The following is a 57,671-nucleotide window of genomic DNA, read 5'->3' on the forward strand; positions in this document are numbered from 1 at the left end:
TTCAGTGCCTTGCAATAATTCCAGGCATGTCCCGTTCGGCTTCAACCATAATAGGAGGATGGGTTTCAGGACTTTCCACCGTGGTTGCGGCAGAGTTTTCCTTCTTTCTGGCCATACCCGTAATGTTTGGAATGAGTTTTCTGAAAATTGCAAAGCTGGGTGGCTTCAGCACATTGACAGGCACCGAAATCAGTGCGCTGATTACAGGCTTCATTGTGTCCTTCGTGGTAGCGGTAGCTGTCATAAGCAAGTTCATATCCTATCTCAAAAAGAAGCCCATGAAGGGATTTGCATATTACAGGATGATTTTTGCAGTGGTGGTTATTGCCGCAGGTCTGCTGAAGCTGTTTTAGGTTTATGTCAGGAGTAAAATATGAACTTTAATAAAGGGGTAAGGGCTGAAATTTTGTCCTTATCCCTTATTTTAATGATGATTTACTGACTATTCCGATTATTTTGTTTTTAGTTAACATCTTACCAACTTTTCTCCTGTGAGCCTTTCACTTAATTCAAAAAGCTCCCGGGCAAGCTTTTCATTTTTGGAGGCCTTTGAAGAGCCTGCAATTTTACATTTGTAAAAGTACTCCCCGCTAACCTCTTTCACAGAGGGGTCCAATGCCAGGAATAAAGCTGTTCCGGCCCCCTGCTCCGGCGTCTGAAAAAATGGTTTTAGCAATCCCGTTAATGACTTTCCGAAGCCGGTTTTTCTGTCAACCCCCATGGAAGTGGCAACTGCTCCCGGATGTGCACAGTTGACGGTTATTCCCGTACCTTCCAGCCTTCTGGCCAGCTCCCTGGTAAAAAGCAGATTTGCCAGCTTTGACTGTCCGTATGCGGACATGACATTGTACCCCCTGGTCAGGTTAATATCCTCAAAATGGATTTTCCCCATCTTATGGGCTCCTGAGCCCACCACTACTATCCGACCGCCGGAAACCCCGGGGATAATATCCAAAAGCCGTACCGTCAAAAGAAAATGCCCTATATGGTTTACCCCGAACTGAAGTTCAAGTCCGTCCTTTGTCTCCCTTCTGTCCAAAGTGATTACCCCCGCATTATTGACCAGAACGTCCAGACGTCCGTATTTGTTCTTAAACTCCTGGGTAAAGCGCCGTATGTCATTCATGTCTCCAAGATCACAGAGCATAAGCTCCAGCCTTCTCTCCCTGTTCTGCTCAAGAACCTCCATAAGGGCTTCCTCTCCCCGTATTTTGTCCCTGCACAGCATTACAACCCTGGCACCCGTGTCGGCCAGGCTTGCGGCAGTGGCCCTGCCCATACCTGAGTTCGCTCCTGTTACCAGCATTACCTTATCATTCATCTGCTTACCTCTCTGATTATAGTAATAAACCAGCCTACCACTTAAAGCCTGCGGGCTTTTCCGGTTCCAGATTGTCCGCCCCGGAATGGGCCTTGTTCTGCGTAATGTCCGAAACCGTCCTGCGGTCAAAGTCAAATACAAAACTTCCGCCTTGCCGGTTATAACTGCTGTCTGTCCATTGATAAGACATAAGTATTTTTTTGCTGTCCGGGGACCATTCACAAGGCTGATAATAGGGGTCGGGCCTATTTTCGTTAAGCTTGTAGTCAAAATCCACACCATACTTTTTAAAGGCCTCGAACCCGGCTATCCCACTATCCATAATACTGAACAACGACTTTTTCCCAATATCAATAACTGCCGCATCTATCCATATTCTCGCCGTTCTGGTAACGCAAAGCCTCCTGCTGTCGGGTGACCACATAAAGCCATAACCCATGGCAGCTATTTCAAATTTTTTTAACAAACAGTTGTGCTTCAGATCATATATGAGCAAATATGAAATCCCGTCAAAACCCCACTCATGGGATACGGCGGCATAGCTTCCGTCCGGTGAAACCGAAGCGGCTTTAAAATATGCCTTCCCAGCCTTATCCTTATATGTGTCCGGTATGAAATCATCAAACTCCGCCGTTTTGTCATTCCATTTCATATAATACTTGTTATCCCAGCCTATGACTGTGTTTTCCTCAAATACCGGTTTTAAAACTCCTATAATGCCTTTTTCCAGTATGCTGAACTTCAGGTTGCCTAGAGAATTTATACCGTTGTCAGTGGGCAAAAGTTCTTTCCAGTCATCTTTAAGGCTTAAAAGCTGCAGCGTACAGGTACTGTGTCCCTGATAGGTGGTAGTCCCGGAGTACAGGAGATAATTATTTTTTTTGCTGTCCTGCAACAGACCGAACTGTGCTTCATCAGTCATAAACCCCTGCTGTGTCACCCACCTCAGGGTATCCTTCTCAAATACAGCGGCCACCGAGTAATCCAGTCCCGCTGCATGGGGCAGCCCCAGGAGCTTGAAGATAACCAGCAGTTCCGGCTTTTTTGAACCTGTAAAACTGCCCTCATGTACCTCCGAAATCCTTATATCATTTGGCAAATTATCATATACATACTTAAGGGTTTCATCCTTCCTGTCCAGCTTTTCAACCAGTTCAGAGCTGCTGATGCTGCTGCCGTCCTTAAGCTTTACGGATTGAACCGTCTCTCTCCCGTCACCTTCCAGGTCTTTACCGCCGTCAGCAGCAGCAGTCCCGTCATCCGGCTCAAACTCCAGACCGTTCCACTTATACGCCTTATCTATATACTTACCCTTCTGCATATCATATACCGACACTTTGAAGACACCCGCTCCAATTTTTTCAAAGCCTGTGGAATAATAGCCGTCATGGTTGCTGGACAAAATTCCGTCAGTAATGTTCCTTACCTGCAGTTTTATGACCTCACCCTTTTCAGATAAAGTGAATATATTAAATGCATTGTAATTGCTTGAGAAATACTGCCCCACAGTAAATTCAGGCAGCCCGTCGCCATTGTAATCCCCCGCTTTCAAGTCAAACCTGCTGCGGAAAACAAGCGGCTGTGAAAAACAGCCCGTCAAATCGGATACGGAGAGTAGTTTGTTACTCTGGTCAAAAACCTCTGCCACCAGGTTGCCTTCATAATATTCCTTCCCGAAAGGTCCCGGTTCTCCGTCCGTTATGTGCCTGCCTTCAGTCATTAAAAGCCTTACGGTTGCCTTTACGCCTCCAATACCGACTTCAGCCCTTGTCAGTTCAAATGGCTCCGTCAACGGATTTTCCGCACTTTCAAGGGCTCCGTATACTGTCATATCAGTTGGGGCAGCAGCTCCAGATACGGAGGAGGGTTCAACTGTACCCGCAGCCGGCATTGCAGCCCCCCCGGACATATTTTTATTAAAAAGCACTGCCGTGCCGGCGGCAGCCACTATAATAAATACTGACGCTATACACAGGGCGGCTTTTGCATTTTTATTGTCTTTTATTCCTTTTGCAATATCTGTGAGCTTCTCGAAAACAGGCTTTAAAAAATTATTTATAGACATATTGACCTCCACTTATGACACACTAATATAAGTTTAAATGATTTGTCCCGTGAAGTAAAATGTTTCCTCAGTATTAATAGTGCTTGGACTTTCAATAGAAAGTAATAAACTCCTATATTCCAAAAACAAAAGGCCTCCCCCAGAACCACTGGATATGGAAGCCTCTTAATACCCTTTAATATGAACAGCTTAAAATGAACAGCCTGCCTTTTATCATTCCTCCGCAGGGGTGTCCTTTCCAAACTTCGCTCTGGCACTTTCAGCCTGAGGGTCATGCTTGATATTTTTTGAGGGAAAAGCCCCGTCCTCTTTCTTATCCTTGGTTTTTTTACTTCTTTTGTCATTTGGCATAAGTATATTCTCCTGTCCGCATATTCCTGAAATACTCCCTTAAAGCTTTGATATACAATGCCTTCAAGGGATTTGTATTATAAATTTTATTAATAGTATGCATTCCAGTGAAAATATATATTCATCCATAATATAAGGCATATTCCTCCTATAGGATAAATACAAGTAATTGTAAACATGTTTAAAACTGTAAGCAGCATATTGACATGGAATACTTTATATCGTAAAATCTTAATATAATGATATATAAATCAGTCAGGAGGTCGGCATATGAGAATAAAGGTTTTAATTGTCGGAGGCGTCGCCGGCGGTGCAAGTGCCGCAGCAAGGTTAAGAAGGCTTGATGAAGCTTCCGAAATAATACTTTTTGAAAAAGGTGAGCATATATCCTTTGCAAATTGCGGACTCCCCTATTACATAGGTGAAGTCATCCGGGAGAAGGAAAAGCTGCTGGTTCAGACTCCCGAGAAAATGAGGGAACGCTTTAATATTGACGTAAGAGTTTGTTCAGAGGTTCTGTCCATAGATACTCAGAATAAAACCGTGGAGGTATTGGATAAGCTCCGGAATGAGACGTATATAGAGACCTATGACAAATTGATACTCTCCCCGGGAGCCGAGCCGGTCAGGCCAAAGCTGCCGGGAATAGGTTCGGAAAGAATATTTACTCTCAGAAACATACCTGATACCTACAGAATAAAGGACTATGTGGATAAGTCCGCCCCGGTCAGGGCGGTTATTGCAGGAGCCGGCTTTATTGGCCTTGAAGTTGCTGAAAATCTTCACCTGCGAGGAGTCAAGGTCACTGTGGTAGAGCTTGCGGATCATGTCATCGGTCCTCTGGATTTTGAAATGGCAGCCATCGTCCACCAGCATTTGAAGTCCAAAGGGGTGGAATTATATTTGAAGGCTGCCGTTGAAGCCTTTGAGGAGGACCAAGGTGTCATAGCCGTTAAGCTTTCCAGCGGCAAAACCCTGAAGGCGGATATGGTTATTATGGGTATTGGCGTCAGGCCTGAAACCGGTCTGGCTGTGTCAGCAGGCTTGAAACTGGGTCAGACAGGCGGTATTTATGTCAATGAGTACCTTCAGACCTCCAATCCTGATATATATGCAGTTGGAGATGCCATAGAGGTAAAGGATTTTATCAGCGGAAGCCAGGCGCTTGTTCCTCTGGCCGGCCCCGCCAACAAACAGGGGCGGATAGCCGCAAATAATATCTATGGTCACAACGAAAAATTTGCAGGTACCCAGGGAACCTCAATTGTGAAGATATTCGACCTCACTGTAGCCGTTTCAGGCAACAATGAGAGAATATTGAAGAGAGACAATGTGCAATATGAAAAATCCTTCACTCATACTGCCTCCCATGCAAGCTACTACCCCGGCGCCATACCCATGTCCATAAAGCTTTTGTTCGGAAGCTCCGGCGGAAAGCTCCTGGGTGCTCAGATCGTGGGGTATGACGGAGTGGACAAGAGAATGGATGTACTTGCAACGGCCATGCGTGCAGGTATGACGGTCTTCGATCTGGAAACCCTTGAACTGGCCTACGCCCCTCCCTATTCCTCAGCCAAAGACCCTGTAAATATTGCAGGCTATACAGCCGGCAACCTTCTGAAAAAAGCTGCTTTCATATTTCATTGGGACGAGGTTGAAGCCATTGACACCGGAAAGGATATTCTTCTGGATGTCAGAGAGCCTGAAGAAGCAATGCTGGGCACTATTCCCGGCGCTGTGAACATTCCCCTTGACAGGCTCAGAGACAGGCTTGATGAGCTTCCCAGGGATAAGACCATTTATATTTTCTGCCAGGTGGGCTTAAGAGGCTATCTGGCCTCAAGGATTCTCTTGCTGAAGGGCTATAAAAATGTTAAAAATCTGAGCGGAGGCTACAAGACCTATCATATGGCATCCTTGCAGCAATCCAGCCAGGAACCCGGAACTCCTCCCGATGCAGCCGCCGCAAAGAATGAAGCCGCCGCTGCCGGTGCTCCCGAGACACAAGATATTCCCCTGGCTTCCCAGGCTCCTTCAAAGGTGAAGCTGCAACTGGATGCCTGCGGTCTTCAATGCCCCGGGCCCATTATGTCGGTATACAATGCCATAAAGGAAATGGAGGACAATGAAATTCTTGAGGTAAAAGCAACCGACCCTGCTTTTCAGGAGGATATCAGTACCTGGTGCAGAACTACCGGAAATACCTTGCTGGGAATAGCTTACGGCAAAAATATTTTTACGGCAAGAATAAGAAAAAACGTCAAAAGGTCACCATGTGCTTCACCTTCCGGTGTCTGAGCATACTGAGAAAGCCCGGGGGTGCCGGTGTAAAAAAGACTTTATTTCCAGAATGTTTAGTGTTATGATGCCAAAGGGATTAAAAAAATTACCCCTGTCAAAAATGAATATGGCAGGAATGGGACCAAAAATGATACGCTATCTGATGAACAAAAGGAAATCTACTCCCTGGAAGCTTTAATACAGCAAGCCAGGAATAATGGCATAGAATTTGTCGCCTGCAATATGTCCATGGACATTATGGGAATAAGGAAAGAGGAACTTATTGACGGAGTCGCCCTCGGCGGAGTTGCTTCCTTCCTGGGTTCAGCCGAAGAATCTGATATGAGCCTGTTCATTTGATACCGAAGGAAATATACGCTATGCTGTTCAAGCAAGGTACTAAAGGAGGTTACCAACTTGATTGATTTGAAATTATACGAAATCAAAGCAGAGAAAATCAAAGCAATTGCGCATCCACAAAGGCTTTGCATTATAAAGGGCCTGATAGAGGGAGGCTGTAATGTCACCAAAATACAGGAATGTCTTGGCCTTCCCCAGTCAACCGTTTCCCAGCACCTGGCAAAGCTCAAGTCGGCAGGGATAATAGCCGGTTCACGCAATGGGCTGGAAATATGCTATAGAGTTGTGGATGAGGAAATTATCAGCGTAGCAAAAATACTACTGAAGGACGAAATTAAAATCTGAACTGAAAACGTAATAAATGCTTTCACAGACAAGCCGGACACACAAGTATCCGGCTTTAATCTATTTCCGCTATTGAATGGACTTCAGTTCGTGCTCAGTCAGGTGGTCAACAAAAAGACCGTTTAATTCCTCTTCCGCCGAACAGCTCTTCTGGTAATACCAGTACTTCACATCCGATTCTATCTGATTGTCGGTACCTTCCGGTTTTTTTGGATAAACAGCAATAAGCGCCTTTGTTTCCTTGTCTCTCAGACCTACTCTTTCAAATCTCTCAAATTTACCCATGCCTGTTGTCCTCTGCCTTTCCGGCTCACAAAAATATTTGGGGCCCGGCCTATTGTGAGCCTAATAGACCGGAAACTCCATTAATGCCGCTGCTTTTTCTCACCTGAAAAGCGGCTTTGCGGCAAAAAAATTGAGTATATAAATATATATATACCCAATTCTCAAAATATTTTTCAGATAACCTTTAAAATATAATTCCGGGGATATGTTTAAATATCCGCATAATGCTTTTCCAGCTCCAACAGCTTTTGTTTTATTTCCAAACCGCCTCTATAACCTGTCAATTTCCCGTTTGAACCGATTACCCTGTGGCAGGGGATAAAAACCGGGATAGGATTCCTGTTATTTGCCATACCAACAGCCCTTGATGCTTTTGGCTTCCCGGAAGCGGCAGCTATATGGCCATAGCTTCTGGTCTGTCCGTAAGGAATCCCGGCAAGCCATTGCCATATTTCTCTCATAAATGGAGTTCCTTCAGGTGCCAGCGGCAGAGTAAATATTTTCCGGCGGCCTGCAAGATATTCCTCCAACTGTACTGAAGCCTCCTTCAAAACAGCCGTTTCCAGCAAAGTATACCGCCCCTGGGCCATAAGATTCTGGCGGGACAAATCCTTCTCAAAGAAAAACTCCTTTATATGGCCGGCTTCTTCCGCAATTCCAATATGCCCTATGCTTGTGTCATAAAAATATATATTTTTCATATTATAACCTTCTTAACAGTTTTATAGTTATTTTCATATGTGATATACTGAAAATAACATATTTTCAGTGTTATTTCAACAATCTCCGGCCTGTCAGATGTTCAGCCGGTGCAGCAAGCATACTGAAAGGGGATTAGCCTTGGAAAAAAACGATTCCTCAAAAAGAACCTATGAATCAATAATTGATTCCATAAAAACAGATATAATCACGGGTAAACTGGCTTCAGGCGACAAGCTCCCTCCCGAACGGGACCTGGCCAGACAATTTGGTGTCAGCCGGACATCAATAAGAGAAGCCTTGAGGACACTGGAAATTCTGGGTGTGGTTTCAAGCATTCAGGGCTCGGGCAACTTTATTGCGGGTAATTATACAAAAAGCCTCACTGAATCCATGTCCATGATGTTCCTGCTGCAGCAGTTCAACAGCCTTCAGGTAAGTGAGCTGAGAGAGGCTCTGGAAACAAAGGCCGCTCTTCTGGCTGTGGAAAACATTACGGACGCACAGGTGCAAAGGCTGGAGGAAATAGTCCGGGAAATGTCGGTTACAGAAAATGAAGAAAAGAATGTTGCTCTGGACAAGGAACTGCATTACACAATAGCCGCAGCTTCTCAGAACAGTATAATCTTGCAGATATTAAATATACTGGAAGAACTTATAAACATATATATAAAGGACAGGCGAAAGGAAATCCTGTCCAACAAGGACAATGTCTCAAGACTTCAGAAAATTCACGAAAAGATTGTGTATTCTTTAAAGAACAGGGATTCTCAAGCCACTCACGAAGCTATTATGCAGCATTTTGGCATCATTGCCGAATACATAAGGCACAATTGATATAAAAAGAAATCCTATATGGGTTTAAAATATCAGCATCACTTTCTCCTCCTCTCAAGAAATTATTTCCACCGGCTCAGCCGCGAAATTGCTGAAAGCAGCGGCTTTGCCTCTGTTTCCCATACAGATGTCAAGCAAATTCCCACAAAATAAATAGTTAAATAAATAACTATTGTTTACAGTTCATTAGTGATAATGTAATATAAAGATGCAAATTGGTATGACCAATATGTATAAAGTGCACAATAACGTTTGAATTCAAATTTATTTTTTTACTCAAATTGGTCATACCAATTTCAGCGGCAATTCTTATTATTATTTAATCCACTATTACCAATACTACCTATCAAAGGAGAGAAGCCATGAATATCGCTGTGTTATTTGCATTAGCTCTTTTACCCATACTTTGGCTTATTGTTTCACTGGGTGTACTGAAATGGCCGGGCTACAAGGCCTGTCCCATAGCCTTTGGCTTAACCGCGGCACTTGCGGTCTTTGTATGGAAAACCAGTCTTTTGGACACCTTTACCGCAGGACTTGAAGGTGTGGCACTTGCCATCTGGCCAATTACCCTGGTCATCATAGCAGCAGTATTTACTTATAACCTTTCTCTCCACACCGGAAGCATGGATGTAATTAAAAAGATGATTACCGGTGTTACCACCGATAAAAGAATTCTGGTACTTATACTTGCCTGGGGCTTTGGAGGCTTCCTCGAAGCAATTGCCGGCTTTGGAACAGCAGTAGCCATTCCTGCGGGCATTCTGGTTGCACTGGGGTTCAATCCTCTGTTTGCCGCAGTCATATGCCTGATATCCAATACTACTCCTACTGCTTTTGGCGCCATCGGCATTCCGGTTGTCACACTTGCAAAGGTTACCGGACTTGATGTTTCACAGTTGTCCTATGCAGTTGGAATCCAGTTGCTGCCGCTGGTCATTCTTCTCCCCTTTGCCCTTGTAATGCTGACAGGCAGGTCAATTAAAGCCGTTAAGGGCATTTTTGGAATAACCCTGGTTTCCGGAATAGCCTTTGCAGTTCCTCAACTGCTGATAGCAAAGTATCTGGGACCTGAACTTCCGGCAGTGGTTGGCGCGGTCTGCTCCATGGTTTGTACCGTTATAGCGGCAAGGCTCTTCAAAGGAAAAGCCCCTGTGCCAAAGGAATATCAGATAGAAGTTGCTCCAAAGGCAAAACAGGAAAAAATAACCCTGAAAAAGGGTATAATGGCCTGGCTTCCGTTCATACTTGTATTTCTTTTCATACTCTGCTCCTCAACCCTGATACCTCCTGTAAATCAGGCACTGTCCGCAGTTAAGACCTCTGTTGCCATTTATACGGGAGAAGGGGCAAAACCCTATACCTTCTCATGGCTGGCAGCCCCGGGAACCCTGATAATTATTGCAACATATTTGGGAGGCATACTTCAGGGAGTAAAGCTTAAAACCATAACCGGCATTCTTTTTAAAACTGTCAGGCAGTTGCTGAAATCCACAGTTACCATAGTTTCAATCATTGCCCTGGCGAAGATTATGGGTTACAGCGGTATGATAAATTCCATTGCAACAGTGCTGGTTATGATCACCGGCTCCTTCTACCCTCTTGTAGCCCCGCTCATAGGCGCTCTTGGTACATTTGTAACAGGCAGCGATACCTCTGCAAATGTATTGTTCGGCAATCTTCAGGCTGAAGCAGCCAGAGCTGCCGGCGCAAATCCGTACTGGATTGCAGCCGTAAATACAGGCGGCGCAACGGCAGGAAAGATGATTTCACCCCAGAGTATCGCCATAGCTGTTGCAGCCACAGGTCTTGCGGGCAGCGAGGGGAAAATACTCGGCAGTACCATAAAGGTATGTGCAATATATGTAGTTGTTTTAGGCTTAATAAGCTATTTCTGCAGTTCATTATTCGGTTTTTAGATAAGGGTTGAGCGTGAAAATTAATTTACTGCATCATAAACTATTTTCACGCTAAAAACCCGCAAAAAAGTTTTTATCACTATTATTGCCGCCAGGCGGCTCATGGAGGTTAAAATGAACATTATAGTATGCATTAAGCAGGTTCCCGGAACTAATAAAGTTGAGGTTGATCCGGTAACAGGAGTTTTAAAAAGAGATGGTGTAGATTCAAAAATGAATCCATATGATCTATACGCTCTTGAAACAGCACTTAAACTTAAAGAGGCTCACGGAGGTACGGTAACTGTAGTCAGCATGGGACCGCCTCAAGCAAAACAAATCATTACGGAAGCCTTTGCAATGGGTGCAGACGAAGGGATACTCCTTTCAGACAGAAAATTCGGAGGCTCAGATGTACTTGCAACAAGTTACACTCTGTCACAGGGAATATCAAAGCTTGGACATATGGATCTGATACTGTGCGGAAAGCAGACCACTGATGGAGATACCGCTCAGGTTGGCCCTGAAATGGCTGAATATCTCGATATTCCAAGTATATCAAATGTAAAGAAAATCCTTGAAATTACTGATAAATCCATTACTGTTGAGATGGATATGGCCAACACCGTTGAAATAGCAAAAGTTGAGTTTCCATGTGTGCTGGCTGTCGATAAAGATATTTATCAGCCCAGACTTCCTTCATATGTTAAAAAGATGGCAACAAAAAATAACGAAATTAAAATCATCACCTTTAATGATCTTGACGATCAGGATGAAAAGAAATATGGCTTAAATGGTTCTCCAACACAGGTGCAAAGAATATTTCCGCCGGAAGCAAACGATCACCGGGAATTGTGGAATAATACCCTGGAAGATATCCCTGAAAAGTTATTCGTAAAAATAAAAGAATTGAAATTTATATAGGAGGCAAACCATGTCAAAATTAATAATCCATCAAAACAAAATAACAAATATAGAAGAATTTATTGCCGTTTGCCCCTTCAGTGCATTGGAAAACAATAATGGCATTGTTGAAGTAAACGGAGCCTGTAAAATGTGCAAGCTTTGTATAAAGAAAGGTCCTCCCGGTGCTGCCGAATTAGTAGAGGATCAGGTTAAAGGGATAGATAAATCCCAATGGGAGGGAATCGCCGTTTACGTGGACCATATTGGCGGTGATGTTCATCCGATAACTTATGAATTGATAGGAAAAGCAAGAGAACTGGCAGATAAAATAAATCACAAGGTTTATTGTGTATTTATGGGAAAGGGAATTGAAGACAAGGCATGTGAGCTGCTTCATTACGGAGTTGATGATGTATTTGTATATGACTATGAAGAATTGGACCATTTTAAAATAGATGCCTATACTTCTGTATTTGAAGATTTTATAAACAATAATAGGCCTTCTGCAATTCTTGTGGGGGCAACCAGCGTGGGAAGACAACTGGCGCCAAGGGTTGCTGCCAGATTCAGAACAGGACTTACTGCCGACTGTACCATACTTGATATTAAGGAAAATACAGATCTGGTTCAGATAAGACCTGCTTTCGGCGGAAACATAATGGCCGAAATTCAAACGCCTAATGCGAGACCTCAAATAGCTACAGTAAGATATAAAGTCATGAATTGCCCTGAAAGAAAGGAAACCCCTTCAGGTCAAATAACAAAATGTTCAATAGAAAAAAATAAATTGACTTCGAAAATCAAAGTTTTGGATGTTGTTGCCAAACCAAAGGAAAGGTTTATTGAAAATGCTGATGTGCTGGTTGTTGCCGGCAGAGGTGTCAGATCACAGGAAGATATAGCACTTGTCAAAGAACTTGCAGAGCTTCTGGGAGGCGAAATTGCCTGCACGAGGCCTATGATAGAGGCAGGCTGGTTTGATGCAAAAAAACAGATTGGCCTGAGCGGCAGAACAGTAAGACCAAAACTTATAATTACCTGTGGTGTATCAGGCTCAGTTCAGTTTGCAGCCGGAATGAATAATTCAGATTATATTTTTGCAATTAACAAAGATGAGAAGGCTTCCATATTTAAGATTGCACACTATGGGATTGTAGGAGATCTCTATGATATCCTGCCTAAGCTGATTGAAAAAATCAAAGTATCCGGGAAAGTATAACGTGAATAACGCGAAGAAATAATTCGGTGCTTGCATGGATGTTCTTCGCGCAGCAAAGACCGCTTGCGGTTTTCATTACAAATTATACCGCTGCTTAGCAGCGGAACGGAGGTTAATGTATGAATTACAAAGTATTTGACCAACAGGACTTTCAAGCTGTAAGTCAGATTATTGGTGATGCTGAAAGAGTACTATATAAGGAAAATATAAATGAGGACTACAGCCATGATGAGCTTGGCGGAACAGAGTGCTATCCCGACATGGTTGTCCGCGCCATATCCACTGAGGAAGTTTCTGCAGTGATGAAATATGCTTATGAAAATAATATACCTCTTACCCCGAGAGGTTCAGGTACAGGCCTTGTTGGAGGAGCTGTTCCTATAAATAAGGGTATAGTTATGGATTTAAGTCTGATGAATCACTTCCTTGATTTGGATGAGGAGAACCTGACAGTCACTGTTGAACCGGGTGTTCTGCTCATGGAGCTATCTAAATACGTGGAAGAACACGACCTGTTCTATCCCCCCGATCCCGGTGAAAAGACTGCTACCATCGGAGGAAACATCAATACAAATGCCGGTGGAATGCGCGCTGTAAAATATGGTGTCACACGGGATTATGTAAGAGGTCTGGAAATAGTTTTACCTAATGGCAATGTAGTAAGCTTCGGCGGCAAGGTTGTCAAGAACAGTTCAGGTTATTCCATGAAGGATCTGATTGTGGGTTCGGAAGGTACTCTTGGTATAATCACAAAAGCTACTTTAAAGCTTCTCCCACTGCCCAGGAAAGCTATAAGCCTGCTTATACCTTTCCCAAGCCTGGAGCAAGCCATCAGAACGGTACCTTTGATAATCAAGTCAAAGACTATTCCTACTGCAATTGAATTTATGCAGAGACAGACTATTATGGATGCTGAAGAATTTTTGGGTAAAAAATTTCCTGATAATCAGGCAGACTCATATTTGCTTCTGAAATTTGACGGCAATTCCACCGAAGAAATCGAAGCTTCTTATGATAAGGTTGCAAAAATCTGCCTGGAACAAGGTGCCATAGATATTCTGATTTCCGATACGGATGAAAGAAACGACTCTATCTGGAAAGCCCGCGGAGCATTCCTTGAAGCAATAAAAGCATCTACAACCTATATGGATGAAATAGACGTAGTTGTGCCAAGAAATAAGGTCAGCGAAATAGTTGAATTCAGCCATAAGCTCCAGGAGCAGGTGGGAGTGAGGATTAAAAGCTTCGGACATGCCGGAGACGGCAACCTTCATGCATATGTTTTAAAGGATGATCTCAGCGAAGAGGAATGGGAAAAAAGGCTGGCCTTGGCTATGGATGAAATGTATAAAAAAGCAAAAGAATTGAAAGGTCAGGTTTCGGGAGAACACGGAATCGGTTTTGCAAAAAAACCTTATTTGAAGGAATCTCTCGATTCCGAAATACTCGATATCATGAAAGGAATCAAACTGGCTTTCGACCCGAAGAATATATTGAATCCAGGAAAAGTTTGCCAGTAAAATTATAAGAAACGGATGGTTGCAGAAGGTACTAATCAATATATAAATATATTTCCAGTACTTCCGTACTAACTAAAAATAAATGGCTGTTCCCAAACAAAACGCACAAATAGTACAGTTCAGAATAAATTTTTTAGCCGCCGCACAATACTCGACTTCCTGTCTCGATTGATGCTCAAAGCAACGTCCTGTTACTTGGACGGCTAAGTCATTTATTCTTCACTTACAAATTTGTGCATTTTGTTTTAACTGAAGCAGTCATTTATTTTTAGTTGTACTCGCGTACTGGAATACAATAGTGCTATCTATTGCATACTATGTGGCTGCAATCCTCCTGAAAACTTATACTTTTATGGCTGCTCACAAACAAAAAAACACCAATAGTTGGGCTTAAAATAAAGCTTTTAGCCGCCGCACAATACTCGACTTCCTGTCTCGATTGATGCTCAAAGCAACGTCCTGTTGCTTTGACGGCTAAGTCATTTATTCTTCACTTACAAATTTGTGCATTTTGTTTTAACTGAAGCAGTCATTTATTTTAGTTGTACTCGCGTACTGTAATATAATAGTGCTATCTATTGCATGCTATGTGGCTGCAATCCTCCTGAAAACTTATATTTTCATGGCTGCTCCCTCATTCCCCTGCCTGTCCACGAACGTCAGCTCATGCTTTGGTGCATAGCACCACTCAATTATGGTTTTGACCAAACCCGGGGTTATGATTTCATCTTCCCAGTGTGGCGTTACCGCCCGCTTCAACCCTTTATCCACATCTTTCAAGCCTTCAAATTCAGTACCCTGGATAAAAATAACCGGGCTTTTTACCTGCTTGGATTGCCCAACCCTGTACCTTACAAAAAACTTTTTATTATCGGAAATAATATATAGGTTAATATTTCCCAAGTCCTCCATATCTTCTTTTACATACCAATAAAAAGTTCTTTCATTTAAAACCAGCTTTCTTTTACCCTTTTTATTTACACTCACCTTTTCCATCCTCCAAAATGCAACGACGGCTATAAAAGTATTTAAACTTAATTAAATGGAATCCGCCAAACAATCAGTTTAAATATATTTTCTACATATGAGCGTTATAAAACTCGGTATAATTTTCCAGTTGCCGCTTCAAAAGGTTAGGTGTGTCTATCTTATATGGACAGTGTTCTTTGCATTTACCACATTCGATGCATTTGTTTATAAGCTCCATTTTCTCCTTGAAGCTCTCAGCAAGGAACTGCTGATAGGGCGCTCTTCTTAAAAGCAGGGATATCCTGGCCTGGGTAGGTATTTCTATACCTGCGGGACATGGCATGCAATAGCCGCAGCCTCTGCAGAAGTTTCCGGCCAATTCCTCCCGGTCCCTGTTAATAATCTCCCATATGTCAGCATCCAAAACGGGCGGGCTCTTCTCCAGTTCCAGAAATTCATCCAGTTCCGCTTCCCTCTGGATTCCCCATATGGGCACAACATTTTCATACTGCCTCAGATATGCAAAGGTTGACGCAGCATGGGTTATCAGCCCGCCTGACATTGCTTTCATGGCTATCAGTCCAACATCATGCCTCCTGCATTGCTCAATCAGCTCCAGGTCAGCCTCAGAGGACAGAGAACTCAGAGGGAACTGCATTGTATCAAAAAGTTCCGAAGCCACTGCCTCCATGGCTGTATTTATCCTGTGATTGGTTATGCCTATAAAACGTACCATACCCTTTTTCCGGGCCTCCAACAATCCTGCATAAATACCGTCAGGATCATTGACATCCGGAAGCTGCGCCGGATTATGGAGCTGGAGTATATCCACATAATCTGTTTTCATATTTTTAAGGCTTGTTTCCAGGTGTTCCAACAAGGTCTTTTTATCCTGGGCAAAGGTTTTTGTAGCTATTATTATGTCTTTTCTGACTTTGGAAAGGGCATAGCCGATTTTTTCCTCGCTGTCGCTATACGCCCTTGCCGTATCAAAAAAATTAATTCCGTTATCATATGCTTTTACCAGAATTTTTTTTGCTTCCTCAAAAGATATTCTTTGTATGGGAAGTGCCCCAAAACTGCATCTGGTCACCAAGAGACCCGTACGTCCCAATCTGGTTTTCTCCATAAAATCACCAACCTCCCTATGTCAACATAACCGCTTTATTATATTATTGCACTATTCTGTTGTTTTTCCTACCCATAAAAAAGAAAATCCCCGAAACAGTATTGTATCCGGGGAGAACATCCATTTATTTACCAGGGTTCACTAAATAGTCTGTCCGGTAAATTTATTTAAGCCTAAAAACTCATTTACTTGCTTCTGTTTGCTTACAGCTTCACTGTTTTCATCATCCAGAGGAGCCTCGTCCAGTCTTAATAAATAGCCGTCTTCAACAGCTCTGGCCGTATGTATGGGAAGCTTATCCAACTTTTCTTTTCCCAGCTTTTCGGTAATCTCCCGGCCAAAATAGTTAAGCCAATGAAATGCGGTGGGCAAGCCCTCCCTGTAATATCCGGAAAATCTCAATGAGTTTGCGGAATTTGCCACACAGCCCCAGTAAGGCTCAAAGGCTCTTATACAGTCCGTAAAAGCAGACACTGTCCTTTCAGCCTTGTCCGGGTTTGACATAAGGTAACTTTGTGGGAAATTAACCGTAAATGTATTTTTAAACCTGGGATCAGTTATTCCCGTGGTCATGCTTATCCCTGCCGACTCTTTATTGTTGAGTGATGAGAAAAAGCTGAAGGTATAGCCCAGTTCGGTAAAAACCTTCCCGCCCTCCTTATTGACGCTATTTGCCACCAGCTCCCGGAAGGCTTCAAAACTCCACTCAAAAGGCTTCGCATCCTTTTTCCGGGATACCGTAAGGTAGTTGGGACTAATATCCTCACCATATTTTGCAAGACTCTGCAATGCAGCATATGCTTTTTTCACAACAGTCTCAAAATCCTCTTTTCCAGGATGGGCCCACAAAATCATCGTATACGTCTGTATCATTATCTATACCTCATTAATCCTTTGGTTGGAATATAAGCTCAATACCCTCGATACCCCTCTCGGCAAATAATATTCTGGTGGCATCAAGTGCTCCTTTTTCAGCAAAATACCATTTGACCGGGGCTCCCTCGGAGGCAGCTATCTGTCTTGTTGCCTCATTTACCAAGGCATCCTTCCCCTTAAACCAATCATAAAATCTGCCGGTATTTTTGTCAACAAATTGATTATATTTTGCTTTTGCATCCAACAGGGTTCCTTCTCTCATGCCATCATACTTGACACCGTTTTGAATCCAGGCTTCCCCTGTCTTGCCGGTTATCTGCGTCTGGTATTCCCTTGAATATGCACTCATGCTTTCGTTGACCCTGTGCCAGCTTCCGCTTAAGGAAGGATATGTGGGTGCGGAGGTATCAACTCCAGCATCAGTATACGAGTTGGCCAGCACTCCGCCTTCCGTGTCTTCCCTTAAAGCCACCTCCGGCTCCGATGACTTCAGATCCTTTCTGACCAGCTCGGTGACCTCCGTCAATTCATTTCTGGGTACTCCGTCAACCGGGTCCAGGGCATCTTCAACCCTGCTTACCCTTTCGGGGGAATTTAATCCCAGGCTGTCATACTCGCCCGGCTCAATTCCCTTGCCTGCCAAATCATCAACATTGCTCCTCAAGGACTCCATTTCAGCCTTGTTTTCACATTGCTTCAAAATATCCAGTACCTTGGTTTGATCCGCATTATCAAACTTGCCCGAGTTGTCCTCTATTATATCCTTATAGGTCTTAATTCCGTCACTGTCCAGATTTTTCCCCGCATCGGCCACATTCTCTTTCGATACATTTTCCTTTTTGAAAGCATCCAGTGTATTCTGAGCCTCTTCAAGTCCTTTTGTTCCTGACTTCTGATAGTAATCCGTGGCCGTCTCTCTTGAATATCCCCTGTCAGCGGTGTACCTGTAATAGGCATCCTCGCTTCTTGCCATTTGCTCCAGCATTGTTATATTTTCAGATATTCTTGAGGACAGGGGTTTGGAAATAAGCCCCAGTGTGGCAAAAACCGCCAACTGTACAATAAGCTCCTGCAAATAGTAGCTATCTCCCGTTGCAAAATACATGTATGCTATGGTAATCACATTGTAAACGTACATTGCAACCAGCGCCAGCTTTATTCCCATAAACACCGCCGCAACCCAGCCTGCTCCGGGAATCAGTGCCACAGCCAGGGCCTCTGCCAATTCCAGCATTACCATCAATAAAACTCCGGCTATTACTCCCTCTACATATTCCATGAGCATTTGCTTGATACTCATGGAGCCTCCCGCAGTTCCTCCGCTTATCATGTAGCCTGCGGCACCCGTCTCCGGGTTCAGCACAACATAGCCCGTACCCGACCAGTCAAAGTAATGGATATTCCTCTGGGGGATGGTAACCGTCCTGCCGCTGTTTACGGCATTTGAAATGTCTGTCCTGACACTGCCTGACACCTCCAGTTTTGGAAGAACGGAGGATATATTGCTCTTGTCTATGGTATACACAGGTATACCCATTCTGTTGGCCTCACCAAGTATTTTTATTGTTGAAACGGAAGGTGTATTAAACATCTGCTCAAATACCGCATGCTCCATTGATGACGCCATGATTCCCGCTGCCAGCATAAAAGCCTTTTCAGAATCACGGTCTCCGTTTATGCTCATTACGCTGTGCACGTCCCTGTCAACATCAATGTACATGCTTCCTTCCGCCAGCTCCACAGGCGTCATAAACAGGTATTTCACATCTGCGTTATAACCTGTGATACCTTCGCTTAAAAGTCTGGAGGCCTTGACTCCAAACTGGCTTTCAAGCATTTTATTGTAAATATCCAACTGTGCAAAATACGTTTTGGCCACCCCATTGAGTATTTCACCCATGGCCTCGTCACTGTATATATTCTGCTCGTTTATTGAAGCCTTTAGTGCCTGCAGCTTTTCTGAAATGTCCTTCAACTCGTCAGGTGCTATTTTGTCATAATCCAGACCTACGCAGTAATAGCTTCCTGCTGTAACCGCATTGGATATTTTCTCCGGCTCTGCCTGTCCGGGAATCTTCAAGGTAATGGTAAACTGCTGACGGTAGCCCATTCCCACCGCTTTTCCCGCAGCCACCACTGTCCCGTCGGCTTTTAATACAGGTTTAAGCTGGACCATATATGCAGGAGTTTTGAATACTCCCCCGTATTGCTTTAATATTACTTCGTCCTCAGGAGTTGCAGGTATCCATGAAAGAGTGAGCTTTTTACCATATAGCCTCCATGCCTCGGAGGTATATTCAAAATCCTTTCCCCCGGCGAAATTAAGGCCATAGGGATCTGCTCCCGAAATGCTGAACGTGATTGTGTCCTTGAACTCGCTGCCAATGGACTGATACTCTCCAAGCACAGCCACCGTTTTATAGGGCAGGGTCAGCGGAAGCAGGCCCAGCTCCTGGGAGATTATTTCATAGCCTCCGAATATATCCGTCCATTGGGGTGCCTCTATATTGTTCTCGCTTAAGTACTCCTCTATGGCCAGCTTCTGCTCTTCAAGCTTTTGCTGAAGTGTGTCGGTGCTTATTCTCGACAGGGCATTTTTGTCAGAGGACACTGTTCCCGTATGCGTAAAGGCATTTTCAATTTCCTGCCTGCTTACGCCCGTCAGCCCTTCTACATCCAGACCCTCTTTCTTCACATATTCCTTAAAGCTGGCATCAAGAGGAATCCACATCTTCTTCCCTGTGCCTTTTCCAACTCCGCGGTAATTTTCATATGGGACATAGGCTTGGACCCACACATGCTCAATTCTTACGGCAGAAATCACTCCTCCGGACACCAGGGCAACTGATGGAATACCCGTTGCTCCAAGTATTCTGACTGCAGCCTCTTCTGTTTCCGCCCCGGTCCATTCCTTAACCCTTTCAATAGGTATCTCCACAGTTCCTCTGACATACCTGGAGGGAATCCCTTTGTACCTGAGCATGGAAATCAACAATGAGGCCTGGTCGAAGTCATTTCCGGCCATTTGCCCAAGAGTTCCGCCGGCACCCTTCCTTGAGCCGTAATATGGAATAAAGTCCACATTATTTTTAACATACTCATATATTTCAACCACTGTACTCAAACCGTCTGCAATGTTTTTTACATTATCCGAGAACTGAATCTCACCGGTTTCTGCAAGATCCTCCTGGGTGGGTACTTTGGGAAGGCTGACGGGTTCCGTACCCGCGGAAGTCCCGGTATAACCTCCGGCAGCTCCGGCTCCTGTTGACGGCACAGGCGGCTCAAGGACTACATTGTCATAAGGAAGTGCTCCAAGCGTCTGCTGGGGCTGTTCGGGATTGAGCAGCCCCCCTATTTCTTCAATTTTTTCCTTCAGCCTGTCAATATCTTTGCTCTTAGGCTTATTCAGAACAGCCGAGACCGAATCCAGCTTTTCAAAAATTGCAGAAAATTCATCCAACTGAGTGTTAATCTGTGTCTTGTATATATCATGCCTGCCCTGAGCTTTTTTGGCAGACAGCCTTTTAAGCGTCTTTTCATTGTTTGAAAGCTCGGTATTTATATCTTTTCGGATATTTTGCAATGCTTTTCTTGCACTTTTGACATCTGCTTTCAAACTGCCGAAATCGTTGCCGGCCACATCCGCCTTCAGCTTTTCATACCATTTATTAAGTTCCTCCGCAAAACTCCCAAGCTTAGTCTGAGCAGAGGGCTTTTCATGCCTGACGGCAGGCGCTGCCTTTTTAGCCTGTACTGCCTGCTCCTGCTGTCTGGCCTGTGCAAGCTGCTGTGTGGGGAGCCCGAAAGTAACCGAAAACGCCACAAGCAGCACCATTGCAATGATTTTTACAGGTTTCTTATATGTCATTTCAGTTGTCCTCCTGTTTTTTGCTTAGAGTTACATCCAGTAAATCCATAGCCCCTTCATAAGCTGCCGCCTTGAAGCTGGAGCAGTTTATAACTATTCTCCTGGCAATGATTTTACCTTCCAGATTGAAGGTACTGGTATTTATATATACCGTTCCGTTGGGAGCATAAATAATTCCCTTTATATTTGCGGTAGAAGCATTTATAGATATGTCCGAATCTGCGGAACAGATTACAATTCCTTCCGGAGCAGTGCTTGCGAAGGTGTTCAGGTTGAAGGAAACACTTTCGTTTGCCACAATATAGCCGTCACTTTCAAGGCTTGTGCCGTTTATTTGAATACTCTCATCACTAATTTCCGATTTGCAAAGCTTGATTCCCTTTCCATAATCCGTAATCATCAATCCGTTTTTATGAATATTCCCATCAGAAGCTGCTATCTCTCTGATTTCCGCCACAGCATCAGGCATTTCCACCACCACAGGCTCGGTTTTCTTCTGGCCGATCTGTACTTTGCCTCCCCAGGTGGTTATAGTACCAAAGCTGGATAAAATCCCGCTTACGGTCAGATTTGTTCCCGAGAACTCAAAAGCTTTGTTCGTCCTTATATCCCCCTGGATATCGGTACTGTACAGGTACATGCAAAGGGCATCGCCGGTGCTCCCGGAGAATAATGTGTTTTTAAATGCTTCACTTTGCAGCACTGAAGGCTTCTCAACCGTGAAGTATCCATTTGCAAGAGCTGTCACGGTTCCGTCAGCAAACAGGGCGTCAAATACAACCATATAGTTTCCGGTGTTCAGAGGACTGTGCACCCATATCTTTTCTCCGGAACGGCTTTCTGATATGTTCAGGCCTACCTGCTCCGTTATGGTGTCCAGTACATTTCCTGTGGCGGCCTCCACTATTCTGAGCCTTGCGGTAACAGCTTCCAAAGCCGTATTCCCCGTATTGCTGATTGTATATGCCAGGTTGACGTCATCCCCGCGGTATATGCTTTTCTTCTTTACTGCAAGGGTTCCCGAGACTCCGGGAATCCCCTCTGCCTCAGCCGTTACCTCAAAGGTGCTGCTGCTTTCGGAAAGCATCGTTTCACCTTTGTACACCTCCATATGGGCGGTATATTGTCCCGGTGAATTTTTACCCGTATTCCAGGAATTTTTCAATACTGTCCTGCTGTCAGGAAGCAATTCCTGAAGCAGGCTATCCCCGGTCCAGATAATATCCCCTTCTGCATTTCTTATACTGGTCCGCACCGCCAGCCCCCTTAGTATGCTGTTGACGCTGCTGTTTCTTATTGTTTCGTTCATATACACCTCCTCATCAGAGGTATATTTCTCCCTGTCCACAGTCATAGAGGCTGAAGCTCCTGCTGCCTCTGCAATTTCAAAGCTGGCTTGGGCAGCAGCTATTACCTTTTGCCCCTCGCTCCAGGTAATCCGTACTGTATATGTGCCTGCCATGGTTAAGCCCGTGTTCCAGGAGAAAGCAAAAGTCCTGGTCTGTCCTGCTTCCCATGCGCCGTGTTCATCCTCCCCAACGACTTTCACAAGGTTTCCGCTGCTGTCCAGTATCTCTGCCCTGCCGGTAAGAGCCGCGGGATAATCCGTAAGATTTTTTGCCTCATTGGTTACTGTCACATTTTCACCTGCCCCATAGCCTGCTTTATCGGTTGAAACCTTTGAATCAAGCATATATATGTTTACAGGTATTTTGACATCCGGCAGCTTCAGGGTAACAAGGGAAGAATTCCTGTCCAGGTATGTCAATTTGGTATCGCGGGTCAGAGTAATCTCTGTCTCTGGCTCAAGGTTCGTCCCCTTGAAATCTAGTCCGAAGACCTTCATGCCTCCCATTACCAGTCTGTCCATGGTCCATTTCAGAGTTATCGCCCCGTCTGTGCCATTTAAAACACTTACAGGCGCCGGCACTATTTTTGAGGCGTCCACTGTCATTTTTCCGGCAGGAAGTGTGGTTTCAAGTGCTATGTTCTTTCCTGCGGTATCAAAGATTTCACCTGCCAGCTCCGTCATCATCTTATCAAGCTGTTCCATTGTTGGACTGAACACATATTTACCGCCTGTTATGCTTGCAAGGGTGCTCAGCAGATTTTGATCCGCACCGGCCCCCAGCCCTATGGTATATATCTTGTAGCCTTTCTCCCTTGCAAGGTTGGCCTGATTTATGACATTTGACACAGACCATACGTTTTCAACACCGTCGGATAGAAGAATTATTATCTTAGTCCTTGACTGGGAGCTGTTTGTGTTCAAAATGTTGTTGGCACTTTGAAGCCCCAGTCCTATGGCCGTGCCGTTCCAGGGCGATGCGGGCGTCTGGGCTATTTTTGTTTTCAGGAGGTCCTTGTTTTCCGTAATATCCTGCTGAACCCATACATTTCCCGCAAATTCCACCACCGCACCACGGTCGTTTGCCTGCAGCAAATCAATGACATGGCTGGACGCCTCTTTGGCAAAATCTATCCTCCAGGGCCTTGTAGTAGATTCGTCTATGTTTCCCCATTCCATACTGCCTGAATCATCTATGCACAGGACCATATCTATGGGATTTCTTTGAGGCAGCTCAGGTGTGCCCTCTCCCGTCAGATTGAACTGCAGGGAGACAGAGTCTTCACCAGGGTACAGAACTGTCTTGCCTGCACTTTGCTCAAAGTTTATCCGTGTCGGAGGCAGGGGAGGCAATACGCTGAAGGTAGTTTCGCCTTCTGCCAGCAGGGTTTCAGCTTCAAACACCTGGGTTTTGATTATGTAATCCTTCGGAGCAGACACATCCGGACTGAAGGTTATTGATGTGAATTTCTCTATCTGCCCTGGGGCTTTGCATTCAATGGTTCCGGTTTCTTCCTCGATTACCGCCCCGGCATCAATTACCCATGCTTTGAAGGTTATAGCTTTATTTATGTTTGACTCGGTTACAAGCGTGGTTTTCACATCCACAGTACAGGGATTGTTTATTCTTATATTTTCCGGGTCGGTTGTTAATACGACACTGCCGATTTTAAAATACGGATCAATTACAAACCGTTTTTCCTGGTTTGCAACTATTTTACCGCTGGCCTTGTCCTTCATCTGTACAATTACGGAATATTCTCCCGGAGCACTGTTTTTAGTGTTCCAACCGGGCAATCCATCCGATTGCAGAGAGATAATGCTTCCATCCTGCTTTTTGATGAAATATAAAATTTCCGCCTCCGTATTGCTGACGGAAGTCTCGGCCTGTATTTCAAAGGACTCGTATGCATTAAAGCTGTAGCCTTCCTCACGGATATCCCCTGATACTTTATACAGCTTTATGGAATTGATTTTTGCAAAAGGCATATCCTGCCGTTCCTGAAGTGCCTCAAGAGCAAGAGCCGTAAGATATGGACTGTCATACCAGCTTCCGTTGGAATTCTGGATTCTCAGAATATCGCTGTCAATATTTCCTGCGGCATCTGCACCCAAGGTGTTCAGCACCGCCCTGTAGGCCAGCAGGGTGTCCGCTGCTGCGGCTTCATCCATTCCCCAGGTCTTGTCCTCCTGCTGGACAGCTATCAGATATTCTCCCGCTTTTCTCATTGCAGTCTGCAATTCCGGAGAAGTAAGTCCTGTTTTGGTTTGAAAGGAATTCAGGGTAATGACCGTACCGGCCACCAGCGCCACCGTTGTGTCACCGGCATCGGTAAAGGTCCAGGAGCCGTCGGGCATCTGCCTGTTTATCAGATAGGAAACCGCTTTTTTCATGCTCTCCAGGTCGGGAGCCTGTTCCTTCAGCAATGCCCCCAGAACAAGATTTGTATCCGGCACATCACTTTCATAGCCCTTGAAGATTCCCCAGCCGCCGTCCTTATTCTGGCTGCGGAGCAAGTCTGCCCTGAGGACTGAATGTTTGCCGGCATTGCCCACAAAGGGCAAAGCTCTTGCTGCCATATCATTGTTCTTAGGCACAAGAGCTTCCAGCCAGGCAATTGCTTTTTCCAGCCCTTCCTGAAGTACCCCGTTATCCGAGAGATACTGCGCAAGCTCTCCGGTGTCAACGAAGGCGGTAGCCTTATCCCCCCAGCTTCCGTCTGCATTCTGACTTGTTTCCAGCCACGCATGGGCCTTTGCAACAGCTTCTTCCGGCTGCTGTTCCGGTGCCTCTGCATAGCACAGGGTAAGGCCTGCAGATGTGGTCAGTATTGCTGCAATTAGAACCAGTGCAAGAAATTGTTTGATAAATACTTTTTTAAAATTCACTTCGTTTCTCCCTTCACATTTATTTGCATAGGCAGTTTTCTGCAAGCTGCCGACATGCTTCCACAGCTTTTTGCATTGTCTATATCCTGTTTCCCGGCAAAGCCATGAAACCAATTTTTATTTCCTTTATTTACATTTTATAACATTTAAATGTTATCACCATTGACTGTATTTGTAAACAATTTGTGAATAATATGTAAACTTTTAACATATGCGTATATAACATGGAGATTTGTTATTTCAAGCAGTCCACCCTCCTGCTTATCAGGGCAAAAAAATACAGGCACGCATTTAATGCGAGCCTGCATATAATATCCGCCGGTTGGTGTCTATTCCGGGTTGTTGAGCTTTTCCCTGAACTCCTTAGGGGAGAGCCCCGTATTCTTTTTAAAGGCCAGAGAAAAATAGTTGGTATCGTGATAACCTATTTTTTCGGCTATCTCGTAGGTTTTAAGCCTTGACGCGCCTAAAAGCTGCTTGGCTTTTTCAATGCGCAGCCTGGTAATATATTCGTTGCAGCCTTCCCCCATCTCTTTTTTGAAAAGCCTGGAGAAATAATTCCGGGCAACATGGAATTGCTCAGCCAGGGTAAATACCGTAAGATCTTCTGTAAGACGCTCGTTGATGTATTTTGTAGCGGCTTCCACAATCTCATGCATCTGCTTTTTATTGGTATACATAAGCTTTGCAATAAACATTTCAGTAAAAACACAGCAATTTTCAAGGTCGTTGCTCTGAAGTGTGGTTATTAAAGTTTCCAGCCGTCCGTCAGCCGGATACCCGGTTGTTTTTAAATACTGCCAGTAAAAGGCTGAAGCCAGCTCATAAAACTTCTGCTCGGCATCCACCTTCTTGCTTCCCGAGTTCTTCACCTCATCGATATACAGCTTCAGATACATTTTTACCGTCTCGGTATCCGGAAAGCTCTCCAGTATCTTATCCTTGTAATAGGGCAGCTTGTCCTTCTGCCTCAGGATTTCCGGATTTGCTCCATCGTCGGCTGCGTTGGGCAGCACCGGCTTATTCTGGCTTGACCCCTCACCTGCCTTGCTGTAGGAGGACTTTATCTTTGAAATATTGGATACCACCGGACCAATGCCTATATCCAGGTCGACATCATACTCCACGTTGACAATTTCCTGCAGCTTTGCAATCTGTTCCTCTGCGCTTTCACCATTATTTTTTATATAGAAAATAACAACAATGTTCCCTTCCCTGTTTTGAAAGGTCCAGCCTGAGTTGTTTGAGTCAATCATGTTAATAAGAATGGTCTTTATGGATATGAGCAAAAGGTTTTTGTGCTGCAGCCATACGCTGTCCCCGGACAAAACGGGAGATATCTGGCAGACCTGATACTGGCAGTTCTCCTCCAGGTTGAGTTCTTCTATCTCCATATCGTCTGAATCAGACATTTTCTCAGTTAACTGCATAAGTGATTTTTCAAAGGCCCTCTGATTTTCAAGCACTCTTTTCCTGTTGAGAATATTGCACTTAAGAGAAGACTGAAGCTCGCTTTTTATGTTCTCCACCTGCAGCTTCACACTGTTTATCAGACTGACCTCATCTACAGGCTTCAGTATGAATTCCTTGACTCCCAGGGAACAGCTTTTCTGGGCATACTTGAAATCATCATATCCGGTGAGTACAAGCACCTTCAGCTTCGGCAGAAATTCCAGCATCAGCCGTGTCATCTCCAGGCCGTCCATTTCAGGCATGCATATGTCCGTCAGAACAATGTCAGGTTTGGTTTCCCGGGCAAGCTCAAGGGCTTCCTGGGCGCAGGAAGCGGTTCTGACCTCCCCGATTTCAAGAGTCTTCCACGGTATCATATTATACAAGCCATTGCGGATTATTACCTCGTCGTCTACTATCAAAACTTTGTACAATATATTTCACCACCTTTTTCTTCAGGTCTGATTTCCATGTCATAGAGAAACAACCAAAAATCACATATTGTTTTCCGCCTGATTCAAATGAAGCCTGACATTTACCGTAACGCCGCCGTACTCATTGCTTTCATAGAACAGGCCATAGGGATTCCCGTAAAAAAGCTTTATCCTTCTGTGAACATTTCTTACGCCATAGCCCACGCCCGAGTCATTATCCTCAAGAGTGCGGTTCAAGCTCTGAATCTGGTCGGGAACCATTCCCACTCCGTTATCTATGACTTTTACTATGAGGTCATCCCCGTCACGTATGGCTGTTATCTTTATAAAGCCCTTTGACTGCTTTACCCTCAGCCCGTGATATATTGAATTTTCCACCAGGGGCTGGAGTGTCATCTTGGGTATCATTACCTCCAAAAATTCTTCAGGAATATCAATATAGCTCTCCATGTTATCCTTGTATCGCATTTCCTGTATTGTCAGGTAGTTTTCCACATGCTGGGATTCACTTTTCATTGGAATGATTGCTTCTCCCCTGCTCAGGCTTATCCTGTAAAAACCCGCCAGCGCCTTAACCATGGTGGATATCTCATGATGTCCGTATAACAGGGCCTGCCAGTGGATGGATTCCAGGGTGTTGTAAAGGAAATGCGGATTTATCTGGGACTGGAGCGCCTTAAATTCAATTTCCTTCAATTGTCTCTGCTCATCATATATCTTCTTCATCAGCACATTAATCTGCTCCACCATCAGGTTAAAACCTTTTGAAACCTGTTCAAAATCATAGCCGTGCTCCGACAGGTTTATGCGGGTGGTCAGATCGCCCTTTGACACCATGGACATCCTGTATATCAGATCGTTAAAGGGCCTCAGCAAATGCCTGCTTATTATCATGGAAATAAAGGAGGCCAGTATGATTGTGATTATGACTATCACCAGAATTGCCAGCAGCATGACATTATTATCCCTCAGCAGATAACTTATGGGAAGGGTGCCCACAACATACCAGTCCCAGTCCTTCATATATTTATAAACTACCAGCTTTCCGCCTATTTCGGCAGAACCGTCATGCTTATCCAATATCTCTTTCAGTTGCGCATCCGTGGATATCCTGGTTTTGTCGGTATGGGACACAATCATGCCCTGCCCGTTCATTATAAAGGTTTCCAGCGGCAATTCCCTTTTACTGTTTGAGTAAAACCTTGCAACAACATCTTCTGCCACCGATATTCCCAGCATTCCTATGGGTCTCTTTATCCTGTATATATCAAATATGGGCTGGTATATTGTAAGGGTATATTTTTTTCTTATAATGGGGTCCTGCCTGAAGCCCACTCTTATAGGGCTTCCGGAAATATCTCTCTTTGAGAGGTAACCTGCCACGTTTGAGAAGTCTGAATCCTGCCCGGCCTTTGTAGGCCCAAGGTACAGTACGTTATTATCCATTGCCTTATAGAGAAATACGTATAGTATGTCCCTCTTTGAACCGATGATATTTGACATGGACCGGTATACATCGTCTACTGTAGCAGAAAAATCCAAATTGTCCTCATCAGGCTTGGACAGGTATTCCTGAAGGCTTCTGTCTGTGACGATGCTGTCAGGAGTACTTTCAATGTTCTGAAGATAGTCCTCAAGGTTTGACGTGTTCTGCTGCAGTTGCAGCATTGTCATATCCTTGGCCTGCTGCTTTATGGAACGGCTGGTGACGGTATATGAAAAGCTGACTACAATCAATACGGTCAGACAAATGGTTATTACAAGATAATAGGTAAGCTTTGATCTGAATGGAATGCTTCGGAATTTATGTTTGGCAAACTGAAATAGCCAGTTCTTCATAATCTCACCCTTTATTGATTATAGTACTGTCGTGTAATCTCTTCCATGGTTCTGGCTGCATGTTCCGGGTCTTCTCCCCCAAATATTTGTCTTGTAACCGTCAAGTGAGCCTCCGAAAGCTTTGGAGGGAGATACTGGTCATACCAGAACTGGACATTGGGGGTCTTTTTAATAGCATCCAATATCTCATTGGTCAGCGGGTCCTTTATGACCACGTCATTGACAGGAGGAATCTTTCCGGCATTTATACGTTTCTGGACCGCAGTATCATCAATGAGATATTGCACCAGCTCAAAGGCCTGGTCGATATATCCGCAGGAACTTGCAACCGAATAGAAATTATCCCCCATTGTACCGATGGTATTGTTTGGATCACCCTTTCCTCCCTCAATGGCAGGGAAAGGAAATACTCCTACATTGTCATAAAACTCCGGGAACTCAAACATGACATTGCTCATGAACCAACTGCCTGTCAAAATCATGGCTGCAGATTCATTGTACAGCAGATTGCGGGCATCCCCGGAATCCTCGTTCTTCCAGTTGAACCCCTGGGGAAAGGCACCCATGTCAACAAGCTGCTGTACCATTTCTCCCGCTTTTATAAATACTTCATTGTCAAAGGAACCGTTATTTTTCCGGTTGGCAGCATTGTCAAAAACGGAAGGGCCGCCCAGCCTGTCAACGAAATACATATAGAACATGGAACCTGTCCAGGCCGTTCTGTTGGCAAGGGCGAACGGTGTATATCCATGTTCTTTCAGTACCTCGATATTTTTTTTGAGCTGGTCAAAGGTTTTGGGTTCCGAGAGATTCAGACTCTTGTAGATATTCTTATTATAGAAAATCATGGCAATACACATGTTTTCCACCGGAACACCCCATATTCCATTGTCAAAAGTTACCATCTCAAGTGCTTTTTTATTGAATCGGGAGCTGTAATCCTTCTTCATATAATTTGAAAGGTTTACTACTCCGCCGATGCTGACATATTCCTTCAATATACTTCCCGACCAGGTGGGGAAGACATCAGGCATCTGATTTGTTGCCACGCATACGGAAAGTCTGTTTTTATACAGGTCGTTGGGAATAAGTTCGTGTACCACTTCAAACCCGCTGTTGCTTTTTTCAAACCTGTTTACCGAATCGGCTATAACCTCATTTACCGCAGAATCCCCCTGTATGCTGTACAAGGTCAACTGCTTCTTCTGAGTTTTCTGTACCGTCATGCCCATTTGCCCGTCGTAGAAACATCCCTGCAGAGGCAAAACTATTATAAGTGCAATAAGAACCAGAAGCAGCTTTCTCACGTTAACCTCCTCTGCATGACAACCATTCTCAAGATACCTGAAAACATCAGATTTGTATTCTTAATTTATATATATCACATTTCTCCTCGTGTAACAACCTAAAAGTTTTCTGGGTCTATCCCTTTACAGCTCCTGCCATCATACCTTTTATCAGCTTATCCTGTCCTATTGCAAAAGCCACTATCATGGGCAGCGCACACAAGGTCAGCACGGCCATAATCATTGGAATATTTGAATTATACTGACCCTGGAACTCCCATATTGACAACGGGAGGGTCCTGCTCTTGGCCGATTGTGTCAATACAAGGGCAAAGCTGAATTCATTCCACATGTTTACCGCATTATATATGGCAAGTGTGGCCAAACCCGGCTTTGACAAGGGTGCAATAATGTGGAAAAAGGTTCTGTATTTTCCACAGCCGTCTATTTCCGCAGATTCCTCAAGCTCCTTTGGAATTTCCGCCATGAAGCTGGTGAGTATGAATACCGATATGGGGAGATTAAAGGCTGTATATGGGCCTATGAGTGCAAAAATGGTGTCGTACAGGTGTATCTTCTGAGTAAGCTGGAACACCGGTATAAGCGTCACATGTATGGGAACTGCCATTGCAGCTACCACAAGTCCGAACAAGGGCTTGTTGAACTTGAACCTGAACCTTGAAAAAGGATATGCCGCGCAAAGTGCGGTTACTAATATAAGTACCAGTGAAACGGCAACTACAAAGGTGCTGTTCATCAAATACTTGTAGAACTGGCTCTTTATTACACCTGCAAAATTGTCAAAGTATATTCCTTTAGGCAGCGCAAAAACACCGGTTGTCAAAATCTCAAACTGCTCCTTAAAGGCTGAGGCCACCATGAAGTAAAATGGAGCTCCTGCTATGACCAGCCACGCCAGGGCCAGTATTGCTACAAATGTTTTTCCTATTGATATTTTTTTCCTAGTCATCCTCTACGCCTCCTCTTTTCCGTTTAAAGCCCTTAAGGTTAACAATGAAATTAAAGTAATTACGATAAACATTCCTGATGCAACTGTTGAACCATAGCCCATTTTCATTGTCTGGAAGGCATTTTTGTACATATATGTAGCCATAAGCTCGGTAGCACCGTTAGGTCCTCCCTGTGTCATAACATATATCAGATCAAAATACTTTAATGAACCCACCAGTGACAGTACGGCCGCACTCTTGATCGAACCCTTCATACAGGGCAGTGCAACTCTCCAGAAATACTGTCCGTGGGTGGCGCCATCAATTACTGAAGCTTCATATATTTCCACCGGCAGTGAACTTAAGGCAGCCAGGAAATAAACCATGTAGAACGGTATAAACTGCCAGCATATAACCATAATTACGGCATATATGGCAATCTTGGGATTGCCCAGCAGATCAACCATGCCCTCTCCGCCCAGCATGGTTGAAACAGCACTGATAAGACCGAACTGGGGATCATAGGTATATTTGAAAAGGAAGCCTACGGCAACGGAAGACATGAGCATGGGAAGGAAATAAACCATCTTGAGGAAATTCAGTTTCTTTCCTCCGCTATCCAGCAGGAATGCCAGTGCCATTGCTATTGGAAGCTGTATAGCTATAGACAGAATAACGATCAGTATATTATTAAGAAAAGACTTGTAAAAAACAACATCGGTCACAAGTGTTTTCCAGTTATCCAAGCCAGAAAATGCCTTATTGGAACTAATACCGTTCCAATCATGAAGACTTAACCAAAAGGAATTAAATATGGGATACAGTATAAAAACCAAAATAAAGAAGAATACCGGAATAAGGAATACAGTTGCTGCAATTGCAGTGCTGCGTTTTCTGTAGCTTAGTAGTGATTTGGTATTTTGCATTGTTTCTCCTCCCCCTCTGAATAGTATGCTTAATTCAGACCGGTTATTTTATGGGAACTAAAATTTGTGTACAAATATAATTGATGGGTATCAGCTTTGTGATACCCAATCAATTATAAATTATATTAAGGAATTACTGATATTTATTACTTACCGAAAGCTTTCTTTGCTGCAGCTTCCATTTCCTTGTTTACATCTTCAGGAGTCTTGGCAAGACCGAATATAGCTTGTGAGGTATCTTTGTGCACCTGAGCAACATCAGCAGGCAGGTACTGGTCGTACCACAACTGAACTGAAGGAGCTTTTTCAACTGCATTCAATACATCCTGGAGCAATGGATCACTAACCTTTACACCCTTTACAGGAGGAACTCTGCCGGCTTCAACACGCTTTTGAACGGCTGTGTCGTCTATAAGGTAAGTAATGGCTTTGAAGGCTCCTGCAACATCCTTGCTGTTTGCAGCAACTGAATAGAAGTTATCTCCTACTGTACCAACAACTGAGTTTGGATCACCCTTTCCGCCGTCAGCAGCCGGGAATGCGAAGGAACCGATCTTCTTCTCGGTAAATTCTTTGTTCTCACCTGCTGCTGTTGAGAGGAACCATGAGCCCATCAGGGTCATAGCAGCTTTTTCGGAATACAGGAGTGTACGTGATTGTCCAGAATCTTCATCAAGTCCGTTGAAGCCCTTGTTGAAGTAGTCTTTCTTAACCCATTCCTGAATCTTGTTTCCAGCCTGGGTAAATGCTTCATTTTCAAAGGAACCTGTACGCTGTGCTGCCGCGTTGAAAGCTTCAGCTCCGCCGAAACGGTCAACCAGGTACATATAGTACATTGAACCGGTCCACTGGGTCTTGTTTGCCAGTGAGAAAGGAATTATACCGTTCTTTTTCAAGGTGTCGCAAACTGCTTCAAGTTCTGTTATTGTCTTTGGAACCTGCAGGTTGAACTTGGCAAACAGATCCTTATTGTAGAAGAACATTGCTACAGCTATGTTTTCTACAGGTACTGCCCATATTTTATCCTTGTAGGTAGCCTGATTTACAGCCGCCGGCAAGAAACGGTCCTTGTAGTTGTTCTCGCCCATGTAGGTTGTCAAATCAGCTATTTTCTGTGAATCAATATATGTATTCATTGGTCCGCCTGACCAGTGCGGGAATATGTCAGGCATCTGATCGGAACTTGCAGCAATTGCAATTTTCGTTTTGAAAGCATCATTCTGCATTGGTGAAACTTCAACAGTGTAATTTGGATTGTCCTTTGTGAAACGGTCCATACTGTCCTTGATGATTGTTGGCATAGGTTCTGTAGTCTGTATATGCCAAAGTGTGAGTTTTACAGGTTCACCGGCTGGCGCTGATGAATCTGCGGCTGTTGATGACGGAGCCGCACCTGTTGAGGATGAAGAGTCTGATGGTTTTGCAGAACCGCAGGCTGCAATGGACAATGTCATGGCAATTGCCAAACCGGCAGCCAGGGCCTTACTAATAGCTTTTTTCATTTATTCATGACCTCCTTTAATATTTATGTACTAATAATAGCATCAAAGGACCATCAAATTAATTTATAAAACTTACCTCTTCATATAATTTTGTGACATAAAAAAACCTAACTTGTTTGTTAGGTTTATACAAAATTTACTATGGAATTATGAACAATATTTACGATAATCTCGTCTCAAAGTCGCTATAATGGAACTTCTTTATAACTTTTATACCCTCTTTTTCATTATATAGAGCAATGGACGGAAGATTGACACCGTTAAAGGTGTTGTTTTTCACCATTGTATAGTGGGCCATATCGCAGAATATCAGCCTGTCACCCGGAACAAGCGGCTTCTGGAAGGAATAGTCTCCAATTATATCCCCCGCCAGGCAGGTATGCCCTCCCAGCCTGTAAGTATACCTGTTCTCCGAAGGCCTGCCTGCCCCTACTATATCGGGCCTATAAGGCATTTCCATCACATCAGGCATATGGCATGCCGCCGACGTGTCCAGAATGGCGATATTCATTCCATTTTCCACAATATCAAGCACACCTGCAACAAGATACCCGGTATTAAGTGCCACAGCCTCTCCCGGTTCAAGATAAACCTCAATCCCGTACTTATCCTGAAAATAGCTGATTGTACGGACAAGTGTCTCTATATCGTAGTCCTGCCTTGTAATATGATGTCCGCCGCCGAAATTCAGCCACTTCATCTTCTTTATGAATTCACCAAATTTTTCGTCTGCCACCCTGGCAGTGCGCTCAAGGGTGTCGGAATTTTGCTCACACATGGTATGAAAGTGAAGTCCGTCTATGCCGTCCAGCTCCTCCGGCTTGAAATTGCTGCGGGTGACTCCCAGCCTGGAGTAGTTGGAGCACGGGTCATATATGGCATGTTCCTGCTCTGAATACTCCGGGTTTATGCGGATTCCGCATTCTATCTTCTTGCCGGGATGGCTTTTTACCCTGGACTTATACCTGTTCCACTGCGCAAAGGAGTTAAAAACTATATGGTCGGAATATTTGAGCAGTTCCTCAAACTCCTCCTCAATATACGCAGGAGCATATACATGAACTTCCTTTCCCATCTTTTCATAACCCAGCCTGGCCTCAAAAAGCGAGCTGGAGGTAACCCCCTTGAGATATTTTCCGATGAGGGGGTAAACAGCGTGCATGGAAAAGCCCTTTTGCGCCAGAAGTATCTTGCAGTCTGTCCTCTTTTGAACAGAATCAAGTATCTCAAGATTTCTCACCAGCAGTCTCTCATCAACAAGATAACAGGGTGTAGGCAATTTGCTTATGTCTATATCCACAAGTATCACCGGCCTCTCCGGCTCACATAATATATTTGAATAAAACACGAACCTACCGTGAGCCGGGTAAGACATGCAGACAATTTACTTATTAATCCAGCAGTGTTGGGGAAAAATCTTCCTTCCAGGGGAGTCCGTATTTGTTGAGAGCCTCCATAAACGGATCGGGATCAAATTCCTCCACGTTAAATACTCCGGGCTTCATCCACAGTCCCTTCAGCATCATCATGGCACCGATCATGGCCGGTACTCCCGTAGTGTAGGAAATGGCCTGGGAACCCACCTCCGCATAGCATTCCTCGTGAACACAAACATTGTATACATAGTAGGTTCTCGGTTTTCCATCCTTTACACCCTGTATGATGCAGCCAATGTTGGTCTTGCCCTTGGTTCTGGGGCCCAGTGACGCCGGGTCCGGCAAAACCGCCTTAAGGAACTGAAGGGGTATGATTTTCTTGCCTTCAAATTCGATAGGCTCGATAGAGGTCATGCCCACATTCTCCAGAACTCTTAAATGAGTAAGATACTTTTCAGAGAAGGTCATCCAGAATCTGATTCTTTTTATACCCTTTATATTTACAGCCAGTGATTCTATTTCCTCATGGTGAAGCAGGTAGATATCCTTTTGGCCTATTTCAGGCAGATCATATACTTTTTTCAGTTCCAGCGGCTCGGTTTCAACCCACCCGCCGTTTTCCCAATAGCTTCCGGGGGCTGTAATCTCACGGATATTGATTTCAGGATTGAAGTTTGTGGCAAAGGGATAGCCGTGGTCCCCCGCATTTGCATCAACTATGTCAATATAGTGTATCTCATCAAAATAATGTTTCTGAGCATATGCGCAGAAAACACTTGTTACTCCGGGATCAAAACCGCTGCCCAGCAATGCCATGATTCCAGCCTTTTCAAATCTTTCCCTGTATGCCCACTGCCATTTATATTCAAACTTTGGTATTTCAGGAGGTTCATAATTGGCAGTATCCAGGTAATGCACTCCTGTGGCAAGACACGCATCCATTATTGTAAGGTCCTGATAAGGCAGTGCAACATTTATAACAATATCAGGCTTGAATTTATTTATAAGCTCAATCAGCATTTCCGTATTGTCAGCGTCAACCTGGGCAGTCTGGATTCTGGTTTTTCCTCCATCCAGCTTGGCTTTTATGGCCTCACATTTTTCAACAGTCCTGCTTGCTATACATATCTCTTCAAATATGTCCGGGTTCTGGCAGCACTTATGGATTACAACACTTGCAACGCCGCCTGCGCCAATAATTAAAGCCTTTCCCATATTAACCTCCATTCCGCTGCGCCGCAGCAATATAACCAAGTAATTAAAAACTGCATCAAAATATTTTCGCCGGCTTGAACTGCAGCCGGTCAATAAATACAAGCGTGATTATACAAAAAATACTTCAAAAAATCAATAAAAATGAAAAATATTCTTGATTACAGGTGTCATAAAGCCAAAATCTTTAAATTCCTCAATATTTCACATAAGTTTACAACCTTTTTTGGATTTATTATGCTTAAGTCCTACTTTATTTATACATTTCGTGTTTTCCATTCCAGGCCGGATTTATTCCCGCCAGCCAAGAAAAGGCCTGTAAAATGGCAGTCACCATTTTGCTGGCCTTTTCTCCGTGCAGAAGCTTTATATGCAGCAATACTGCCTTGTACTACATTGTTTTGAAGTATCTTGAATATTTCCTCACCAGTTTATCCTCTATGGAGATAAATGAGGGGATTACAAGAGGCAAGAGTATTACACTCAGCAGGAATACTCCCACGCACACGCATACCGCCATTTCAACCAGTGTCTTTATTCCTGACGGAGCCAATGTTGCAAAAGTACCTCCAAGAATCAGAGCGGCGGACAGCACCACCCCTCCTACATTGGCAGAGGCCTTAATAATTGCTTCCTTCGGCCCCAGTTCTCCATATTCCCTGTAACGGGTCATGAGGAATATGCTGTAATCCACTCCGAGAGCCACTATTATTACAAAACCGAAGAACGGCACGTTCCATGCAAGCTGGTCGGTGTTCAGGAAGGCTTTTGCAAAAAGGCTGGTAACGGATATTGCAGAATAGAAGGACAATACCAGTGAACCGATAATATAAACCGGAATCCAGAAGGATTTTATTATAAATACCAGAACGATAAAAATTCCTGTGAGGACCATGAACTGAGCAAGTCTCATATCGCTCACGGCCACGTCCTGAATATCATTTGTCACAGCCGTCTCACCGCCTGTGGCAAACTCCGCTCCGGAAAGTGCTGTTCCCTTGAGCATGTCGGGAAGCTGTCTGCTGATTTCCCGGACAGAGGCTATGGCCTCATCAGAGTAAGGATCGTCTTCCAATATCACTGTCAGTTTTAAGGTCTTGCGATCCTTTGACATATATGCGTCCAGGGCTTTTTGGAAATCACTGTTTTCAAAAGCCTCCCTGGGAATATTTACAGTTTTGTCTGAAGCTAGCCGGGACAAAAATTCATTGGATTTGTCTATGCCCTCTGAAATCCGGCTCAGTCCATCGCCGCTGTCTCCCAATCCGTTTTTAAGTTGTTCGAAGGAACTTCCCAGTGTGGACAGACCTGCTGTCATCTGCTTTTGTCCGTTTGTAATTTCTCCCAGGCCGCTGGTCATTTTTTGCATGTTCTCCGCAATCGCCCCCTGTCCGGCACCGGTTTGCTTCAACCCCTCTGCCAGTCCTCTCTGTCCCTGCGAAAGCTGTTCAAGTCCTGCTATTGTTTGTTTGAGACCCTCATCCAGTTGTTTCAGGCCACCTCCGGTTTGGAGTACTGCTTTTGCGTATTCGGCATTTAAGAGCTTAAACCCCTCTGTGATTTGCTTAAGTCCCGAATTCAACTGTACAACCTGCTCCCTGACGCCCTTTAGGGCAGGCTCACTGCCGGAAGCCTGACCTAAAGCCTGATTGATGCCTTCCGACAACTGCACCAGCATTTCAAGGCTGCTTTCCACCTCAGAATATTTTGCGCCGAAAGTGTTGAAACCTCCTTCAAACTCGGTAAATTCACCTGTCAGCGCATTTAAACCGGCTTCAATTGTTTCCAGTCCCGTCTTTACTTCAGTAATTTTTTCTGCTATTGTGCCAGCCCCCGCAGCACCTTTTTCTATTCCTGTCCTTATCTGGTTGATACCGTCTGTAAGGCTCTTCATGCCCCCCTGAATTTCAGAGGTTCCGTCCACCAGCTTTGAGACCTGGGATAAGTCCGGCGGGGTAAGCTTTTCCTGAATAGTTGAAAGCCCTTCACCAATCCTGCCTATTCCGTCATCCGCCTGTTCAAGCCCTCCAACTACCTTTCCGATCTGGGTTCCGGTATAATAGTCGGCTATTTCATCTCCCAAAGGCTGAGTGGGGCCCTGGACTGCCGAAACACTCTCTATTTTCTTAATTTTATTGGTTATTGTATCAATTATTGCCAGGCTTTCACTTGTATCCATGGGTTCCTTATTCTTTATTACCACTGCAGCAGGCATGGTAGTGCCTTTGCTGAAATGCCGGGCTACGGTGTCGAAACCTGCCACGGAAGGTGAATCCCCTCCCATGTCCTTGAGATTGTCAAAGGATAGCTTATAAGAGCCTGCAATAAGCATGGGAACTACTAAGAGCAGTATTGCCAGCATGGCAATATAGGGCTTCTTCATGGAAAAACCGGAGGCTGCTTCCCATACCCTGCTGGGCTTGTGACCGCCATTTCCTTTGGAAGGCCAGAACAGCCGGCCGCCCAGCAGCTTGAACAATGCAGGTGTAAGGGTTAAAAGCAGTGCAACCAATACTACAATACCCACTGCCACGGCAACGCTTGAACGGTAAACTCCAAACTTGACAAAGCTAAGCGACAAAAAGGCGAAGAAAACAGTTATGGAGCTGTACACAACTGTCTTTCCGGCAGTTTTGTAGGTTGCTGCAATAGCATCGTCTATGTTCCGGTGCTTCAGCAGTTCTTCCTTGAAACGGTTATACAGCAGTATGTTGTAGTCTGTTCCTATTCCGAACAGGATAAGTATGATAAACATCTGAGTAAGGCTGGTTACAGGAAACCCCAGCTTCTCTATCATCTGTCCTACTATTCCCATTGATACCAGGTATGCTATGCCTACGGTAAAAAGGGATATGAGTGGTGTCAGCACCGACCTGAACATGATAATAAGTACTATCAGTATAAATGCCACAGTAATGGCAGCACTCTTTTCCACTCCCTCATTGGTGACCTTGAGAAAATCATTTGCAATAAAGGCACCGCCCGTTATATAATGCTCTGTCTCGCAAGCTGTAAGCTGTGCCTCCAGAGCATCCGCAATCTCCTGTATATCCCTGCCGTTTTTCTCATAGGTAAACTGGGCAAGCATTGTTGTTCCGTCCTTGGAAATCATCCGGCTACTGGCGCCGGGAGCCTCAAAAACGTCCAATACTCCCGTGATTCCCAGTTCCTCCCGGTTATCCTTAAGCTTGCGCAAAACGCCTTCTATATTTTTCATATTGGCTTCCGACAGTTTATCTTTATGGTAAAACACAAATATACCCGACTCGCCTTTTGTCTCCGACATTCCATCCAGCATTTCCTGAGCCGCCTGGGAAGGATAGCTTTTGGCTATGGTCGCATTTCCCCTGTCGTTTATTATGTAGTTCAGATTGGGCATAAAAATGGTCAGGCATATTGCAGCTATTATCCATAGGGCAATTACAGCCCACTTGAATTTAATTATATTTTTCATCTCATCTCCGATCTACGCGCATAGCGCGTACACAAATAGTAATGAAAGACACGCAGTGGCTTTCGCCGCGTGAAATCCACTTTGACTTACCACATGTATCTTTCACGCTATCACTCCTTGTCATAATAAAATACTGTGTATACGGTAAAAAACTTGTAATCCTTTCTTTTCACTCTCCTTCCTGCTATGCTCTACGGCGTGGAAGCATTTCAAGTGAACACACGTTCATTATAAGGCCGCAGATTCCCCTTATTTTCATATGAAAATAAATGTACAAGCCAGTGAACGGTCGTTCATTATCGAGGTAAAAAAAAGCCAAAATGGCTAAAGGCGCTTTTCCAGACCGTCGAAGAACAAAGTTATAAATCTGTCTATCAAAAGCCTGATCTGAGACCCCGCCTCATATTTTCTCAATATGATGCAGATGCTTTCAATGAAGGAAGAGGAAAAAATGTACGTCACATCCTCCTTAAGCGCCTGGGAGTCCTTGTTTTTCATATATGGCAGAAACTTTTTTTTAAGTATTTTATCCAACAGCAGTATTAATGCCTGCTTGGCGTTTTCGTACCTGGTGCCTGCACTTTTATCCATGATTATCAATAATTCCGTGTAATGCTCCTCACAGATTTCCAAAAGCTTTTCCTGTATCTTGCTGATTTCCGCTATGTCGGAAGCAGCAGCGGCACCTGCTTCCATGTTATTTTCCTCATCTGCGATGAGATTGTCTATATGGTGTATGAATGCAATATAGCTTTCGTATACCGGTCCAACAATTGCATTGAATAATGCGTCCTTGTTCTCAAAATACCTGTATACATTTCCAAGGGATACGCCCGCACTGGACGCAATCTGCCTCATTGAAGCACCGGAATAGCCCTGTTCCCTAAATTTTATTACAGCCGAAGCAAGTATCTTTTCTTTAACTTCCTCTTTCAGGTAAGGCATAATGAACCTCCGTTCGCTGTAATTAATTTTACTACCCCGGTACCCCGTTGTAAAGTTAAAAATATGGAGTGTCGCAAAACTACTAAAAAGTAGTAATCGGAATTCCCTTTCCATTATCAATAAATAATTATTAAAAATTTGTCGATTCTATTGATTTTTAATCTTATAGCAGTTTTTACGTACACTTAAATAAGCAAATTTTGATTGTTATTTCTAAGCTGTTTTTACTTCATGAAGTTCTTTGCCACATCTATTATTTTGAATTTTTCAATATAATTTATTTATGTTATAGCCTAAACAAAGCAGGATAAATTCAGTTTTTACACTGGTTTTTCCTCGTATTAAAAATCGGCTGAAATTTCTCGCAATCTCGTATATCCCGGAATACAACACCTATAGGCCATATACGTCATTTGGTGGACTATGTCTATATCAAATATATACATGCAATACTATTACTGTTGCCTAAATAAAAACACAAAGGAGATTAACTTGCAAATTCTTATTTCGTGTCTTGACTTTGTGGAGCATTATACCCCCACCCCTTTCATCTGCATAAATTCGAATGAGTATACAGAGTCCGTAGAGGGTCTAAATTTGTGGTTTATGGACGGGAAAAGCACAAAAGTCTTGACACAGACCCTTTGTCTTGATGTCTATTAAATTATCTATGTATCTGTTTAGTTCAATCTTCAATTAATAATGTTGCTCCATTCATTTGCTTCTATGTCCTCATAGAATAGAATCGAAAATATTACTGTTAAGATATAATAAAGACAATTACCTATATCAATATCAATTTCAACCTTTGATCCATGACCAATTGTATTTCTAATTTTTTCTATGTCTTTTATTTTTGAAATGAACGTAAACATTTTTTCAAATTTAGGATTATTACCCTTAATCCCCATTTCTTTTAGTGCATCCCTTAGTTTCTCATCAATGATTTTTCTTGTATCTCTACCAAAAAGCTTAATTTTATCTTTCAGATACCCCTCTGCCTCGCTTACATCTCCATCCATATCTTCTAAAATACTGTTTTTAAATAAATCAATATTATAACTGTAATTTTCAACATAGTAATCAAATACCGTTTTATTTAATAACTCAATAAAATTATCAAAAGCAGCAAAGAAATTGAATAAAGCCATTTTTTTATTTTTATATTCTACGTTTATACATCCTTCGATAAGGTACTCTATCCATGAAGGCACATTTTCATTTTTCAAAAGCCCATATGCAGTAAACTCGATAAATTTGTCTAAAAAATCATCAAACAAGATAAAATCATCAACTTCTCTTGTTAAACTTACTTTACCTTTAAAATATATCTCACCACTTAAATAATTTATTCTATCAATTTTTATGACAATATCCAGATTGTGTGTTACATCTATCCCTTCTTCATGAAAAACAGTTATTTCTGGAGAACTTATTTTTGATATTGCAGAAAAATCCTCTATTTGTATGCACTCGGTAAAAGGAAATTCGAATTTTTCTCTAAAATCCTGTGAATCTATATTTAACGATACTTCTTCATGGTAAGCTTTTTCTTTAATATATGGTACTATCTGAGATAGAAGTCGTAAAGGATTACCATCTAAAATTCTCACAATCATATCTTTTTTTGTTAGTGAGAATTGTTCTTGGAAATTTCTATCTATTAAGTTAAAACTAGTTTCTTGTTGTTCCATCATTCGGGTTACTTTGTCTATAATATCTTCTCTTATTATTTCTTTTAACTCTGTCATAGCATCATTACTCATAGTTATCCTCCAAGTTTTTACTTAAATCTATTCGGCATACATTTCTTATATCCATCCAAATATTATTCATAATTTTCTATAAAATTATATAATTATTTAACCTACATCTTTATTTCAGATATCATAAAAAAAGATCTCTGTTATCAGAGCCTCTCACAAATCAATTAAATATATTAAATTTGAAGAGTAAAGGATTACTACCGCTAATAGAATCTAAAGCTAAAAATAAAGCTACTACCATACCCAACCAAAAAAACGAAATTAAAATAAGATTATTCCTAAACCTATCTTTATTTGGCTTGAGAGACTTATCTTTCTCAATGATCGTTTGTACTTCAATAGTGTCTAAAATGTCATTATAGCTATCTTTCAAGCTATCAGTACTTTTATTCATCATTCGATATTTTGAAATAATCTCATATAAAGAAATTAACCAATATATTATAGAACCAGCCAAAATGCACGACGTTATTGTAGTAATCTCAGGCGTAAAAATATCTTTTAGTCTCAACTTGGCAAAACTACTGGATACCATAAGTGTTACAAAATAAGAAAAGAAAGCAAAGAAGTTCTTTTTAAAATCACTACTGAAGCTACTAATCGCTTTTGTAACTTCTTGAATATTAGACTGCACAAATGCAGTTATATCCTTCTTTACATTAAGATAATTATTTACATTTTCCTTAAGATAAAGCCCATAGTTTGCGTTTATTGATGCAAAGGTTTTCTCGTCCAATTCTAGAATACTTGAATATTTGCAATGAAGAGTCATAATATTTCTGGCTAATTGAGACTTGTCATGAACATTTCCTCCATTATAAAGCCACTTATACGTTTCATATAATACATTTTGATTTTCTTTAAAAGTATATGTGCTTAATGGAATTTTATAATCAATCGTTTTATAGCCCTTTATAGTGATATTAATATTATCGCCATCAAAATCTGCTATATCAGATATATAGATTAAAGATAGAAATATCTTTATATCCCTAAATAGCCTTAAAATATTAGAATTAACATTGCTTGAAACAACTACATTAAAATCGTCAGGGATAATATCGTATTGACTGTGGTTATAGAAGTTACAAATTCTTCGGCTATTAGAAATAATATCGTGACGGTTTACATCATTATAATAAGCCGTTTCGCTATCAGGTTTTGAAAAGCTTATTGTATTAGTTGCTAATAAACCGTCAAAATCATAACAAATGAATCTTATATTTTCTTCGCCTGACTTAAACATTCCACTGAAGATTTGCATTACTTCTTTATGGCTTTTTGACAACAACCATTCATTAAACTTATTTATACAATATATTGAACAATAATTCTTATTTGTTTTCTGTATAGTTATAGATATTTCAATTACTTCATAAAGAAATGTCTCGTGTAAATCTTCTATACTCTTTCTTATATCTGGTTCTTCAGTTGCTGCTTCATTTGATATTGTAATAACTTCGTCAACAGTAAATCTTATTCGTACATCTATTCTATCCTTACTTGGAAACTTATATAAGCACTTATAAATTTGACTAATTTCCAAGCCGTTATAATTAGTTAATATTTGGACGGTTGTTTGGGCTATACTATCATAAATATCATAATGATTAGGCGTAAATATTTTGATTAATTCATCTAATATACTCATAAATATTCACCCCCTCCCTTAAAAAATATATCTCTTACATTAAGTTCTATGCCTGTTTACAGGCTTAAAGGTTTTGTATGCCTCTTCATCATTAGTATATATCTTAACATATTTCTTACCACTTTCATCTCCAGCCGTAATAATATTACTAGTATTAATAATGGCGTTCTTAATGATTAAATCAATATCATCTGTTAGCGAGAAAGTTTTCTTTATTATTCTCGCACCTATTGCAGTATTAACACAGTTAAATCGTCTATCAAATTTATTTGCATCAGGTAACTTCTCTAACACCGTTATCATTGAGTTTTTTGTTGTATCAGAAATTTCCTGACATGGATAATCGCGAAAAACAGTATCAACCATTGTCTCATAATCCATTTGGGGCGTTCTTCTCATATATCCAATCAAGTTATTTCTTAACATGAAGTAATCATGGTTACTTTCTTTAAATACCTTTTTCCGTAATACATTTTCAACAGACCTGAATAAAGTTTTAGTATTTTGTTCATCTTTTCTTATCGGGTCAAATTCTAAAAAATCATCATGCCAATATGTAGCAGGATTATCTAAAAACACTTTAATATCACCAATATGAACGTTATTATTTTCATCGACTAAAACATGAATCAAACATGATTTCCAAAGACTAACCTTTTCAACTTGAAAACCTCTTTTAAGATTATAACTTTCTTCATCAATATATGCATTGTGCTCGACTTTTGTCATCATGTACAAATATTCAAAATCATGAGTTTCTTCATCTTCACTTCTTATTATCGCTTGAAGCAAACTACCTTTTTTTATGTTCCTACCCATTTGTTCAATTTGTTCTTGTTTACTAACTTCTTTATCCAATAATCTTTTTGCAATAGATTTTATATTCGCAGCCACATCTTCCATATTGTCATTGGAAATTAAAATATTCGTTGAACTTAAGACCAAACTAATTACCTGTGTTGAAACATCTCTAACTTTAAAGTACTGAAGATTCACATTACCGCTTATCTCAGTGACTAGCTTAGTTACATAATCATTAAATTCATCTGTAATGGGCTTTCTAATAATACTTTTGGTGGTATAGTCAATCAAATAAACATCTTTGAATAAAACACTAACACTCATTTGCATATTCCTTTCTCTATTATAAAATAATTACATAATATGGAATAATTCTACATGATAACTTGAATTCCTCCCAATCATTAATTAATTATTTAATAAACAATAATTTTTGACTACTACAATGTTTTAATCTCGCAAATAGATAAAAATGGGTAAACTGTGCCCTTGACAACGGGTACAGTTTACCCATTTTTATCCTTACTGTGTCCAAAACCAAAATAAATGGCCTTTTTGCCGCAGATGTCGCTGCAGCTTCCGCACAGTATGCACTCGTCGTCATTCATATTCCCGCTGCTCACCATATGGCTTACGTTCAGACCCATGGGGCAGCTTTTGTCGCAGGCTTTGCAGCCAATGCACTCATGGCTGCTGCCCTCCAGGTGAAGCGAGGGATATTTCAGCTTATTCTTTATCCTGCTGCCTGCTATGACAAATGGCGCAATCCAGCAAACCGTATGACAGTGTGCCCGCCTTCCAAGTCTGAGAGAAATGGCTATGACAAATATCACCACAGGCAGATATACAAAGTAACCGTATACACTGTTTACAGAAATGCCATAATCAGTGAGGTAGGCAGGACTTAGCCTCTTTATGCCTCCTGCGGTAATAAACCCTGCAGCTATTGATATTATCCACGGTATCCATATTATGTACTTTATAATATTGTGCTTGCGGCTCACCTGCCTGGAATTTATTTTGGAGCAGCAATCCTGCAGGCTGCCCGCAGGACAAAGCCAGCCGCAGAAAGCCCTTCCAAGGAAAAGTGACATCAGGAACAAACCTGCAAAAAGCAGAAAGCTCCCTGAGGCTATGCCTTGAAAGCTGCCTGAAACGATCAGGTATGGGGATAGATAATTGATTGTTACCGGAAACAGCACCAGTGAGAACAGTAGAATAATGTTTCGTATGTTTTGTCGTTTCATGATTAAAGCCTTCCTTTATTATTTTTTATTGCCATACTTGTCTTCAAGAATTGCCAGGGCTTCATCAGCCCACTCAATGTATGCGGCGTAGATGTGTTTTCCAAACAATACCGTCAGATAATAAAACAGGTGGTCCTCCTCCCGGTCCATGACCTGCTGAAGATTCCGGCCGTATTGCTCCATCATTTCCATATTCTTTACATGCCTTTCCTTAAAGGCTTGCAGCCTGTGGGTATTTTCCTCAAAGGAGGCCAGCTTTCCGAAAAACAACTTGACCAGAATTTCATATTTGGTATACTCCTTCTGCTCAGGTACGCTCATCCATTTCCTTAATTCCTCTTTTCCCCCGCTGGTAATGGAATAAAGATTTTTCTCAGGGCCGCCGGAGGACCGGCTTATTCTTTTTTCCACAAGACCTTCAGCTTCAAGTCTGGCCAAAGTGGGATATATCTGCCCGTAACCGGCCTCCCAGAAGTAACTTATCATGCTGTCAATTCTTTTTTTTATGTCGTACCCGCTCAAATCCTCATGGTTCAGAAGGCCTAGAATTATATAAACCGTTGTATTTTCCTTGGGCATTTTATACCTCCGCTATATCACTTGATTTAACACAAGTATATCAAGTTGATATAGTTATGTCAATGCTTTTATATTTTGTCAGGCCTTTGTAACACTATTTTGAAAATATAAATATTATGTTAAGTAGGTATCTATTACATTATCTTATTATGAAAGAGGGAGTAAACAATGCCACCTGTAGTTCTTACCGTCGCTCAGAATTCTTTTGTCTCGTCAGAACAACCCCAGGATAATTTTTCATATCAGCCGCTGCTTTATACCGGTAAAGATGAAGCCTTCGGAAACTGCATAAGCTTACTTAAATTTGACTTTACAGCCGTTGCAACCAACGCTGTAGACAGTGCTTTTCTTCAACTGACCGTGATTTTAAAATCGGAGCAGAACGCCAGTACAATCGTTGTGGGCAGGGTAACAGAATCCTTTGATTCCGCCTATGTAACCTACGAGAACATGCCTGCTGCAACACCTGTCCCGTCTGAATGCAAAGTTACCTCCGAAGATTTATATAAAACAGTACAAATAGATATAACACAGCTTGTAAACGATTGGCTGGGAGGTGTCCACGTAAATTACGGGCTGGCATTAACCAATCCTGACGAAGTTTCACTGGTTCAGTTCGGAAGTGACAATATAAGCTGGAAGCCGTATTTCCCAAAGCTTGTTTTAAACTATGACAGAGCTGTATACAAAGAGGAAGTCAAAGCCTACGGTTATGCTTATCATACCGGGAATACCCGTATTTCTCCGTCGGAAAGCATTCCTTTCAATACAAGCGGTTTATTAAGCAGAGTTACCCACAACCCTGACAGCGGCACACTGACAATAGAGGATTCCGGTACTTATGCGGTTTGGTTTACTGTAAACGGGAACATGGCCAATCAATTCGCCCTGTATGCAAACAACAGTCTTATTCCCGGTACGACTTATGAAATCGGCTCTGAAGCGGCAAATACCGGAATGTCCATAGTAAATTTAAAATCCGGCGATGAACTTACGCTTAAAAATCGCAGCCGTATGGAAATAATTGAGCTGACTAACTGGCTGGAAGGTACCAAAGGCAATATTTCCGCCTCCATACTTATTTTGAAGATAGACGCTGTTCAGGAAGATCAGGCTGAACCGCTGCTGGCAGTCAATGAAGCAGCCTCTGAAGTTGAAATGAGGATCGCACTTACCGCATATGGTTTAAATGTGGACCTTGCAGACTTTGATGCTGTTTCCGGGAACCAGCAGTCCCAGGTTCTCAATGAACTGATACAGAACCGCCCTGAAAAAGGCTACGCCGGCACCGCTGAAATTCAGGCAGTTCTGGATAATGCCATTGAATTCTCCCTGGATTATTTAAATATATATGTTGAGGCAGATGCCGAAAAAGGAGCGGGCAATTCCTTCCATCCTGTCGGAACTGTGGAGGAAGCAATATCGCTTGTGGAAACAGGAGGAACAATCCACCTGTCAGGAGACTTTTATACAATAGGTTCACTGAATATCGATAAAGAGGGTATAACTTTGCTGGGCGAGGAAAATCCTCATATTTCATCTTCTGCCGGCTTCATACCTGTAATCTTGAATGCGCCCGGAATAACTCTCAATGGAATTTCCATAACAAATACGGGAATTTCAACCGAACTGGTCAGAATTATGTCCAGTGATGCCAGGATTGTAAACTGCAACCTGACAGGTCCGGGAAAGCCCCGCTCTTCCAAGCTGCTGGCAGGAATCTCCGCCGCTGGAGAGAGTGCGGAGAATTTTGTCATTGAAAACAACAGGATCAGCTCTCTGGATACGGGAATCCACCTTATGGAGCTGTCAGAGGGAATATTGGCCGGAAACAATATATCAGACACCAGATGCGGGATATATGTGGACGGTGCTTTTTCACAGATGGCTGAAAACAACTGGCTGGGACTTCCCAACGATACGGATATTAAAATTACACGCCGTACGGGGCCTGGAGCACCCTATGAGGATATTGAGGAAATTTCTGAAAACAATAACAATGCAGTTGTGGTTGATGAAAGAACACTGTGATATTATGTGATATTAAAGGAAAATGCCCCAGGTCAATTGCTCTCGGCCGGAAGGCGAAGGCTGTGAACCGTAATTGACTTTGGTAACCCGAACCCTGGCTGATAGGAATATACCTGTCATACCAGCCGGAATAAAAGGGGGATGCACCAGATTAAAAAATACGGTGCATCCCCTTTAACCTCAGTTTTAAGAGTTAATATCTTTTCAGTCACTCATTTACATAGCATTACTATGCGTTCAGTCGTAACCGGCCTATCTCTCATAATAGGTGTAGCCCCTGAGTCCGTTGTCGTAGGCACGCATTATTTCAGGCCGTTCACTTGCACTTATGAGTCCATCGTGGATAGCCTGCTCTGCCTTTTCGCGGAAACTCACCAGCATGTCCTTGGGGTCGAATTCAACATAGGATAAAACATCCGATACGCTGTCTCCGTGAATTTCCTTCACCAGATCATAGGTTCCGTCACTGTTGATCCTGACACTCACCACATTTGTATCCCCAAATAAATTATGCAGGTCTCCCAGTGTTTCCTGATAAGCCCCCACCAGAAATACACCAAGATAGTAGTCATCTCCGTTTTTCATTTCATGTAAGGGCAGGGTGTTCCTTACATCATGCAGATCTATAAAATGGTCTATCTTACCGTCGCAGTCACAGGTTATATCGGCTATGACCGCATTCCGCTTGGGCAATTCCAAAAGCCTGTGCAGCGGCATAATCGGGAATAGCTGGTCAATGGCCCAACTGTCCGGAATTGACTGGAATACTGAAAAATTGCAGTAATAGATATCAGCAATTGCACTTTCAATATCTTCAAGATCGGGGGGAGCATTTTTCAGCTTTTTCTTTTCCTTGGCTATCTGGTTTATGGTATTCCAGAATATTTTTTCGGAAAATGCGCGTTCCCTCAGGCTCAACCTGCCGTGCTTGAACATGTCGCGTATTTCATCCCTGTAGTAAAGGGCATCGTTATAGCATTCCTGAATATTTTTCAGGGTAATGTTCCTGTTGACGTCATAGAGGTTTCTTATCTGCTCAGATGTATTTTCATCAAGTTTGTCTGGAATATCGTGGTGCTCTTCAAACTTCTCAACATCAAGAACATTGAACAGCAGCACGGAATAGTAGGCAACCGTTGTTCTCCCCGATTCTGTTACAATGATGGGGTGGTCAACCTCACTGGAGTCCAGAGTTGTCATAACTGCCTCCACAATATCGGTACAGTATTCTTCAACAGTATAGTTACGGCTGCAGGTATAGTTTGTGTTTGATCCGTCGTAGTCAACAGCCAGTCCACCGCCCAGATCCAGATAGCCCATGGGAGCCCCTTCCTTCACCAGCTCGGCATATACACGGGCCGCTTCAAGGACTGCTGAACGTATATCTCTTATATTGGGAATCTGGGAGCCCAAATGGTAGTGGAGCAGTCTGAGGGAATCCAGCATGTTTTTTTCCTTGAGCTCATCCACCATGGCTATGACCTGTGACATATTCAGGCCAAAAATACTCCTGTCGCCGCCTGATTCGGTCCAGTGTCCTCCGGCCTTGGCAGAGAGCTTGATTCTTATGCCGATGTTGGGCTTTATGCCCAATGCCTTTGACCTTTCCATGACAATTTCCAGTTCACCAGGTATCTCTATTACAAAAAAGCACTTAAAGCCCATCTTGACGGCATACAGGCCCAAATCTATAAATTCCTCATCCTTGTAGCCGTTGCATATAAGACAGGCTTCCTTATCCTTCATTACGGATAAGGCGGCCACCAGTTCAGCTTTACTGCCGACCTCAAGACCGTGGTGGTATCGCTGTCCGAATCTGGTCACTTCTTCCACCACCTGCTGCTGCTGGTTAACCTTAATAGGATAAACTCCCCTGTAAGCTCCCTTGTAATTCAGCTTTTTCATTGCATCATTAAATGAGTTGTTCAGAAATGATATCTGTGAATCCAATAAATTTTCAAAACGCAATAATACAGGCATGTCGAGCCCACGCTCACGCACACCTGATATAATATCCATAAGGCTGACTGCAGCCGATCCATTATCCTTATACGGGTTTACAAGAACTTCTCCACTGTCCGAAACAGAAAAATATCCGTTGCCCCAGTTTTTGATACCGTAAAGCTCTTCAGACTTTTCCCTAGTCCATCTCCCTAAAACTTCCGCCTTGTTCATGTCCGCTTCCTTTCACTTAAACAGAATTCCTTAAAATCCACCAAGCACCTGTAAATACAGTGGATTGCAGCAAGCTCACCACCCTTTATTCCAAGGCTTTCCATACAAGTAATGAATAATTATAAACTATTCAAAGCAGACAATAACACATGCTGCACTTATTGTCAATAAGTATAGCTAAAAGGTAAAAATTATATCCTCAAAGGACTTTTCTGATTTTGAATACGTTGCTCAGAACCAGCCAATTCTGCGGAAAGTAATTCATTATGGTCCAGTAGCTGACACCCCCCAGCCCATACTCATTTACCAGTGACAATTTGGCAAATATGCTTCTGGCATCCTCAAACCAAACCACATGCTGTTTGCCGCTGTCATCATAGTAATAGAAGAAAGGAGCCTGGGAAACCATATCGTACTGGATTACCGCACCTCTTCTCCAGGCCAGGTCTACCGCTCCGGTATTGGTGACAGTTCTGGCCGCCGTTCCCTGCTGATGGGGAATGGTCCAGTCATAGCCGTAATTTGACATGCCCATAAATATTTTTTCCCTGGGAATGGCAGTCACCGCATAGTTGAGCACTCTTCTTATACCGTCCACAGGCGATACTGCCATAGGCGCACTGTAGGTGAAGCCCCATTCATAGGTCATAAGGATGACATGGTCCAGCAGCGCTCCGTGAACGGGATAATCATGTGCTTCATAGAGCTTGCCTACCTGACCGGCGGAGGTCTTGGGAGCCAGTGCGCTGGTAATGGTATAGCCCAGTGGCCGCAGGGTGCTTACTATTCTCCTCAGGAAATTGTTATAGCTCTCCCTGTCATAGGGGTAGATATATTCAAAATCTATGTCCAGCCCAAAATAATTTTTCTCTCTTAAGGTTCTTAAGACATTGTTGATCAGCGTATCCTGAACCTGCTGGTCTGTCAGTACTGCATGGCCGATGTCGCTGTTAAAGCCGCCTGTTTCCCCAAGATTGGTTATAACCATCAGGGGTGCCACTCCAGCGGCCCTGGCGGCACTTATCAAAGGCTGGTCATTGATAGTCTTAAGGCTGCCGTCCGCCCTTACCTGATAACTGAAAATACTCAGATAGGTGAGATTTGGAAGTGTTTTGTCAAGCACCTGCCGGTTTATATTGGGAAAGGCATAGCCGTTGACTTCTATTGTGCCGAAATTGATGGTTCTGGGAGGAATGACTATTGTCTGACCCGCTGATATCTGGGATGGATTGGTTATTTGAGGATTTGCCTGCAGTATTTCGTTAACACTTATTCCGTAAGCGGAGGCAATGGAATATATGGACTGCCCCGGTGTCACCACATGATTTCTGGTTCCTTCAAGTATGACTAAAGTTTGTCCTACTACCAACTGGGTTGGATTTCTAAGCTCGTTGTCGGAAATAATTTTCTGAGGTGAAACATTATACCGGCGCGCTATGCTGTATATACTTTCACCCCGGCGAACTACATGTATTCTCAAACATATCACTCTTTCCTATTTTCTATGGTTTTGCACCACAAGTGCAATATCCCCATATAGTATATGAAGGTTTACCATAATAGGTTACGACTGTGCGGCTGGATTTATTTTACTTTTTGCTTTGTCAGAAATGGCCATATATTCTGTTTCCAGGACGCAAGTACAACTCCACTCAATGGCAGCATAATAAAAAGCTTGCTGAAATTTGTAAGCGGTACTATTTCAAGTAAGCTTTTATATGCTAACCATTGAGCGGAGTTTGTACGAAAGCACTGGAAACCCAATAATAATCGTTTACTGCCAAAGTAAAAGTGAAATACTAGAATTCTCGAGTGAAGATGTCGCTTCGCTCCAGCAGGCTTTCTATTGTGTCAAAACCCAGCCGGTGCAGCAGCTCAATAACATACGGATTGTCTATGGGAGTGGAATATGCCGCCTGATTTCCGTAGGCCACAACATTTTTCCTTCCCTCTTCCCGATTGAGTATGGCCTTCGGGCCTCCCACACATCCACCGGTGCAGCCCATTCCCTCTATAAAATTGGCCGCTGTACGCCCCTCTTTCAGGGCTGCAAGCATCTCCTTACAGGCCGGCATACCGTCAGCCTGTATAGCCTTGACCCGTATAGCCCTGTGGGGGTTCAGCCTCTCCACCGTAGCCTGAACCGCTTCGCTGACTCCGCCGGTTCTGGCATATATCCTGCCTGCCCTTGAGGAATGATCTCTGGAATCCTCCTCCATCTGCGCCGGATCAATTCCGGCTGCTTCAAATATATCCTGAACCTCCTGAAAGGTAAGGACATAGTCAACTGCGTCAGCTATGTCCTTTTCCCGGGCTTCAGCCTTCTTTGCAATACAGGGCCCGATAAATACCGTTATGGCATTCTCCTCCAAAAGCTTGATGGAACGCCCGCAAGCTACCATGGGCGAGACTGAGCCAGGAACATGGGGTACATACTGGCTGTAAATCCTTCTTATCATGGCTATCCACATGGGGCAGCAGCAGCTTGTAAGCAAAAAGTCCTTTTCATCATGAATTTTACGGTCAAATTCAAGGGCTTCCTTTAAGGTGAGAATATCGGCAAAAAGGGCCACCTCCAGCATTCCGGCAAAGCCAAGCCTTTTAAAGGCACTTCTGAGTTTCCCCGGCGTTACCTTGTCACTGAACTGGCTGATAAAGGCCGGAGCTATCATTGCATATACAGGCCCTTCCGAGTTATTGACAGCATTCAGGACCGGCAGAATATCCCTGCTCCCTACGAGTTTTTCGGCCTTGCACCTGTCAATACAGCCTGAGCAGCCTACACACTTTTCAATATCAATTGATATGTTTCCTTCTTCATCTTTTCCAATGGCATCAAAAAGACATTTCGTCGGACAGTTTTTACCATCCCCATCACAGCAGTCACACTTGCCGAAGCGCCATACAGGACCATAATCCTTTGGGCGCAGCAAACAATCCAGTTGATGCGGATCAAAATCCAGCTTCCGTATTTCTTCTACCTCTTCTGCTACCCTGTTCTGAACAGCAGCCTTAACCAAACGGTCATATAACTCATTAAAGGTTTGCATGGTCAACTCCTTTTGACGGTGTTTTAGAACTTCTTATTTGTGTAACCATTACCTGAGGTTTTTATGGAAGTGTCGGTTAATAATATAAATTTATTATATGCAAAATTATTATTAAAATAATCGGCACTGGAAATTACTTTAACGCATTGTGCTAATCCCAATTCCGGCTGCATGACTGAAAAAGCATATTGCAATATAACGCTGTTGCAAAACTAGTAACAAATGCAACATATGTGAAATTCAAATTAACCTGTTGTGCTAGTTAAGGATGTATACGAGTAGAAAACAGCTTATAGACTGTTCCCTCCCGGACGAACTTTAAGAAATGCTTGTATATAACACTTTTGCTTGAAATAGTACGACTTACAACATGCTTTTTCAGCAGTCGCAGCATGCTGTAAGCCTACAATTTCAGCAAAAGCTTTTAATCATACCACGCATTTCTCTAAAGTCGTCCTCGCGTGGACAGTCTCTATCAACTTTATTCATGTTCACCACAGGTTAATTTATTGTCAGTATATATCTTTCGCCGCAAGTTTATAATCTGCAATGGATAGCTTTCTGATTATATCTATACCATATGGGCAGTCTGGCATACACCTACCGCATTTGGTGCACTTATCGGCCTTTATGTCAAGCGCCTTATACCTATCCATAGCCAGCTTACTGTTTCCAAACCAGAAACGGAGCCGTTCCTTAAGGGAATATTCCGCTGCATTTGTGATAACGCCGTCTGCCATCTGTCTATCGAAATAGCCTTCATATTTGAAAATTTCCTGAAGTGGTATTCCCTCAGGGCAGCAGCATTTTCCGCACTGTCTGCAAACATAGCTGCCCAGCTCGGGGGCTTCAGCATACAACCGTTCCATTTCCACTTCCGACATAGGGACAAACTTTCCGGCAAATTCCAAATCAAGCTCCAGCATTTCACGATTATTTATTCCTGCGACTATTACTGACGCCGGCTGGGTAAATGCGTATCTGAAGGCAGGCTGTACAGACTTCCACAGCAAGCCGTCCCCTATGGGCTTCATAAGAATAATGGCGGTTTGCTTATTAAGTGCCAAAGGGATTAACTCCTCCTCGATTTCGGGGAAGTTGAACCTGTCATAATAATTTATGGTAGTCATTACAGCGTCAAAGTCATATTCCTTCAGAGCCCGGATCAGCACATGGGGTTGTCCATGCATGGAAATACCAATATGCTTTATCTTCCCCTCCTGCTTTGCCTGTAAAGCTCCCTCCAAAGCACCTTCCGCCCCAAGTATGGTGTCCAGTTCCTCCATTGTGCCAACAGCATGCATTATAAAGAGATCTATATAATCCGTTCTGAGATTTGCCAGGCTCCTGTCAAGTGATTCCAGGCATTTTACCTTGGTCCTTTCTGCGGTTTTGGTCGCAAGTACGAATTCCTTTCGCCTATGTGCCACCGACTGGCCGATTTTGCGCTCCGATTCACCGTCACCGTAGCCGGCCGCAGTTTCTATGTAGTTCCCTCCCGCATCAAGATACCTGTTCAGAAGGCATTTTGCTTCTGACAAAGGTATTTCCAGCAGGTGAAATCCTCCGAAGCCGAGAATTGATGTTTCAAGCCCTGTTCTGCCAAATTTTCTTTTTTCCATTATTGCCAACACCTCTTGTTTATTATTTTCAAATCAAAATTGCATTCTGAAAACCAGTTTGAAAGGGCCCACATCTTTTTTACAGGCCAAAACTTATTTTTTCAGGTACTTCTGAAACCCGTCGCTATACTTTATGGAGCCATCCTTTAAAACCCACATTGCCTCTGCGCCAGGTGCTGCATTTATATATTCAAGAGCTTTGTCAAAAGGAAGAATGAAGGCCGCCTTGGCCATGGCGTCTGCCACACCCGAATCCTTGCACAGTATGGTTACCTGTAAAAAATTATCGGCGGGAAACAGGCTGTCAGGGTCAATGATATGGTGATACCTCTTTCCGGCAACTGTGTAGAACCTTTCATAAACACCGCTGGATACCAGTGACATTTCATTCAGATTGACTATGTTCAGGGTTTTCTTATCACTTTCCTTATCCGGGTTCTGAACTCCTACGTTCCAGAATTCCTCCCCGTTGCCTTTCCCGCCTATTGCCCGGACATTCCCGCCTACACTTATCAGTCCCGATGTAAACCCGTTTTTTTCAGCGTTCAGGCAAACCTGCTCAGTAGCATAGCCTTTTCCAACACCGCCCACATCCAGACTCATCCTGGGGTCCTCCAGAAAAACCGTAGAATTTGCCTCATCCACTATTACTTTATTTATATCAGTGTGTTTGTTTGCCTCCTTAAGTTCCTCCATACCAGGCAAGGTAGCATCGGCTTCATCCTCAATGCCTTCCTCCCTGTGCTTATGCCATATTTTAAGAACTGCCCCCAGCGCCACATTCAGTTTGCCGTCTGTATCTTTATGCCACTTCTTTGCAAAAAGAAGCAGGTCAATTATTTTCTTATCCACTTTGACAGGTTTGATGCCTGCATTGTCGTTTATGGTTTTGATGTTGTTAATTCCGGGATAATCGTTGTATATGTCATACAACTGATGGTACTCCTTGAGAGTATCGTAAATCATCTGGGATTGCTTCGTAAATTCCTCTTTACTGTCGGTATATGCCACAATCTGGGTGACAGTATCAAAGAGTTCAAGAAACTCAGCCTCGTACCTCTTTTTTTCAGGAGCTCCGCAGGCCGTCACATTCACAGCAAATGCCAGCAATAAAATTATGGCAGTCAGTTTTTTTAACATTTGTCACCTCAATAGGGCTGTATAATAGTTTAATTGGCAATGGCCCATCATACGCTTTTTACCGCCGCCGACACTCAGGCTTCCGCCCCATGTACCCTTAAACCCTACATGGTGCAGGTTATCCGATAAAAACACCTATGATGAGCCAACTGATTCATTTTTTGCAACTTTAAACAGTTTTATTACATGCCCACTAATTATTTAGCAGTTTTTGAAGCTTTTTCTATCATGCTTGTAAAATCGGTAATGTGAACTGTAACCGAACTTGTGAGATCAGCGGCTGTTGGCACGCCTTCTTCATTTATTGCTATACCTTTAACTTCATCAACTGATTTTCCAACTACATATTTTGAGAAGGCATCGGACTGTTCAGACCATTCCTTGCCTATTTTTGAAGCCTTCTTCATACCATAGCCTTCACCCAGCTCAACCTTTGTCTGCAAGGGTGCCTTTAAGTCTGTAGTGATTTTTCCTGCCTTTGAGAAGTTAACATTTGACTGTGATGCATCTATAACGCAGCTTGTAATCTTTCCGGCAGCATCAAAGGTTGTAGCGGAGTAATTTGAGTACGCCTGGGCCAGACCGTCCTTTTCACCTGCATCAGTGGATTTTGCAATGCTTGTTACAATTGCAAGTCCCAGTTTGTCTTCAGACTTTGCGCCCAGATCCTTGGCGTTGTTAACAGCCTTTTCGATGGCAGCTACATAATCAGTTATATGTATGGTTACTGATGTCAATAACTCTGCATCGGTTGTAACACCTTCTTCATTTACTGCTATACCCTTAATCTCCGCAACTGTCTTTCCTACAACATAAGCAGCAAAGGCATTTGCTTCTTCAAACCAGTCCTTGCCTATTTTTGAAGCCTTCTTCATTCCATAGTCATATCCAAGTTCCTGCTTTGATTTGTATTCTGCCTTCAAATCAGAAAGAATTTTTCCTTCTTTTGAAAAATTGATCTTAGTCTGTGCAGTATCTATGGCACACTTTACAATTTTTCCATCCTTGTCAACTGTAACTGCTACAGCAACGGAATCAACCTGGGCTGCTCCGTCCTTTTCACCT

General features: G+C 43.0%; 40 protein-coding genes and 2 pseudogenes (2 of these 42 cut by a window edge). 10 read left to right on the top strand and 32 right to left on the bottom strand.

Features of this window, described 5'->3' with window-relative positions; translation table 11 throughout:
* Positions 1-353 carry the 3' end of an undecaprenyl-diphosphate phosphatase gene (locus tag CLHUN_RS08300; RefSeq protein WP_080064122.1) on the top strand. 493 nt of this gene lie to the left of the window's left edge, so only the last 353 of its 846 coding nucleotides appear in the window; the start codon falls outside the window, past its left edge; its stop codon occupies positions 351-353.
* Between the two features lie 113 nt (positions 354-466).
* On the opposite strand, the gene CLHUN_RS08305 is transcribed toward CLHUN_RS08300, so the two are convergent.
* The 3 genes from CLHUN_RS08305 to CLHUN_RS22120 all read right to left on the bottom strand — a co-directional run bounded on the left by CLHUN_RS08305 (position 467) and on the right by CLHUN_RS22120 (position 3,737).
* Positions 467-1,321 carry an SDR family oxidoreductase gene (locus CLHUN_RS08305; protein ID WP_080064123.1) on the bottom strand — a complete coding sequence of 285 codons (855 nt, stop codon included), beginning with the start codon at positions 1,319-1,321 and terminating at the stop codon, positions 467-469.
* A gap of 34 nt (positions 1,322-1,355) precedes the next feature.
* Positions 1,356-3,386: a YncE family protein gene (locus CLHUN_RS08310; protein WP_080064124.1), complete on the bottom strand. Its 2,031-nt coding sequence runs from the start codon at positions 3,384-3,386 to the stop codon at positions 1,356-1,358.
* Positions 3,387-3,599: 213 nt separating this feature from the next.
* A complete protein-coding gene (locus CLHUN_RS22120; protein ID WP_165755705.1) occupies positions 3,600-3,737 on the bottom strand; it encodes a CPC_1213 family protein in 138 nt (45 codons plus the stop codon).
* Positions 3,738-4,007: 270 nt separating this feature from the next.
* Between CLHUN_RS22120 and CLHUN_RS08315 the strand changes: the two genes are divergently transcribed.
* From CLHUN_RS08315 to CLHUN_RS08320, 3 genes and pseudogenes are all read left to right on the top strand, one after another.
* On the top strand, positions 4,008-6,035 hold the full coding sequence (locus CLHUN_RS08315) for a CoA-disulfide reductase (protein WP_340148329.1): 2,028 nt from the start codon (positions 4,008-4,010) through the stop codon (positions 6,033-6,035).
* Between the two features lie 67 nt (positions 6,036-6,102).
* Positions 6,103-6,377: pseudogene (locus tag CLHUN_RS22785) on the top strand (DsrE/DsrF/DrsH-like family protein).
* A gap of 57 nt (positions 6,378-6,434) precedes the next feature.
* Positions 6,435-6,722, top strand: a complete 288-nt coding sequence (locus tag CLHUN_RS08320; protein ID WP_080064125.1) for an ArsR/SmtB family transcription factor — start codon at positions 6,435-6,437, stop codon at positions 6,720-6,722.
* Positions 6,723-6,791: 69 nt separating this feature from the next.
* Here the strand turns inward: CLHUN_RS08320 and CLHUN_RS08325 are convergent, their stop codons facing one another.
* The gene (locus CLHUN_RS08325; protein ID WP_080064126.1) at positions 6,792-7,007 is read right to left on the bottom strand and encodes a hypothetical protein; all 216 of its coding nucleotides are present in this window, start codon (positions 7,005-7,007) and stop codon (positions 6,792-6,794) included.
* Between the two features lie 209 nt (positions 7,008-7,216).
* Positions 7,217-7,708 (bottom strand): methylated-DNA--[protein]-cysteine S-methyltransferase, encoded by a 492-nt coding sequence (locus CLHUN_RS08330; RefSeq protein ID WP_080064127.1) that lies wholly within the window; start codon positions 7,706-7,708, stop codon positions 7,217-7,219.
* A 139-nt stretch (positions 7,709-7,847) separates the two neighbouring features.
* Here CLHUN_RS08330 and CLHUN_RS08335 point away from each other — a divergent pair, with 139 nt between their 5' ends.
* The 5 genes from CLHUN_RS08335 to CLHUN_RS08355 all read left to right on the top strand — a co-directional run bounded on the left by CLHUN_RS08335 (position 7,848) and on the right by CLHUN_RS08355 (position 14,086).
* Positions 7,848-8,543: a FadR/GntR family transcriptional regulator gene (locus CLHUN_RS08335; protein ID WP_165755706.1), complete on the top strand. Its 696-nt coding sequence runs from the start codon at positions 7,848-7,850 to the stop codon at positions 8,541-8,543.
* A 362-nt stretch (positions 8,544-8,905) separates the two neighbouring features.
* Complete coding sequence (locus CLHUN_RS08340) at positions 8,906-10,462, top strand: L-lactate permease (protein ID WP_080064129.1); 1,557 nt, start codon at positions 8,906-8,908, stop codon at positions 10,460-10,462.
* Positions 10,463-10,576: 114 nt separating this feature from the next.
* On the top strand, positions 10,577-11,365 hold the full coding sequence (locus CLHUN_RS08345) for an electron transfer flavoprotein subunit beta/FixA family protein (RefSeq protein ID WP_080064130.1): 789 nt from the start codon (positions 10,577-10,579) through the stop codon (positions 11,363-11,365).
* Between the two features lie 10 nt (positions 11,366-11,375).
* Positions 11,376-12,566 carry an electron transfer flavoprotein subunit alpha gene (locus CLHUN_RS08350; RefSeq protein WP_080064131.1) on the top strand — a complete coding sequence of 397 codons (1,191 nt, stop codon included), beginning with the start codon at positions 11,376-11,378 and terminating at the stop codon, positions 12,564-12,566.
* 119 nt (positions 12,567-12,685) lie between these two features.
* Positions 12,686-14,086 carry an FAD-binding oxidoreductase gene (locus CLHUN_RS08355; RefSeq protein ID WP_080064132.1) on the top strand — a complete coding sequence of 467 codons (1,401 nt, stop codon included), beginning with the start codon at positions 12,686-12,688 and terminating at the stop codon, positions 14,084-14,086.
* Positions 14,087-14,698: 612 nt separating this feature from the next.
* On the opposite strand, the gene CLHUN_RS08360 is transcribed toward CLHUN_RS08355, so the two are convergent.
* The 21 genes and pseudogenes from CLHUN_RS08360 to CLHUN_RS08460 form a co-directional block, all read right to left on the bottom strand.
* Entirely contained in the window at positions 14,699-15,073 is a 375-nt protein-coding gene (locus CLHUN_RS08360) for a hypothetical protein (protein ID WP_080064207.1), read from the bottom strand.
* A 91-nt stretch (positions 15,074-15,164) separates the two neighbouring features.
* The gene (locus CLHUN_RS08365; protein ID WP_080064133.1) at positions 15,165-16,184 is read right to left on the bottom strand and encodes an aldo/keto reductase; all 1,020 of its coding nucleotides are present in this window, start codon (positions 16,182-16,184) and stop codon (positions 15,165-15,167) included.
* Positions 16,185-16,325: 141 nt separating this feature from the next.
* A complete protein-coding gene (locus CLHUN_RS08370; RefSeq protein ID WP_080064134.1) occupies positions 16,326-17,057 on the bottom strand; it encodes a hypothetical protein in 732 nt (243 codons plus the stop codon).
* A 13-nt stretch (positions 17,058-17,070) separates the two neighbouring features.
* Positions 17,071-20,931 carry a Tox-REase-5 domain-containing protein gene (locus CLHUN_RS08375; RefSeq protein ID WP_080064135.1) on the bottom strand — a complete coding sequence of 1,287 codons (3,861 nt, stop codon included), beginning with the start codon at positions 20,929-20,931 and terminating at the stop codon, positions 17,071-17,073.
* Between the two features lies 1 nt (position 20,932).
* Positions 20,933-25,168, bottom strand: a complete 4,236-nt coding sequence (locus CLHUN_RS08380) for a VWA domain-containing protein (protein ID WP_165755707.1) — start codon at positions 25,166-25,168, stop codon at positions 20,933-20,935.
* Between the two features lie 329 nt (positions 25,169-25,497).
* The gene (locus CLHUN_RS08385; protein ID WP_080064137.1) at positions 25,498-27,054 is read right to left on the bottom strand and encodes a response regulator transcription factor; all 1,557 of its coding nucleotides are present in this window, start codon (positions 27,052-27,054) and stop codon (positions 25,498-25,500) included.
* Between the two features lie 60 nt (positions 27,055-27,114).
* A complete protein-coding gene (locus CLHUN_RS08390; protein WP_080064138.1) occupies positions 27,115-28,893 on the bottom strand; it encodes a sensor histidine kinase in 1,779 nt (592 codons plus the stop codon).
* Positions 28,894-28,904: 11 nt separating this feature from the next.
* Complete coding sequence (locus CLHUN_RS08395) at positions 28,905-30,200, bottom strand: extracellular solute-binding protein (RefSeq protein WP_080064139.1); 1,296 nt, start codon at positions 30,198-30,200, stop codon at positions 28,905-28,907.
* Between the two features lie 115 nt (positions 30,201-30,315).
* Positions 30,316-31,149: a carbohydrate ABC transporter permease gene (locus CLHUN_RS08400; RefSeq protein WP_080064140.1), complete on the bottom strand. Its 834-nt coding sequence runs from the start codon at positions 31,147-31,149 to the stop codon at positions 30,316-30,318.
* A gap of 3 nt (positions 31,150-31,152) precedes the next feature.
* Positions 31,153-32,055: a carbohydrate ABC transporter permease gene (locus tag CLHUN_RS08405; protein WP_080064141.1), complete on the bottom strand. Its 903-nt coding sequence runs from the start codon at positions 32,053-32,055 to the stop codon at positions 31,153-31,155.
* Between the two features lie 146 nt (positions 32,056-32,201).
* Entirely contained in the window at positions 32,202-33,557 is a 1,356-nt protein-coding gene (locus CLHUN_RS08410) for an extracellular solute-binding protein (RefSeq protein ID WP_080064142.1), read from the bottom strand.
* 160 nt (positions 33,558-33,717) lie between these two features.
* A complete protein-coding gene (gene nspC, locus CLHUN_RS08415) occupies positions 33,718-34,857 on the bottom strand; it encodes a carboxynorspermidine decarboxylase (RefSeq protein ID WP_165755711.1) in 1,140 nt (379 codons plus the stop codon).
* A 91-nt stretch (positions 34,858-34,948) separates the two neighbouring features.
* Positions 34,949-36,148 (bottom strand): saccharopine dehydrogenase family protein, encoded by a 1,200-nt coding sequence (locus tag CLHUN_RS08420; protein ID WP_080064144.1) that lies wholly within the window; start codon positions 36,146-36,148, stop codon positions 34,949-34,951.
* A 388-nt stretch (positions 36,149-36,536) separates the two neighbouring features.
* On the bottom strand, positions 36,537-39,599 hold the full coding sequence (locus tag CLHUN_RS08425; RefSeq protein WP_080064145.1) for an MMPL family transporter: 3,063 nt from the start codon (positions 39,597-39,599) through the stop codon (positions 36,537-36,539).
* A gap of 324 nt (positions 39,600-39,923) precedes the next feature.
* Complete coding sequence (locus CLHUN_RS08430) at positions 39,924-40,544, bottom strand: TetR/AcrR family transcriptional regulator (protein WP_165755708.1); 621 nt, start codon at positions 40,542-40,544, stop codon at positions 39,924-39,926.
* A 267-nt stretch (positions 40,545-40,811) separates the two neighbouring features.
* A pseudogene (locus CLHUN_RS08435) lies at positions 40,812-40,904 on the bottom strand (transposase); the annotation flags it as partial.
* Between the two features lie 332 nt (positions 40,905-41,236).
* A complete protein-coding gene (locus CLHUN_RS08440) occupies positions 41,237-42,310 on the bottom strand; it encodes a hypothetical protein (RefSeq protein WP_080064147.1) in 1,074 nt (357 codons plus the stop codon).
* A gap of 160 nt (positions 42,311-42,470) precedes the next feature.
* Entirely contained in the window at positions 42,471-43,961 is a 1,491-nt protein-coding gene (locus CLHUN_RS08445) for a hypothetical protein (protein WP_080064148.1), read from the bottom strand.
* Positions 43,962-44,000: 39 nt separating this feature from the next.
* The gene (locus tag CLHUN_RS08450) at positions 44,001-45,086 is read right to left on the bottom strand and encodes a nucleoid-associated protein (protein WP_133051099.1); all 1,086 of its coding nucleotides are present in this window, start codon (positions 45,084-45,086) and stop codon (positions 44,001-44,003) included.
* A gap of 182 nt (positions 45,087-45,268) precedes the next feature.
* Complete coding sequence (locus CLHUN_RS08455; protein WP_080064150.1) at positions 45,269-46,009, bottom strand: 4Fe-4S binding protein; 741 nt, start codon at positions 46,007-46,009, stop codon at positions 45,269-45,271.
* Between the two features lie 18 nt (positions 46,010-46,027).
* Positions 46,028-46,588, bottom strand: coding sequence for a PadR family transcriptional regulator (locus CLHUN_RS08460; RefSeq protein WP_080064151.1), 561 nt, complete (start codon positions 46,586-46,588; stop codon positions 46,028-46,030).
* A 168-nt stretch (positions 46,589-46,756) separates the two neighbouring features.
* Here CLHUN_RS08460 and CLHUN_RS08465 point away from each other — a divergent pair, with 168 nt between their 5' ends.
* Complete coding sequence (locus CLHUN_RS08465) at positions 46,757-48,619, top strand: DNRLRE domain-containing protein (RefSeq protein WP_080064152.1); 1,863 nt, start codon at positions 46,757-46,759, stop codon at positions 48,617-48,619.
* Between the two features lie 252 nt (positions 48,620-48,871).
* Here the strand turns inward: CLHUN_RS08465 and speA are convergent, their stop codons facing one another.
* The 6 genes from speA to CLHUN_RS08495 form a co-directional block, all read right to left on the bottom strand.
* Entirely contained in the window at positions 48,872-50,794 is a 1,923-nt protein-coding gene (gene speA, locus CLHUN_RS08470; protein ID WP_080064153.1) for a biosynthetic arginine decarboxylase, read from the bottom strand.
* Between the two features lie 199 nt (positions 50,795-50,993).
* A complete protein-coding gene (locus tag CLHUN_RS08475) occupies positions 50,994-52,274 on the bottom strand; it encodes a LysM peptidoglycan-binding domain-containing protein (RefSeq protein WP_080064154.1) in 1,281 nt (426 codons plus the stop codon).
* A 319-nt stretch (positions 52,275-52,593) separates the two neighbouring features.
* Positions 52,594-53,844: a [Fe-Fe] hydrogenase large subunit C-terminal domain-containing protein gene (locus tag CLHUN_RS08480; RefSeq protein WP_080064155.1), complete on the bottom strand. Its 1,251-nt coding sequence runs from the start codon at positions 53,842-53,844 to the stop codon at positions 52,594-52,596.
* Positions 53,845-54,356: 512 nt separating this feature from the next.
* Complete coding sequence (locus CLHUN_RS08485) at positions 54,357-55,466, bottom strand: aldo/keto reductase (RefSeq protein WP_080064156.1); 1,110 nt, start codon at positions 55,464-55,466, stop codon at positions 54,357-54,359.
* 93 nt (positions 55,467-55,559) lie between these two features.
* Positions 55,560-56,606, bottom strand: coding sequence for an FAD:protein FMN transferase (locus tag CLHUN_RS08490; protein ID WP_080064157.1), 1,047 nt, complete (start codon positions 56,604-56,606; stop codon positions 55,560-55,562).
* 197 nt (positions 56,607-56,803) lie between these two features.
* On the bottom strand, positions 56,804-57,671 hold the 3' portion of the coding sequence (locus CLHUN_RS08495) for a hypothetical protein (RefSeq protein WP_080064158.1). It continues 221 nt past the right edge of the window; 868 of the gene's 1,089 nt are visible here — the last part of the coding sequence; the start codon falls outside the window, past its right edge; the stop codon is at positions 56,804-56,806.

The organism is Ruminiclostridium hungatei (assembly GCF_002051585.1).
Taxonomy (GTDB): domain Bacteria; phylum Bacillota; class Clostridia; order Acetivibrionales; family DSM-1351; genus Ruminiclostridium; species Ruminiclostridium hungatei.

Coding starts and splice junctions, on each gene's coding strand:
- CLHUN_RS08465 (WP_080064152.1), top strand. CDS start 46,757: ATGCCACCTGTAGTTCTTACCGTCGCTCAGAATTCTTTTGTCTCGTCA.
- speA (WP_080064153.1), bottom strand. CDS start 50,794: ATGAACAAGGCGGAAGTTTTAGGGAGATGGACTAGGGAAAAGTCTGAA.
- CLHUN_RS08305 (WP_080064123.1), bottom strand. CDS start 1,321: ATGAATGATAAGGTAATGCTGGTAACAGGAGCGAACTCAGGTATGGGC.
- CLHUN_RS08490 (WP_080064157.1), bottom strand. CDS start 56,606: ATGTTAAAAAAACTGACTGCCATAATTTTATTGCTGGCATTTGCTGTG.
- CLHUN_RS08325 (WP_080064126.1), bottom strand. CDS start 7,007: ATGGGTAAATTTGAGAGATTTGAAAGAGTAGGTCTGAGAGACAAGGAA.
- CLHUN_RS22120 (WP_165755705.1), bottom strand. CDS start 3,737: ATGCCAAATGACAAAAGAAGTAAAAAAACCAAGGATAAGAAAGAGGAC.
- CLHUN_RS08375 (WP_080064135.1), bottom strand. CDS start 20,931: ATGACATATAAGAAACCTGTAAAAATCATTGCAATGGTGCTGCTTGTG.
- CLHUN_RS08350 (WP_080064131.1), top strand. CDS start 11,376: ATGTCAAAATTAATAATCCATCAAAACAAAATAACAAATATAGAAGAA.
- CLHUN_RS08405 (WP_080064141.1), bottom strand. CDS start 32,055: ATGCAAAATACCAAATCACTACTAAGCTACAGAAAACGCAGCACTGCA.
- CLHUN_RS08310 (WP_080064124.1), bottom strand. CDS start 3,386: ATGTCTATAAATAATTTTTTAAAGCCTGTTTTCGAGAAGCTCACAGAT.
- CLHUN_RS08485 (WP_080064156.1), bottom strand. CDS start 55,466: ATGGAAAAAAGAAAATTTGGCAGAACAGGGCTTGAAACATCAATTCTC.
- CLHUN_RS08460 (WP_080064151.1), bottom strand. CDS start 46,588: ATGCCCAAGGAAAATACAACGGTTTATATAATTCTAGGCCTTCTGAAC.
- CLHUN_RS08420 (WP_080064144.1), bottom strand. CDS start 36,148: ATGGGAAAGGCTTTAATTATTGGCGCAGGCGGCGTTGCAAGTGTTGTA.
- CLHUN_RS08355 (WP_080064132.1), top strand. CDS start 12,686: ATGAATTACAAAGTATTTGACCAACAGGACTTTCAAGCTGTAAGTCAG.
- CLHUN_RS08410 (WP_080064142.1), bottom strand. CDS start 33,557: ATGAAAAAAGCTATTAGTAAGGCCCTGGCTGCCGGTTTGGCAATTGCC.
- CLHUN_RS08400 (WP_080064140.1), bottom strand. CDS start 31,149: ATGACTAGGAAAAAAATATCAATAGGAAAAACATTTGTAGCAATACTG.
- CLHUN_RS08440 (WP_080064147.1), bottom strand. CDS start 42,310: ATGAGTAATGATGCTATGACAGAGTTAAAAGAAATAATAAGAGAAGAT.
- CLHUN_RS08340 (WP_080064129.1), top strand. CDS start 8,906: ATGAATATCGCTGTGTTATTTGCATTAGCTCTTTTACCCATACTTTGG.
- CLHUN_RS08345 (WP_080064130.1), top strand. CDS start 10,577: ATGAACATTATAGTATGCATTAAGCAGGTTCCCGGAACTAATAAAGTT.
- CLHUN_RS08425 (WP_080064145.1), bottom strand. CDS start 39,599: ATGAAAAATATAATTAAATTCAAGTGGGCTGTAATTGCCCTATGGATA.
- CLHUN_RS08330 (WP_080064127.1), bottom strand. CDS start 7,708: ATGAAAAATATATATTTTTATGACACAAGCATAGGGCATATTGGAATT.
- CLHUN_RS08450 (WP_133051099.1), bottom strand. CDS start 45,086: ATGAGTGTTAGTGTTTTATTCAAAGATGTTTATTTGATTGACTATACC.
- CLHUN_RS08445 (WP_080064148.1), bottom strand. CDS start 43,961: ATGAGTATATTAGATGAATTAATCAAAATATTTACGCCTAATCATTAT.
- CLHUN_RS08370 (WP_080064134.1), bottom strand. CDS start 17,057: ATGATACAGACGTATACGATGATTTTGTGGGCCCATCCTGGAAAAGAG.
- CLHUN_RS08315 (WP_340148329.1), top strand. CDS start 4,008: ATGAGAATAAAGGTTTTAATTGTCGGAGGCGTCGCCGGCGGTGCAAGT.
- CLHUN_RS08365 (WP_080064133.1), bottom strand. CDS start 16,184: ATGGAGAAAACCAGATTGGGACGTACGGGTCTCTTGGTGACCAGATGC.
- CLHUN_RS08455 (WP_080064150.1), bottom strand. CDS start 46,009: ATGAAACGACAAAACATACGAAACATTATTCTACTGTTCTCACTGGTG.
- CLHUN_RS08430 (WP_165755708.1), bottom strand. CDS start 40,544: ATGCCTTACCTGAAAGAGGAAGTTAAAGAAAAGATACTTGCTTCGGCT.
- CLHUN_RS08480 (WP_080064155.1), bottom strand. CDS start 53,844: ATGCAAACCTTTAATGAGTTATATGACCGTTTGGTTAAGGCTGCTGTT.
- CLHUN_RS08390 (WP_080064138.1), bottom strand. CDS start 28,893: ATGAAGAACTGGCTATTTCAGTTTGCCAAACATAAATTCCGAAGCATT.